The sequence below is a fragment of the Natrinema sp. CRL1 genome (genome assembly GCF_059162405.1).
This window is the reverse complement of sequence record NZ_JBLVOY010000002.1, coordinates 164,082-218,825: the sequence shown is the minus strand read 5'-3', so window position 1 is coordinate 218,825 and position 54,744 is coordinate 164,082. Positions and strand designations below refer to the sequence as shown.

Below are 54,744 nucleotides of genomic sequence, written 5' to 3'. Positions count from 1 at the left end.
GGTCTCCTCGAGGTACGCGTCGACGCCGAGGATGCGGCCCGCGGCGAAGACGCCGATGAGCACGAACATGACGAGTCCGAGCAGGTCGCCGTTGACGTAGCCGTTCGCCCAGTCGGCGTTGCCCAGATAGAACAGCACCATCAGGACGCCGCCGAAGAAGGCGGCCAGCCGGACGAGCGCGCCCACGATGAGCCCCAGCCCGATGAGGAACTCACCGACGGGGATCATCACGTTCGTGAGCTCGAGTAGCCACGGCGTCCCGGCGACGACCTCGAAGAGGCCGGCGATGGGCGACTGAGCGTTTTGCAGGTAGCCCGCCGCGCTGAACGGCTCCCCGGCGACGAACGCGAACTTCCCCCAGCCCGAGTGGAGGAACCAGTACCCGACGAGCAGCCGCACCGCCACCAGCGTGTAGCCGGCGACCGAATCGGCGTACTCGAACGCTTCCCGCCTGCCGAACCATTGAACGGTGGCTTCGTTAGTAGACATTGGGGGTCACCTTACGGCTGAGTATTGGCACTCTCGGACGTTAATACCGTCTTCAGTTCCCGTCTCTCGGGAGCGGCGTCGAAACCACCACGCGATGGAGGGGCTTTAATAGGGGGAGAGAACCGCGACGTAACGGACCCTGCGTCGTCTCGATCCGCTCAGGCCAGATCCTCGAACGTCGGCCGCTCGCGGTCGCCCGGGAACTCGTCGACGGGTACCTGCGTCTGGTCGCCCGACTCCATGTCCTTGATCGTCACCTCGTCGTTCGCCAGATCCTGTTCGCCGACGATGACGACCGTCTCGGCGTTGATCGAGTCGGCGTAGTCCAGTTGCGCGCCGAACGAGCGGCCGGCGACGTCGGTCTCGACGACGTGCCCCCGGTCGCGGAGCGCTCGAGAGATCCGGGACGCTTCCGACCGCGTCTCGCCGACCTGCAGGACGTAGTAGTCCGTGGTCACTTCCTCCTCGGGCCAGACGCCCGCCCGCTGTAACAGGAGCGGCAGCGTCGCGGTTCCCACCGCGACGCCGACCGCGGGCGTCGGCTGGCCGCCGAAGCTCTCGATCAGGTCGTCGTAGCGGCCGCCGCCGAAGATCGACCGCGAGACCTCGCCCGTGGAGTCGAAGCACTCGAAGACGACGCCCGTGTAGTAGTCCAGTCCGCGGGCCGTCTCGAGCGAGATCGCACAGTAGTCGCGGGCGCCGAAGTCCTCGGCGGCGGCGAGCACGTTCCGGAGGTTTTCGACGGCCGCGGTCACGCGCTCGGTATCGGCGAAGGATTCGACTGCCTCGAGGTCGCCGTCGGCGATGAGGTCGTCGAACTCGGCGGCCTGGTCGGCGGTGAGTCCCGCGTCGATCAGCAGGTCGTGGTACTCGGCCTGTGAGATCTTGCCGGATTTGTCGACCGCGCGGATCGCCGCCTCGGTATCGACCTCGGTATCGTAGCTCTCGAGGACGCCGCCGAGGATATCGCGGTGGGAGACGCGGAACTCGAAGTGCTCGCCGGTGAGCCCGAGGTTCGTCAGGGCGTCGGCGGCCCACGCCAGAATCTCGGCGTCGGACTCGGGTTCCGAGGAACCGAAGATGTCGACGTTGGTCTGGTAGAACTCCCGATAGCGGCCCTGCTGGACCTGTTCGTAGCGCCAGAACGGCCGGGTGGAGACCCACTTGATCGGCTTCGACAGCTCCTGCTGTTTCGCGACGACCATCCGGGCGACGGTCGGCGTCAGTTCGGGGGTCATCGTGACGTGGCGGCCGCTCCGGTCCTCGAACGAGTAGAGTTCGTCGACGATGTCGTCGCCGCTCTTGTCGGTCCACATTTCTGCGCGCTCTAAGGCCGGCGTTCCGATCTCCCGGAACCCGTACTCGCGGGCGGTCTCCTCTAAGACATCGATGGTCGCCCGCCGTGCGGACATCTCGCCGGGATAGAAGTCACGAAAGCCCTTGATCCGGTCGTACATGGAAACTCGTTCGGGGACGGCGAACTTCTATCCTTTCGTTCCGACACGGCCGCTGCGAACGCCGGCCGTCGGACGTTTGGTACAGGCCGCGACCCCGTTAGTTCGATACCCCCCACTCTGAGACCGTCCCGTAAATTGATACCGACCTGCGCCAAGTGGCGACTGTGCAACGCGTGGCCGACGATGACGATTGGATCGCCGAGGTCGGCGAACAACTGCCGGTTTCGCCGCTCTCCGCGCTCGGTCTCTTCCTCGCCGCGATCATCGGCGCTCGCCTCGCCCTCGAGCACGTCTCGACGCGAGCTATCCTCGAGAGCGTCTTTCCGCTCGTGGCCGCCACGGCGGTCGTCTCCGCCGACCGCTGGCTGGTGTCCCGAGACGTCTCGACGCGGGACCGACTCACCGTCTTCGGCTACGGGCTCGGCGGCTTCCTCGCCGCGTTCGTCGTGACGGCGCTTCACCTCTTCGTGCTGTATCTCGAGGGGACAGGAGCCAGAGCGCCGCTGTACCTGCTGCTGATGGGCGGGACGGTCGGCGTCGGCGCGGGGACCGTCGCCGGCATCTACGAGATCCAACAGCGGGCCGCCGTCCGCGAGGCCGAGCGCCAGAGCGCGCGCTTAGAGGAGTTTGCAAGCGTCGTCAGCCACGACCTTCGAAACCCGCTCAGCGTCGCTCAGGGTCGGCTCCGCGCGGCGGTTACGAGCGGCGATCCGGAGCACCTACAGGAGGTCGATGCGGCGCTTACCCGGATGGACGAACTGATCGAGGAGACCCTCTCGGTCGCCCGGAGCGGAACGCAGGTCGAGGACCCCCACGAGGTCCCGCTGGTCGAACTCGCGAGCGACGCGTGGACGGTCGTCGAGACCGAGACGGCCACCTACGAAACGGTCGGTGATCGGACGCTGCAGGTCGACCCACTTCGGGCGAAACAGCTCTTCGAGAACCTCTTCCGGAACGCCGTCGAACACGGTTCGACGAGCCCTGACTCGCAAACTCGTCAGGACGCCATCGAACACGGCCGCGAGGACGTCCACATCCGCGTCGGCCCCTGCGACGGCGGCTTTTTCGTCGCCGACGACGGCCCCGGCATCCCCGAAGACGAGCGCGACGAGGTCCTCGAGCAGGGGTACTCGACGGCCGCTGAGGGGTCGGGACTCGGCCTCGCGATCGTCCGCGCCATCGCGGACGCCCACGGCTGGCAGGTCGCGATCACCGAAAGCGAGTCTGGCGGGGCCCGGTTCGAGTTCACCCGCGGCGGCTGAGCGAACGGGAGTCGACCGATCGATCGACCCGGCGACCGGCCGCTGGCCGAGCGCCATCGCTGCGTTCGCGTCAGCGGACCTGTGTCACGTACGTCTGATCGTGATCGGGGAAACACTCCCCGATTGCTCCGGGACCGTCTTCTTCGGCGAGCAGCGTCCGCAGTTCGGCCTCGTAATCGGCCCTGTCGATCTCCTCGCTCGGCCCGACGATCACGTCCAGTCGCGACTCGACGAGCCGGTCGACCGCTGACCGGCCAAAGCCCGACAGCGGCGCGATGTAGTCGACGCCGTGGCGGTCCTCGAGGCTCTGGGCCTGCGCCCGCGACACCGTCGGGACGCGGTCGTCGCGCCGCGTGCCGTCCGCGATGGCGTCGAACTCCCGGGCAGCGAGGCGCTCTAAGGCGTGCTGGTGGACCAGTTGAATGCCGTTTCGCGGGAAGCCGTCCTCGCGGATCCGGTCGACGGCGTCCTCGGCGACCTCTGGGTCGCACTCGAGGCGTTCGAAGTCGAACCCGGCGGCGTCAGCCGTTTCCCGTGCGTGTTTCCAGTCGTCGCTGATGCCGAAGTGAGCCGTCAGCAGCGTCACATCGTAAAACTCCTCGAGCAAGAGCGCGGCGAGCGTGGAGTCTTTGCCGCCGCTGTAGAGCAGTCCGAGCTCCATTACCGTCGCTGGATGTCGAAGCTCTGCGAGTCGGGTTTGAGCTCCTTGAGGAGCTGTTTCATCTTGTCGTCGTCGATTTTCCCCTGAATGCGGCCGCTGCGGGCGAGACTGACGACCTGTCGCTCGACCTGCTCGCCGAACTGGGGTTTGCTCATCTTGACGGTGTTGAGCCGCTTGCGGGCGTCGTCGGTCAGGTGCTGGCGCAACACGGCCTTCTTCTGGGCCTCGGCCTGCTGCTGTGCGGCCTCCTGTCCGCCCTCGCCTTGCGATTCGGCGCGGTCCTGTAGCTGCTCCATTTTCTTCTGTCGGAGCTCCTCGAGTTTTTCCTCGTCCGGTGAGCCACTCATTGTTGTCTCGTACTTATCCGGCACGCCGGAAAATGATTACGGACGATGGAAGCGTTGCTCTGATGGGTGAAACCGACGCGAAAACGGGTTTCCAACTTACGCGTAGCGCTCGAGTTCCGGTCGGTCGAGGTCTTCGAGGACGCTGCCGGCGGTGTCGTCGAGCAGGCTGCGACCCTCGGGGGTGATTCGGCGACCCTGACCCTCGGCGGTCTCGACGAGGTCTTCCTCCTCGAGTTGCTGGAGGATCGTTCGGATCAGGTTCTTCGAGCCGTCGGCGCGCTTGTCGGGCGCGACCTGGTAGCGGTTGGAACCGCCCTTCGCGCCGCCGTACTCCGTCGAGAGTCGCTCGACGCCGACAGGGCCGCGGTCGGCGACCTTCCGCAGGAGACTCGCAGCGCGGGTGGCCCAGAAGTCGTCCTGTTCGGGCGGGAGCTCGTTTGCGACGCCGCTCTTGGCGAATTTGCCCCAGTCCGGTTCCTCGAGTCGATCCGCGAGATCGTCGGCGAGCGCCTCGATGAGGTCGTCCGCCGGAACGTCGTACATCGTAGCCATTGGCGTGTGATTTCCGTCCGCGGCATTTAAGACCATCGTATCGCGGCAGCCCCGGGCCGGCCCGGACCGTTTTTCGCCCTCGAGTCGAAACGGGACGTATGGACGAACGCGCCGCCTTGCGGCTCTTGTCGGACGAACTCGCGGCGGCCGGCGACGATGCGGCGGTCGTCGACGGGCTGGTCGTGACGACGGACATGCTCCACGATCGGACTGACTTTCCCGATGGAACGACCCGCTACACGGCCGGGTGGCGAGCCGTCGGCGCGTCCCTGTCGGACGTGGCGGCGATGGGCGCACCGGCCACGGCCGCGGTCGCCGCCTACGCCGCGCCGACGTTCGACCGCGACGAACTGCTCGCGTTCGTTCGCGGCGCGAGCGACGTCTGCGAGCGGGTCGACACCGAGTACGTCGGCGGCGATCTCGACGGTCACGACGAGTTCACCGTCTCGACGACCGCGATCGGCCGAACCGACGATCCCGTCCCGCGAAGCGGCGCTCGCCCCGGCGACGTCGTCTGTGTCACCGGCACGCTCGGCCGGAGCGCGGCCGCGCTTCGACTGTTCGATCGCGGAGACACGGACCGGGCGAACGACCTCTTTCGATTCGACCCCCGGATCGCCGCCGGGCAGGAATTCGCCACACACGCGACCGCGATGATGGACTCGAGCGACGGGCTCGCCCGCTCGCTCCACCAGCTCGCCGAAGCCAGCGACTGCGGGTTCGCGATCGAGTCCGACCGAGTGCCGATCGCCGACGCCGTCCGCGAAGTCGCCGACGACGGCGAGGCACTCGAGTTCGCGACGACCTTCGGCGAGGACTTCGAACTCGTCGCGACCCTGCCCGAGGAGGCGCTGTCTGCGGTTCGAGACGCGACCGACGTCCCGCTGGCGACGATCGGGTCCGTCCGCGAGGCCGGCGACGGCGTCACGATGGACGGCGAGTCGCTCGCGGATCGGGGCTATACACACGGCTAAGGCGAGACTGCGTTCTCGACCCGACACTCGCTCGAGCGGATCGGAAACCAAAAACGACGAGTCGCGCCTGCGCGTCGTTACTCGATGATCATGACCGGGATCGGCATGAAACAGAGTAGGCCGAGTCCGAAGGTCACGATTCCGAGGAGGATCCGACCGGGACCCAGTCGCTCGTCTCGCATCGGCGTCGCCGGGCCGATCGACGCGAACACCGTGGTCAACAGTCCCCAGAGGATCCAGACGAAAACCGTGTTCACCGTGTGGTTTTGGACGAAGTAGAGGTAGCCGGCGAGGGCGAACAGCGCGCCCGGAACGATCGCCGCGATCGTCTCCTGGAACTCGCCAGCCATCGCCCGGAGGATGTGGCCGCCGTCGAGTTGACCCACCGGGATCAGGTTGAGGAACGTGACGAACATCCCGACCCACGCGCCGATGACGACCGGATTCACGCCTGTCGCCGGATCGTCCCTGTACAGCGGCTGATCGAACCCGGCCGCGAGCAACTCGAGCAGCGGGGGATAGCCGAGTTCAATCCGAACCGCGTCGGGGTTCTGGAGCAGGGCGGGGTCGACGGTCACGGGCGGTAGGTGAAGCCCGATCACGGTCGCGACGACCGTCGCGACCAGTCCCGCGAGGGGACCGGCGACGCCGATATCGAACAGTGCCTTGCGATCGGGCATTCGGCCCTTCATCCTGATGACCGCCCCCATCGTCCCGATGAGCGTCGGCACCGGGATGAAGTACGGCAGAGAGGCGTCGACCTGATGGTACCGGCTCATGACGTAGTGGCCCATCTCGTGGACGCCGAGCACGCCGAGGATAGCAAGCGAGAAGGGCCACGCGTGGACGATATCGATCGGACTCGCGAAGGGGTCGAGGGAGGGGTACCACCACCACGCCCCGACGAACAGCGTCGACCCAATCGTCGCGAGTAGCAAGAAGACGTTCGTCCACGGAACGCCGTCGACCCCGACGCTGGTCGGCTCCGCGACGAGGACGTACTCCCCGTGGCGGGTCTCGATGGTGGCGTCGTAGCCGCGTTCGCGGAACTCCGACCAGAGCTCGCCCATCACTCGATCCGGCCGGATCAACGGGTCACCATAGTAGATCAGCCGGCCGTCCTGTCGCTGTACCTCGTAGACCGCAAACACCGACTCGATACGATCGATCGGCGGCCCGTCCTCGAGCGAGGGTCCGCCGCGCCCCGCCGTGCCGAATCCGGACCGATCGATGTCCTCCATCACCGGAGGTTCATCGTCACCCGGTATAAATCGACTGCCGTCGGCAGGGGCGGCCGTTTCCGAGACCGAGGTCGAAGGGCCGCGACTCGAGCGGCGGCGGAATCGACGGCAAGCAACGGCAGGCGGCGCTGCTGGAAACGCGTAACCCGCGACGAAGAAAGCGACGACGGCGTCTCATCGGCGTCATGAGGGGTGGATCGTGCCGGATGGCGTCGACGACGCGCCGGCACGACCGGGAGGAATGCGGGGATACTCGTCGGGTGCTCGACTGCGATCGCGGCTTCGGGTCCGAGATCAGGCAGGGGCGACACGCCACGTGGTCGCGCTCGTGTACGACCACTTCTCGATCTCGAGGTCGCTGACCGAACCCGAGAGCTTCGCCATTAGCGCGCCGATCTCTTTGGGGGACATGCCAACATCGTCCGCGATGAACTTGCCTTTGAAGTACAGCTCGCCGTCTTCAGCTCGTTCGCGCAGGTAGCTTTTGAGGCGGCGTTCCTTGCTTTCCGTGGAGGGGTGGGCTGTCGTGCTCATCGACATCATCCCCTTGTGGGGGATATCTGTTATAAAGGAAGGATCGTTAGTGGCATTTCGATTGTGTTCAACGATCTGGGGGGTAATAGACGTTTTATTCCAGATTAGAAGACTATTAACCGTTGCTCGAGAGGACCCGAGACGTTTTAAAGCCACTTCTAACTCATTATCGCGGTTGCAACAACAATGAGCAGTTCACTATCGTCTTCGCCGACCGTTCCACTATTTCAGCTGGCTCGACGAACGAATGTAACGATCAGGATTGTTCGTGGACCCAGAATTCGTCCTTGACTGTCACTTCCTTCTTGAACAGCGGCACCTCGTCTTTCAGCCGGTTGATGCCGTCCTCGACGGTTCGGAACGCCTGTTCTCGGTGGCCCGCGAGCACGACGACGAAGACGATGTCCTCGCCGTCCTCGACGATCCCCGTTCGGTGATAGAGTTCGACGTCGAACACGTCATCTCGAGCTTCGAGGTCGGCTTCGAGGGCCGCCATTCGCTCGTCGGCGACGCCCTCGTACTTCTCGAACTCGAGATACTGCGTGCGCGCGTCGTCCGTGCTGTCTTTGGCTCGGACGCGTCCGGTAAACGTCGCGATCGCGCCCGCGCGGTCGGCCCGGGGCGAGCGCTTGAGACGGGCCACCAGCGACTCGAGGGTTTCGTGGGGCTCGGCCGACTCGAGGCTCGCTACGAGAGTCTCGAAATCGAGGTCGGCGGGACCGCGAACGGTCGCGAGGACTTGCTCGTCGGGCTCGCGATCAACGCCGGCCGACCCGACGACGATCGAGGGGTATCGGAGCGTCGGCGCGCCGATGACGACGGCGTACTCGCAGTCGGTCGCCAGCCCGTCGAGCGCGTCGGCGACGGACAGCCCTGTCCCCGAGGCGGTCCAGTCGCCGTCGACGCCGAGGTCGTAGGTGACGTCGCCCCCAAGTGTGGTTGATTCGCGCGCGTGCGTTCCGTCCGCGATCGTCGCGTCGTATCTGATGACGCCGACCCGCCCCCGTTCTGCGAGCCGGTCGACGACCCGATCGACGACCGACTCGAGCGCGTCGCCGTTTCCCCCCTCCTCGCGAACACCGAGTACGTGCATAGTCGTGCTATGGGCAGGTCGGACTTTGTAGCTGTCGCCGGGAACGCCCCGCGCTGGGGGCGTCTCGCGCTCCCTATCCCACCCCGTTCCAGTCCGACCCGTATACACCACCAGTCACGCGGACGGACGACAAGTTCCGACCTCGGTCGGCGACGGACACGCCCTGTCACTTGAGGTGGAGTCGGGCGGCGGCAACGTCCCGCGAGACACTCGAGGGGTGTGTCACCACGCCGTCCGGGCAGTTGACAACCCTTAAGATAGCAACTCCGCTACACCGGGGTAGTATGAAAGTGGTCGTCTCTATCGGCGGCAGCGTCCTCGTCCCCGAGCCCGGGGCGGACCGGGTGGCCGAGCACGCAGCCGTCATCGAAGACCTCATTTCGGAGGGGTGTCGGATCGGTGCCGTCGTCGGGGGTGGCGGCGTCGCTCGCGAGTACATCGAGGCCGCTCGAGACCTCGGAGCGAACGAAATCGAACTCGACCAGTTGGGGATCGACGTGACGCGACTCAACGCTCGGTTGCTCATCGCCGCGTTGAGCGAGGAGTCCGTGACCGCGCCCGCACTCGACTACGAGGAGGCCAGCGAAGCACTCCGGCGGGACGACATCTGTCTCATGGGCGGCGTCGCGCCGGCCCAGACCACCGACGCCGTCGGGGCCGCGCTGGCGGAGTACATCGACGCCGACCTGCTCGTCTACGCTACGAGCGTCCCCGGGGTCTACAGTGCCGATCCCAACGAGGACGACGATGCGACCAAGTACGACCACCTCTCGGCCGCGGACCTGGTCGACGCCATCGCCGGCCTCGAGATGAACGCTGGCGCGTCCGCGCCCGTGGACCTGCTGGCGGCGAAGATCATCGAGCGATCCGGAATGCGAACGATCGTGCTCGACGGCACCGACCCCGACCGGATCGCCCGCGCGGTTCGCCACGGCGACCACGAGGGGACCGATATCGTCCCCGAGGGTGCCGGCGCGGAACCGACCTACTGGGCGAGCGACGAACGATGAGCGCCGACGGCGACGCGGACGGGAATGGTGACGCGACAGACCCGCCGGAGTCGGACGCGATCAGTCCCTACACGCTCCAGAGCGAGGAAGCCAGCGAGACACGCCACACGTTCTGGGCGGATACGGTCGCGGACCGCATTGAGGACCGCAACCCCGAGGAGCCGATCGTTATCAAGGGCGGCATCTCGCCGTCGGGCGTTCCCCATCTGGGCAACGTCAACGAGATCATGCGCGGCTACTTCGTCGCCGAAGTGCTACGCGACCGAGGTCACGAGGTCCGGCAGGTCTTCACCGCCGACGACCGCGATCCGCTCCGCGGACTGCCCCGCACGCTCTGTGACCTCGAGGGGAACCTCGTCGATCTCGGCGAGGTCGACGCCGGCGCGCTCGGCCGCAACCTCGGCGCACCCTACACGGACATTCCGGACCCCTTCGGCTGCTGTGACTCCTACGGCGACCACTTCGCGGCCATCATCCAGGACAGCGCCGACGCGCTGGACGTGCCGATCGAGCTGGTCTCGAACACCGATCTCTACGAATCCGGCGAGTTCGAGGACGTAACCCGATTCGTCCTCGAGCACCGGGACCGGGCGCGCGAGGTCCTCTCGAAGTATCAGGACAAAGTCGACGAGCACGGCGAGTACGTCCCGTTCAACCCGATCTGCGAGGAGTGTGGCAAGATCACGGAGACGGTGACGAGCGTCGACCTCGGGAACGAGCCGCCGACCGTCGACTACGAGTGTACCGACATGGACGCCGGCGACCAGACGATCGACGGCTGTGGCCACGAAGGCACCGCGACGCTGCGGGAAGGCAAGCTCCCGTGGCGTTTCGAGTGGCCCGCCCAGTGGCAGCTCCTCGGCGTCGACTTCGAACCCTTCGGCAAGGACCACGCCGAGGGGTCCTGGCCCAGCGGCCAAGACGTCGCCCGCAACGTCCTCGAGATCGAGCCGCCGGTGCCGATGGTCTACGAGTGGTTCACCCTCGATGGCGAACCGTTCTCCTCCTCGAAAGGGAACGTGATTCTGGTCTCGGACGTTCTCGAACTCTTAGAGCCCGAGGTCCTGCGGTACTTCTTCGCGAAAGACCCCGCGAAGGCGCGGGATTTCAGCATCGAGCGGCTCGATCAGTTGGTCGACGAGTTCGACCGGCTCGAGGCGACCTACTTCGGTGAGGTCGACGCGAGCGAGGACGAGCAAGCCTTCGCCGAGCGGGTCTACCCGTTCGTGGTCGAGGAGCCGCGCGAAAAGCGGATTCGGCTCCCCTACACCTTCGCCGCCGTGCTCGGGATGACCGACGACCCCGACCTGCGCGAAGAGATCGCTCGTCGGGAGGGTCACATCCCCGAGGACGCCCCGGAGTGGGCCGTCGAGGGTGCCCTCGAGCGCGTCGAGCAAGCGCGCAACTGGGCGCGTCGAACCGGCAACGAGTTCGACTACGAACTCAAGCGCACCGAAATTCCGGCACACGACTTCGACGCGGACACCGAGGCCGCACTGGCCGAACTCGCCGATTTCATCGATGAGGGCCACGATCCAGAGGACATTCAGGGCGAGATCTACGAGACGGCGCGGCGTCACGACGTCGACGTCGGCGACTTCTTCGCGGCGGGCTACCGGCTGTTTTTCGACGAAGAGCAGGGGCCGAAACTCGGGCCGTTCCTCGCGAAGGTCGATCGGGAGTTCGTCGTCGGGCGACTTCGGCGGGAGCGCTGACGACGCCGACTGGCCCGATAGACAAAAGTCATTTGAGAACGCCGCCCGGAGAGGGTAACGATGGATCACGGTTCCTTCGCTGTCGTCTCGCCGCCCGCAATCTACGGCTCGGAACTCCTCACGTGGGTTCTGCTCGGCCTCCTCCTCTACTGGCTCGCGGTCGTCGGGCTCCGAAACGGCGGATATCTCCCCGACTACATCGGGACGCAGGGGCCGATTCTCACGTTCCACACGAAACGCGGGCGGGTGCTGCTCGACCGGCTCGCACGGCCGAAACGCTTCTGGCGAGCGTGGTCGAACTTCGGCGTCGGCATCGCGCTCGTCGTGATGATCAGCATGTTCGCCGTGTTGATCCGCGTAGCGATGGTCGCGCTTTCCTCGCCCCAACCGGCGGGTTCCGCCGCTAGACAGCCCCACAACGTTCTCGTCATCCCCGGCGTCAACGATTTTCTACCGCTGTCGGCCACGCCCGGCATCGTTTTCGGGCTGCTCGTCGGCCTCGTCGTCCACGAGGGCGGCCACGGATTGCTCTGTCGCGTCGAGGACATCGATATCGATTCGATGGGGGTTGCGATGCTCGCTATCCTCCCCGTCGGCGCGTTCGTCGAACCCGATCAAGAGAGCAGCAAATCGGCCTCACGGGGCGGCCAGACGCGGATGTTCGCCGCCGGCGTCACGAACAACTTCGCGATCACGTTGCTTGCCTTCGCCCTGCTGTTCGGGCCGATCATCGGCGCGATCGGCGTCGCACCCGGTGCCGCGGTCGGCGGCGTCGCAGAGGATTCCCCGGCCGCAGACGCGGGAATCGAACCCAACGATCGCATCACAGCGATCAACGGCACCGCAGTCGAGGGGAACGACGATCTCGCGGACCGGCTCGAGGCAACCGGGGGTGAGCAGGTCTCCATCGAACTCAACGGCGAGGAGACGGTTTCAGTCGATCGGTCGCTGCTCGTGACCGCGGCGATGGAGAACGGACCGACGGAACTCGCCGCCGGCGATAAGATCCGCGCGGTCGACGGCCAGCAGGTCGCGACCGAACGCGGCTTCGAAGACGCCGTCGGTGACAGTGAGCGAGTCACGTTGACGATCGATCCCGCAAACGGCGAGGAGCGGACCGAGCGCGAGGTGACGATCGGCGCGGCGGTCTCGGTCGCCGCCGACGGCCCGCTCGAGCGCGAGACCGGCCCAACCGACGAAACGTTCGTCATCACCCGCTTCGACGGCGAGCGCGTCCACGAATACGAGGATCTCGCCGCCCTGCTCGAGGACAGCGAACCCGACCAGCAGGTCGAGGTAGCGGGCTACTTCGGCGACGAACGCGAGGAGTACACCGTCACGCTCGACGAGCATCCTCGAGCGGACACCGGGTTCCTCGGGATTCAAGGACAGCGAGGGATGTCCGGGATCGAGGTGAGCGATCTCGGCGTCCAACTCTATCCCGCAGACGAGTATCTGGGACTGCTGGGCGGTGACGGCGAGACGCGGTTCGGACCGATCACCGACTCCTTCCTCGGAAAGATCGCGATCGCGCTCATGCTGCCGGTCATCGGCGTCAGCGGTGCGATGCCGTTCAATTTCGCCGGCTTCACGGGGGGTATCCAAAACTTCTACGAAGCGCAGGGAATGCTCGGCGCGTTCGGCGACGGGACCGTCTTCGTCCTCGCGAACCTGCTGTTCTGGACCGGCTGGATCAACGTCCAGCTCGGCTTCTTTAACTGCATTCCGGCGTTCCCCCTCGACGGCGGCCACATCCTCCGGACGAGCACCGAGGCGATCGTCTCCCGGTTACCGATCGACGCGACCCGCGGGATGGTCCGGCTGGTGACGACCGCGATCGGCGTGACGATGCTCGTGAGCTTCCTGCTCTTGCTGTTCGGGCCGCAACTGCTCGGGAACTGATTGATTCCGAACCCGAGTGCGAACCCGGTGAGACCGGTGTTTTTATGCCGAACCTAGTGTGCTTTCTCTGACCGAGCGTAGCAGAAACAATCCAGCCGTCCGCACGCACTTGCAAAGTGATCGCGTCAGAAGCCGTCAGTCATCCGTGCCGACGCCGTGGCGCTCGTAGAACTCCGCAGTCGTCTCGTCAATGCGGTCGAACTCGGTATCGAAGTAGTGTTCGTAGTGGCGGACGACCTGTTCGACGACCCAGCGGCTGAACTCCTCGTCGAAGTGCCACTCGCCGTCCGTCTCCGGGATTTCGAACCGATCGCCCGTCGAGAACGCCGCGTAGACGTGGAAAAAGCCGAGGATCACGTCGGCGAAGTCCCGGGCCTTCTCCGATCCGCTCTCGCGGCGCTCCGCGAGTTCCGCCCGACCCTCGTCGGTGAGTTCGAAGTATTTCCGGTCGGGTTCGTCCGCGCGCTCGATGCGCTCGGCCCACCCCTTCTCCTCGAACTTGTAGAGGATCGGATAGACCGAGCCGTAGGAGGGTTCCCAGTGACCGCCGCTGATGTCGCGAATTTCCTTGAGAATCTCGTAGCCGTAGCGTGGCTTCTCCTCGAGGAGTTCGAGGACGAGATAGGCGATGAGTCCCTTCGGCGGCCCGCTTTTCCGCATATATCTCGAGAGTTAAACGGGTGGACGTAAAGCGTTTCGGTCGCGTCCGAAACCGTCGCACTGGTCGCCGAGAGCGGTGAATTCGGCGCGCTCTTGCTGGAGAGCGACGCGGCGAGCGGGGTACAGAGAGCCGAAACCCGGCCCTTCTTAGCGTCTCCGTCCCAACCCACGACTATGGAACGACGGCGACCGCCACAGACGGAAGAAGGCTGGTACGTTCTGCACGACTTCCGGTCGATCGACTGGGACGCCTGGCGAGGGGCTCCCGAGCGGCGACGCTCGCAGGCGATCGACGAGGGCATCGACTACCTCGCGTCCTGCGAGGCCGTCGACGACGCCGACGCGGGCGAGTCGGCCACGTTCTCGGTACTCGGCCACAAGGCCGACCTGCTCGTGCTCCACCTGCGGCCGACCCTCGACGACATCGACACCCTCGAGCGACGGTTCGAACACACCGCTCTCGCCGAGTTCACGGAGCGGGCTGACTCCTATCTCTCGGTGACGGAGGTCTCGGGCTACATGTCCGAGGACTACTTCGACGAGGACGCTGAAGTCGAGGATACGGGCCTCGAGCGCTACATCGAATCGCGGCTCAAACCGGAGATTCCTGACAGCGAGTTCCTGAGTTTCTACCCGATGAGCAAGCGCCGCGGCCCCGACCACAATTGGTACGAACTGCCCTTCGACGAGCGGGCCGACTACCTCGCGAACCACGGCGAGATCGGCAAGGACTACGCCGGCCGGGTCACACAGATCATCTCCGGCAGCGTCGGCCTCGACGACTTCGAGTGGGGCATCACCCTGTTCGGCGACGACCCGACCGATGTGAAGGAACTACTCTACGAGATGCGTTTCGATCCCTCGAGTTCCCGCTTCGCCGAGTTCGGTCGCTTCCTCTCGGCCCGCCGGTTCCCGCCGGCGAACCTCGGCGCGTTCCTCGCGGGCGAATCGGTCCCGCAAGAGGGCGGCGCGGACCACGGACACGGCCACTCACACGCGGGCGGCGACTCCGAGGGCCACCACGGCGACTCCGGCGGCCACCACCACGGCGGTGACGGCGAGTCGGACGGCCACGGCGACGATGAAGACGAGGACCTCCGCAGCGAACTCGAGGACATCGGCGTCTACGCCGGTCAACCCCACGGCGAGGACGTCCACGCGGTCGTCCTCTACTCCGCGGCCGATCCCGACGAACTGTTCGAGGAGGTCGACGGCCTCCGCGGGAACTTCGATCACTACGATACGCACGTGAAGACGGCCGTCTACGAGCCGCGAGCGGGCGGCGACGACGCCGAAACCGCGGTCGTCAGCCTCTGGGACACCGAACGCGCCGCGAGCACGGCCGCCGGGTTCCTCGCCGACCTCCCCGATATCGTCCGGCAGGCGGGCGACGACGAGGGTGACTCGTGGGGAACGATGGGGATGTTCTACACCGTCGAACCCGAACACCGGACCGACTTCGTCGACACCTTCGGCGATGTCGCCGGCATCCTCGCCGACATGGACGGCCACCGAAAGACCGATCTCTTGGAAAACCTCGAGGACGAAAACGACATGTTCATCGCCAGCCGGTGGGACTCCCGCGAGGACGCCATGGAGTTCTTCCGCAGCGACGCGTTCTCGGAAACCGTCGAGTTCGGCCGCGACGTGCTGGCTGAGCGGCCCCGACACGTCTTCCTCGCGTAGAACAACCGCAGATGTTCGCCTCGACTCGAGTTCAGTTTTCGTCCGAGTCGGTCGATTCGTCGTAGAAGAAGTAGGCCGCGATCCCGGCCAGTCCGAGCGCGAGCGTTACGAACGGCCACTTGCCGGCGTCGCGATCGGTCATGAACGCGTGGGCAGTCACGAAGATCGCGAACCCGACGTGGGCGGCGAGCGTCGCGGCGAGAAACGCCTGTGCTTCCATCGACCGAAAGATTCGACGCTCCGATAAAAGCCGTTTCGAAGCCAGCGAGGAACGGAATTGAAAATCAATAATGCTGTGGCCGGGAGGACGACTCGGGGAAGGGCAGGCACTCCACCGAATCCGCCGCGAGCGAAGCGAGCGGGCCGACGACCGACCCAACGGGGAGAGAGGAGTGCTTTTGATCGAAATTTTACCGAGGGACATCGCGAGCGAGGCGCTATTCGCCTCGCTCGCGATAGACCGTGGTTCGAAACGCCTCCGGCGTTTCGTCATCACGAGAGAGCGGAGCTCTCTCGAACGACAGCGTAAAATTTCGTTAGTCGAAGTCGTGATCCGGATCGTCTTCGACCGTCCGCTTCATCGAGTCACGACGGGACTTGGCGTCGCGACCGGTTGCCTCGAGCAGGAAGTCGTTTTTCGCGTCGACGGCTTCGCCGGCGGCCTCGAGTTCGTCGGGGCCGAGTTCGGTGGGATCGCGCTCGTAGAATTCGACGGCGAGTTTGTCCTTCTTGCCGGAGTACTCGACGGTCCCGACGACGACTTTCTCGAAGACGGGGTTGTCGGGCTCGCCGATGACGAAGAGGTCGCTGCCCTTGTACGCTTCCGTTTCAGTGATAGAGCCGAAGTAGTCCTCGACGGTCGACTCCATGTCAGGGATTCGCTCCTCGAGATATTCACCGCGACGCATCTTGTACTCCTTCATAGCTCGAAGAAACACGGCGGAGTGTTTACCTCTTTTCATACCCGACGTTTCGGGTGTCTGATGGGTCCTCGAGCGCGGAGACCGGGGATATCGCGGGACGACGGGCGGAGCGGGATTGTAGAAAAACAGTCGCAAGCCGATCGTGACTCGAGTCGACTGGTCGTCGAGAGCGGGAACCGGGAGAAAAAGAGAACGCCAACGGCCGCCGGGTCGGCGTTAGCGCTGTCGCTCGCGCTCGCTGAGGTAGCCTTTCCGGCAGTCGGGGCAGATATCGCCGGTGCGAAGCGAGCCGCGGTCGCCGGCGGCGACGTAGTCACACCGCGGGCAGTAGAATTCGGTCGGAACGTCCCCGGCGGGCGCACCGCCGCTTTCGGCGGGCGTCGGCGCGGACGCGGCTCGCTCGATACCGGTCCCCGACTCCGCGTCGGGATCGGCATCGGCGTCGGGGTCGACCTGATCGGCGGCCGGGGGCTCCGCTGTCACCGATCGGGCGTCGGTCGCGGCCGCGGCGGTGCCGTCGGTGGTACTATCGGCGCTGGCTCCGACGGTGTCCGTCGGCCCATCGTCGTCGAGGAGGACGGCATCGTCGTCGACCTCGGCCGGATCTGGGTCCGTGGCTCCGACGGCGGACTCGGCCTCCGAATCGGCCTCGGCCGCGTCGTCCGGCCAGTCGGCGGGCGTCGACTCCGCCCCGACCGGTGGGCCGACGTCGCTCGAGTCGGGCCACTCGCCGTGGTCGCGGTCCCGGTCTCGGTCGGACGAGGGCTCGTCGTCCTCGAGGATTTCGCCGTCGTCGGTGACGGGCTCGCCGTTCTCGTCGGTCGGGAGGTCGATCTCGTCCGTGTCAGTGCCCGTCTCCGCGTCGGTGGTTGCATCGGCGTCGGCTGCCGCTCCACCGAAGTCAGCCGGCTTTGGCTCCGGATCGCCCGCGTTCGGGGACGAGTCCGGCTGCGGTGTCTCCGTCTCGCCGGCGTTCGAGGGGGTGTCGTCGGCGTCGATGAATTCGGCGTCGTCGCCGTCGGATCGCTCGATGCCATCGTCAGCATCGGCATCGATGAAGCCGGCGTCCGCATCGGACTCGACGGCGGCGGCATCGTCGGGGGCGTCGACTGGTGGTTCGGGCGGTTCGGTCTCGGGCTCGTCGGGCAACGAGTCGCGGGCGTCCGTCCCAGCGGTGAGGCTGGTCACTTCGGTGTTCTCGCTGATGACGGATCGCTCGCCACAGCGGACACACTCCTCGTACTCCTGGACGGTTACGACGACTTCACTGCCCCGTTCTTCGCGCTCGCGTTCGATTTCGGACTCGCCGAAATCGTGTCCGAGCAGCGAACATCGCAGGACCATTGTCCCACCGTACCGAGCCATCCCATAAAAAACGTGCTGCCTGTTAGTCACAGTTTTGTGACAGTCACGCAACCAGATTGGGACGCGACTCGAGGCGACTCGGGACTATTTCCAGCGGGGTCCAATCGGACTCACGGGGACCCGCACAGCGTGGGTAGAACGGCAAACGTCAAATCCCAGGTTGTCGAATAGGAACACAGATGAGAGCAAAGCGGGAGTACCGGAACCGGGAGCGAACCGAGGTGGCGGTACTCGATGCGCTGGTCGATCGCGTCGACGACGGGATGACCGTCTTCGAACTCCGCGCGGCCGTCGAGGTCGATATCGACGAACTCGAGGAGGCCCTCTCGACGCTCAAGGAGGATAATCTGATCGTCGTCGACTCGGGCTCGGAGACGGTGATCAAGCCCGCCGAGCGGGTCGTTCCCGACGAGCCGGAAGACGAGGACGGAGACCAGTCGATCGGGGAGTGGCTCCGCGAGCGAATCCCTTTTTGAATCGAAACGCCTGATACGCTCAGGCTCCAGGGAGTACGCATGAGCGTCATCGAGTCCATCCACGAAGATCACGGGGCCACGTTCGGCGAGCGCGCCGACCGGCGAGTCGTCGAACACTACGGCCGTCCGGAGCGAACCCACCGTGCGGTCCGCAACGGCGTCGGGTTGCTCGAGGCGGCCTACGGCGTGCTCGTCGTGGAGGGCGACGACCGCGTCGAGTACGTCGATAACGTCGTCACGAACCGCGTCCCGGCCGAGGACGGGCAGGGCTGCTACGCACTCGTCCTCGACCCCCAAGGCGGGATCGAGGTGGAACTCTACGTCTACAACGCGGGCGAGCGACTCCTGCTTTTCACCCAGCCCGAAACCGCCGAGCCGCTGGCCGAGGAGTGGTCCGAGAAGGTGTTCATTCAGGACGTCGATATCCGCGTCGCGACCGACGACTACGCGGTCTTTGGCATTCACGGCCCGCAGGCCACCGAGAAGATCGCGAGCGTCCTCAACGGTGCCGGCTCGCCCGACGAGCGCTACTCGTTCGTCCGCGGGACGATGGGCGACGAGGGCGTCTCGGTCATCCGCACCGACGCACTCACCGGCGAGGAGAGTTACGAGGTGATCTGTGCCGCCGACGACGCCGCGGCCGTCCACGACACGCTACTCAACCAAGGGTTGAACGCCGCCCCCTTCGGCTATCGGGCGTTCGAGAGCCTCGCTCTCGAGGCCGGATCGCCGCTCTTTCACACCGAACTCGAGGGCGAACTGCCGAACGTGCTCGGACTGCGGAACGCGCTCGACTTCGAGAAGGGCTGTTACGTCGGACAGGAGGTCGTCTCCCGGGTCGAGAACCGCGGCCAGCCCAGCCGGAGGCTCATCGGGCTCACCCTCGAGCGAGAGAGAGCGGGTGAGGGAGACGAAGAAAGCGGTGAGCGACCGGTCCCCGAGTCCGGCGCGGCCGTCTTCGACGGCGATGCGTCGGTCGGCGAGGTGACTCGCGCGGGGGAGAGCCCGATGCTCGGCGAGGTGATCGCGCTCGCGATCGTCGACTACGACCTCGAGAGCGACGGACTGACGGTCCGGGTCGGCGGCAACGAGGTGGCTGCGACCCGCACCGAACTGCCGTTCGTCGAAGGATCGGATCGGTCCGGCCGCCTGCCGGACTATCAGTAGGGTCCTGCCGGCTCGGTCGACGGTCCGGACCGACAGCCGGAGCTACTGTTATATGTCCCGGTGCCGACGGTCAATCCATGTCAGGAGACGTCCTCGAGCACGACCTCTTTGACCGAGCGCCGGACGATCGAATCCGAGTGCTCGACGACGACGGGACGGTCGTCGCCCCCGAGTTAGAGCCGGCCCTCGAGGCGGAGACCCTGCGATCGATGTACCGGGACATGCGGTTTTCCCGGCGGTTCGACGAGCGGATGATCAGTCTGCAGCGCCAGGGCCGGCTGGGAACGTACTCCTCGCTGGCCGGCCAAGAGGGGTCCCAGATCGGCTCGACGTACGCGCTGGCCGACGACGACTTACTCTCCTTTCAGTACCGTGAACACGGGACGCTGGCGGCGCGAGGGCTCCCGTGGGAGTACCTGCTGTACTGGATGGGCCACGAGGACGGCAACGCCGCGCTGGCCGACATCGAGGTCTTCCCGCTGAACATCTCGATCGCCAGCCACCTGCCCCACGCGGTGGGCTGGTCGTGGGCGGCGAAACTGAACGGCGACGACCGCGCGAGCGTCGTCCACTTCGGCGACGGCTCGACCTCCGAGGGGGATTTCCACGAGGCGCTGAACTTCGCCGGCGTGTTCGATACGCCGAACATCTTCTTCTGTAACAACAACCAGTGGGCTATCTCCGTGCCGCGGGAGCGCCAGACGGCGAGCGCCACGATCGCACAGAAGGCCCACGCCTACGGCTTCGAGGGGGTACAGGTCGACGGCATGGACCCGCTTGCGACCTACGTCGTCACGGCGGCCGCACGGGAGAAAGCGCTCGTTGGCGATGACGACCGGCCGCGGCCGACGCTGATCGAAGCGGTCCAGTATCGCTACGGCGCGCACACGACGGCCGACGATCCCAGCGTCTACCGCGACGACGAGGAGGTCGAGCAGTGGCGCGAGAAAGACCCTATCGATCGGTTCGAGGCCTACCTGCGAAACGAGAGGGTTCTCGAGGACGACCGAATCGAGACGATCGAGTCCGAGATCGAGGAGACGCTCGCGACGCTGATTGAGCGCGCCGAGGCCGTCGAGGGAGACCCCAGCGAGATGTTCGAGTACACCTACGCGGAGCCCACCCCGCGACTCGAGGCCCAGCGGGACTATCTCGCGGCCCTCCGTGAGACCCACGGCGACGGGGCATTACTCGAGGACGAGTGAGTCCCCGAGGCGTGCATATAAACGCGACAGTGGGACAGGCAAACGACTACGCGGGCCTCGCCGCGATGTCCAGTCGATATGCAACTCGAGCAGTCGTCTCAGACGACGGAGGCGACGTGGAGCGGGACGATACCGAGCGCGGTCGACGCGCGCGTGCTCGGATTGGTCGCCGTGACGGCCGGCCTCGCGGCGTCAATAAACGTTCCGTACGGCGGGCTTCCGATGGCGGCCGCCGCGTTCGTGCTTCTGACCGGTTTCGGTGTCGCACTTCACCTGCTCGGCGAACGGAAGCTCCGCCGGCTCACCGACGACCTCGTCGAGCGCTGGGGCGCGGCCGGCGGGCGGATCGAGGACGTGACGCGGTCGGCGACCGGCATGCGAACCGAGTGGCGAGTCCACACCCCCAACGGCGAGATCGTCATCGGCGGCATCGCGCTGGTCCCGATTGCCCGACTGTCCGTCGAGTGGCAGGGCATCGGCGATACGATCGACGCCAGCGAGGCCGAGGCGAACATCGACCGCCTCGCCGAGAGCCTCTACCGTGAGATCTTCGAGATCGGCTCGGCGACCCAGCAGGCGTAGTCGCGCCCAGTCTGCCGTCTTCCGCGTTTCCGGGCCAGTCCTCCACCGAGCCCACGACCTCACTCGAACAGTTCCTCGTGGCGCTGTGCCAGATCCGTGTACTCCCCCGACGCGAACGCCTCGCGGATCGCCGCCGCGTCGATGCCCGTCTCCTCGAGCGGCGTAACTTCTGCGGGGACGCCGCGGACGAACGATTCGGCCGGGATCGAGTAGCCGTCGGGGACGACGGTCCCGGCGGCGACGATGCTCCCGGTGCCGATCGTCACGTCGGTGTTGAGCGTCGTATTGAACCCGACCAGAACTCGTTGCTCGACGACCGCCTCGTTCAGAACGGCCCCGTGTCCGACCATCACCTCGCTCGCGAGCCGCGATGCGTGAATCGTGGCGTTGTCCCCGACGTGAGTTTCTCGTCCGATGCGGACGGGACCGATATCGCCCCGACAGACGACGCCGGGCCAGACGCTCGCGTCCGCGTCGATCACGACGTCGCCGACGAGCGTCGCCTCCCGGCTCACCCGCGCCGCGTCGTCGATCGTCGGCCGGTCCCCCTCGAACTCGTACGTTCGCCTGTCGACCATAGAGACTCCGACCACGATTTCGGAGATAATACCGCACTAGCTCGGTCGAGACTGTCAGCAGCGAGCGACGGTCGTCCGAACCGATACAATCGATCCCCGAGTATATCGCCTCTTGAAACCATTCAGGACCATCTAATGGTATGCAAGCCCGGCCCTTATCCCTGATCGAACCGAATCCGTACTTGAATACATGAGTCAGTCAGAATCCCCGATCCGGACGATGTTCGACGTACAGCGAACGGCGATCAAACAGAGCCAACAGCTACTCGAGCAGGGACTGGCGACCCAGCGCAACGTCGACACGATGGCACTGGCCGGGCTCACGAGCCAGGCGTCGCTCCAGCGCCAGCAACTCGAGTTCGCACAGGCGGCGAGCCACGGCTACGTCAGCGCGGCGGCGGCGCTGTTGCCGAGCGACGACGCCGAGGCCCACCGCGCCATCGACGAGACGTTCGACCAGCTGAAAGCGACGCACGCGGACTTTTACGACGCGCTCGAGCGCGACCTCGAGCGAGATCTCGACGCCGCAACCGGGCTCTCCGAGGACGTCGAGACCGCTCTCAACGAGCAGACCGAGCACTTCCTCGAACTCACAGCGTCGATCGAGGAGCAGACGGTCGAGAACGCGGACGAGTTCTCGAGCCGACTCGACGAGCAACTCGAGCGAACCCGCGAGCTACAGACGCGGCTCGAGGACCAACTCGAGCGCCAGACCGACGACATCGAGTCCCTCCTCGAGCAGCAGGCCGACCAGATCGAGACGTTCCAGCAACAACTCGCCGAACAGACCGAAACGGGACTCGAGCAGATTCCGGTACGGGGACACGACGAGCCACACACGAAGATCGAGACCGATCCCGAGCACACGCTCGAGGCGATCGAGGGCATCGACGCGGACGTCCGCGAGCAGCTCGCAGAGGCCGGTATCGCGACGGTCGACGACCTCACGCGGGCCGGTACCGACGCCGTCGCCGAGGCCGCCGAGATCCCCGAGGATCGGGCCGCGGAGTGGATCGAGCAGGCCGAAGCCTAAGTCACCCTCTCAGGATTCGATCTTCTCGACGATTTCGCGGGCCTGCGCTTTCGCTTTGTCCTCGCCGACGTGTTTCTCGATCAGGACGCTGGTGACCTCCCAGTCGTCTTTTCCCTCGACTTTTCCGGTGCGGACCTCGCTGCCCTCCGAGACCGACGCCGCCGGCTGCTCCGCCCAGTCGGGCGTTCGAATCTCGTCGTACCGATCGGGATCTCGGAATCGGACGTGGATGTACTCGTCTTCCGTCTCGACCGCGTCGACATCGGGTGTCTCAGCCATACGCGAGGCTCCGCCGGCGACAATGCTAAATTACGTCCCTGAATGTGCCCGGAAGCGGTCGATCCGCTCGAGACGGCGTCGTCCACGTACCTGCGAAGACACGATGAGCCGGCAGCACTCGGCGCGGAGACTATCCGGACCGCCGCCCTACCCGAACGCATGCTCGTCCTCGGCGACGCCCACGCGTCCGACCCCGACCGGTGTGAGACCCTGCTCGAACTCTATCGAACCCTCGAGCCCGATCGGGTACTCCAACTCGGCGACCTCGAGCGGTACGACCTACCGGCCCCGACGTGGTTCATCGGGGGCAACAACGAGGACTTCGACGTGATCGAGGCGCTACGGACGGGCGAAAACCCCGGAGAACCGACCACGGTCCACCTCCTCGCGAGCACGGCGGCGACGGTCGACGGCCTGCGCGTCGCCGGGCTCTCGGGGAACTTCGCCCCGACGCGGTACGACCTGTCCCGGGACGAACTCGCGGGCGAGCGCCGCCGTCACTTCACCCACGAGGACGTCGATCGAGCCGCCGCTCTCGAGGATATCGACGTTTTTCTCACGCACGAAGCGCCGAACGGCCTGCTGTCCTACGGCTACGATCCCGGCTGCGAGTATATCGACGATCTGCTCGAGGCGATCTCGCCCGACCTCTGTCTGGTCGGCCATCACCATCGCCACCGCGAGGCCGAGATCGCTGGCACCCGCGTCGTCAGTCTCGCCCCCGCGTGGGAGCGATACTACACGCTCGATCCCAAAACGCTGGCGCTCGAGGGTCACGAACACGACCTGTCTGGAACCAACTGAAAACGCAACTGCGGCGAAAATACCGGAACCGACGCCGGCGGCGGTCGGCGCCTCAGAACGTCTCGAGGTAGCGGTCGAGTTCCCAGTCGGAGACGTCGACGAGGTAGTCCTCGAACTCCTGTTCTTTGGCTTCGACGAACTTCGGCGCGACGTGGTCGCCGAGGGCGTCGTAGATGACCTCGTCTTCCTCTAGGGCCTCGACGGCCTCGCCGAGGTTCGACGGCAGCGTATCGATGCCGTACTCTTCGCGTTTTTCCTCGTCGAACTCGTAGATGTTCTCCCGGACCGGATCCGGACAGTCGAGGTCGTTCTCGATCCCGTCGAGACCGGCGTGGATCATGGCGGCGAGTGCGAGGTAGGCGTTACAGGACGGGTCCGGCGAACGGAGCTCGACGCGCGAGGCGGCCGGCGTGCGTGCGGCCGGTTTGCGGATCAGCGCCGAGCGGTTACGATCGGACCAGGCGACGTAGACGGGTGCCTCGTAGCCGGGCACCAGTCGCTTGTAGCTGTTGACGGTGGGGTTTGCGATCGCCGTAATCGCCGGCGCGTGCTCGAGGATCCCGGCGGTGAAGGCGTGGGCCTCGTCGCTCAGGTTAAACTCGTCGTCTTCGTCGTGGAAGGCGTTCTCGCCGTCCTCGGTGAACAGCGACAGGTGGGTGTGCATCCCCGAGCCGTTGATACGCGGGATCGGCTTGGGCATGAAGGTTGCGTGCAGGTCGTGCTGGGCGGCGATCGCACGAACGACGGTGCGGAACGTACCGACGTTGTCGGCCGTCGCGAGCGCGTCGTCGTAGGTGAAATTGATCTCGTGTTGGCCCTCGGCGACCTCGTGGTGGCTTGCTTCAATCTCGAAGCCCATCTCCTCGAGCCCGTAGATGATGTCGCGGCGAACGTCGCTGGCGAGGTCTTTCGGTGCGAGGTCGAAGTAGCCGCCGGCGTCGTTGGTCTTGGTGGTCGCGCGGCCGTCCTCGTCCTCCTCGAAGAGGAAGAACTCCGGCTCGGGAGCGGCGTTGACCGTATAGCCCATCTCATCGGCGCGGTCGAGGGCGTTTTTGAGCACGCGACGCGGGTCGCCCTCGAAGGGCTCGCCCGTCGACGTGTCGTAAACGTCACAGATCATTCGGGCGGCAGCGCTCTCCTCTTTCTGACGCCATGGGAGCACTGCGAAGGTGTCGGGGTCGGGCTTGAGCCGCATGTCCGACTCCTGAATGCGAACGAAGCCTTCGATAGAAGAACCGTCGAAGTAGATGCCTTCGGTAAACGCCTTCTCGGCCTGTCGGGCCGGCACGGAGACGTTCTTGACCGTTCCCAGAATGTCGGTAAACTGCAGTCGGAGGAAGTCGACGTCCTGTTCCTCGATCTCGTCCAATACCGCCTGTTCGGCGTCAGTGAGGTTTCCGCTTGTCATCTTTCTCGTCGTATCCTCGTAACCCGTCTACTAAAACACTACTGTTCTAAGCAAATCTTCTCTGACCACCGGTAAACTGCATATTCGTAAAGTTCTAAAGGCCTCAGTGCGAGGGTAGATGTGATGACGTACGAAAATCTCGATGCAAAACTAGTGAATGCACTTCTGGGCGACGGCCGAGCGAGCCTGCGCAGCCTCGCCGAAGACCTCGACGTATCGGTCACGACGGTCTCGAATCACCTCTCCGACCTCGAGGACGACGGCGTGATCGAGGGCTACACGCCGAAGGTCGATTACGACGCGGTCGGCTACGATGTCACCGCCGTTATCCAACTGCAGGTCGAAGGGAACGCGCTCCCCGATGTCACCGAGACGCTGCGCGAGCACCGCCAGATGACCAGCGTCTACGAGGTCACCGGCGACTACGACGTGATCGCCATCGGCAAGTTCGAAGACACCGACGGGATGAACGACCAGATCAAACAGCTGCTGACCGACCCGGACATCAAGGCCTCGAACACAAGCGTCGTTCTCAACGCCGTTTCCGAGAACGAGCAGTTCGAACTCGAAGTCAGAGAAGACTGATACGGATTGCTGTACCGATGTACCGGCGTAACCGCCGCCCGAATCGCGGTTGCGCCGGAAATGACGTACAGTAAACCGTATGAGCCCCGGCCCGTTCTGACGATCGTTTTCCGATTCGCTACGCTACTCGAGAGACGACTGGCTATCGACCAGCGCGTCGGCCGCCGCCTCGCGATCGCCGGCTTGGGCCGTCCACAGCGTCGCGTACTCGCCGTCGGCCGCGAGTAACTCCTCGTGGGTTCCCCGCTCGACGATCTCGCCGTCCTCGAGGACGAGGATGGTGTTCGCCTCCCGGATCGTCGAGAGGCGGTGGGCGATGACGAGGGTGGTGCGATCCTCGGTGAGCCGGTCGATCGAGCGCTGGATCTGTAGTTCGGTCTTCGTGTCGACGGCGCTGGTCGCCTCGTCGAGGATCAACACTTCGTGGTCGGTGAGGACGGCGCGAGCGAGCGCGATCCGCTGGCGCTGGCCACCTGAGAGCTTGACCCCGTCCTCGCCGACGCGGGTCTCGTAGCCCTCGGAAAGGTCAGTGATGAACTCGTGGGCTCGAGCGGCTTTCGCCGCCTCCTGAACGGCCTCGTCGGACGCATCGAAGTGGCCGTAACGGACGTTATCGGCGACGGTGCCGTCGAAGAGGAACGTGTCCTGGCTCACGTAGCCGACCGCCGAGCGGAGGTCGGCGAGGGCTACGTCCCGGATGTCGTGGCCGTCGATCCGGACCGAACCCGCTTGCACGTCGTACAGCCGGAGCAGGAGTTTGAGCAGCGTCGATTTCCCGGCCCCCGTCGGACCGACGAACGCGACCGTTTCACCCGGCGCGGCCGCGAAGGAGACGTTCTCGAGGACGGGCTCTTCGAACGCCGTCGCATCGGTGCTATCAGCGGTCCGTGTAGCACTCGTCTCGTAACTGAAAGTAACATCCTCGTACTCGACGCGGCCTTCGACGGGCTCGATGGCCGTCGGGTCGGCCGGATCCGCGACGTGGACCGGGATGTCCATCAGGCCGAAGACGCGCTCGCTCGAGGCCTTGGCGTTCTCGTATTGGTCGACGATGTTCGAGACTTCAGCAAGCGGGCCGACGATCCGCTGGGTCATGAAGAGGAAGACGACGAAGTCGCCGACCGAGAGGGTGCCGGTGAGCGGGCCGGGTGCGGTCCCCGTCGTCAGCCAGAGGCCGCCGACGAGGAAGGTGCCGGCGAATGCGAGTCCGGCGAGCAGTTCCATGCCCGGCCGGTAGAAGTACGAGAGCCGCAACACTGCCATCGTATCCTCGTAGAGCCGACGCGAGGCCTGCCGGACGCGATCGATCTCGTAGCCCTCGCTGTTGGTCGTCTTCGTCAGGGCGACGCCGGCGAGGCTGTTCTCGAGGCGGGTGTTGAGCCACCCGACCGCGGAGCGCTGGCGGACGTACCGGGGTTCGACCGCGCGCATGAACCAGATCGTAAAGCCGATCATCGCCGGGATCGCGACGAGGGTGACGAGCGCCAACTGCCAGTTGAGATAGAAGAGGACGCCGGCGATTCCGCCGACCATCACCAGCAGCCGCGCGGAGTTCATCAGCGCGTTGTCCAGAAACATCTCGAGGTTCTGGGTGTCGTTGTTCAGCACCGCCATGACCTCGCCGGTCTCCTTGTCGTCGAAGAAGGTCATATCCAGCCGTTGCATTTTCTCGAAAGAGTCGACGCGGACCGCGTGCATCACGCCGTGGGCGAACAGGTTGGCGGTGACGCCGTAGATCCACGTAAAGAGGGCGACGACGAGAAAGGAGACGGCGACGGTGGTGATTGTAAACCAGAACTGTGCTACCTGGTCGGTCGGCAGCCACACGTTCGGGACGATCGGCAGTTCGAACGCGCTCTCACCGACGAAGATCGCGTCGATCGCGACGCCGAGCAACAGCGGCGGGACCAGACTCGCCATCCGCGCGACGAAGTTCGCGACCATCCCCGCGGAAAACCAGCCGAGCCGACCGGGCGCGTACTCGCGAAACAACCGTGTCAGCGGCCGGTCGACATCCTCCCGGTAGGCGTCGAACGGCGTTCCGTCCTCGTGAGAACTCACTGCCGAGCCGGTACCGGTTCGACCCGTAAACCAAACACGGTTTCGGGCGGTGTTTCTGACGCTCGTGATGGAACCAGTCAGCACAAGCGCGCAAAATCGTCGTGAGCAGATCGGTTATTTGAACTTTCCTTCAACAAGCATCGGCGAGTGAGTGGTTCGGAGAACCCGAACGATGCCGTTCACCGAGCGCGGCGAAGCCGCGTTCGGGCCGACGACTGACTCGAAGTGAGCAACGCGAACGGAGAGGGAAGAGGAGTGATTTTATACTAAATTTTGCCGAGGGCGCGGCTTCGCCGCGCCCGCAGAGCAAAATTTAGTCTTACATCATGCCGCCCATGCCACCGCCCATGCCGCCCATGCCGCCGGGCGCACCGCCGGGGCCGCCCTCGTCGTCGCCCTTGTCGGTCGACAGGTCGCCGGCGGAGATGATGTCGTCGATTTTGAGCACGAGGTTGGCCGCCTCAGCAGCGGAGGTGACTGCCTGTTCCTTGGCGTGGGCCGGTTCGACGACGCCGGCCTCGAAGGTGTCCTCGACATCGCCCGAGAAGACGTTCAGGCCGGCCGTAATCTCGCCGTCGTCGTGGGCCGCACGCAGGTCGACCAGCGTGTCGATCGAGTCGAGACCCGCGTTCCCGGCGAGCACGCGCGGGACGAGCTCGAGCGAGTCGGCGAAGGCCTCGACGGCCAGCTGCTCGCGGCCGGAGACGGAGTCGGCGAAGTCTCGCAGGCGCGAGGCGAGTTCGACTTCGATTGCGCCGCCGCCCGCGAGGACGCGGCCGTCGGAGACGGTCTGTGCGACGACATCGAGCGCGTCGTTGACGCCGCGCTCGAGTTCGTCGACGACGTGGTCGGTCGAGCCCCGAAGCAGGAGGGTGACGCCGTGGGCGTCCTCGCCCTCGACGTAGAACAGCTCGTCTTCCTCGTCGCGGGTGACGTCGCCGAAGCCGAGGTCGGCCTCGGTTGCGGCCTCGAGGTCGGAGACGATCGACGCGCCGACGACTTCCGAGAGGAACTCGAGGTCGGACTTCTTGGCGCGGCGGACTGCGAGGATGCCTTCCTTGGCGAGGTAGTGCTGTGCGAGGTCGTCGATACCCTTCTGACAGAAGACGACGTCAGCGCCGAGGTCGGCGATCGTGTCGACCTTCTCGCGGAGCTGTTTCTCCTCGCGGTCGAGGAACTTCTGGAGCTGGTCGGGGTCGGTGACCGAGACTTCGGTGTCGACGTCGGTCTCCTCGACCTCGATGGCCTCGTTCAGGAGGAGGATGTCGGCGTCAGTCGCCGAGCGGGGCATGTTGTCGTGGACGGGGTCCTTGTCGACGATGCCGCCCTCGAGGAGGTCGGATTCGCCGGCGCTACGGCCGGTCTGGGTCTCGATGTTGAGGAACTCGAGGTCGACGACGTTGTCGCCGTTCTCGTCCTCGACGGTGACCTGTCGGATGGCCTCGACGATCAGCTGGGCGAGGTGCTCCTTGTTGACCTCGGTGCCCTTGCCGGTCATCGAGGTTTCGGCGGTCTTCTTGAGGAGGTCCTCGTCGCTGGTGTCGATATCGGTCGCGATGTCGTCGATTTCCTCGCGGGCCTGCTCGCTGGCGAGGTGGAAGCCCTTGATGATCGCCGTCGGGTGGATGTCCTGCTCGAGGAGGTCCTCGGCGTTCTTGAGGAGTTCACCGGCGATCGCGACGGCGGTCGTGGTGCCGTCGCCGGCCTCGTCTTCCTGGGTCTCGGCGACCTCGATGATCATCTCGGCCGTCGGGTTGTCGATGTCCATCTCCTTGAGGATGGTGACGCCGTCGTTGGTGATCGTCACCGATCCCATGGAGTCGACGAGCATCTTGTCCATGCCCTTCGGGCCGAGCGTGGACTGGACGGCTTCAGCGACCGCACGGGCGGCGCTGATGTTGTAATCCTGCGCGTCCTTGTCCTTGACGCGCTGGGAGTCCTCGCTCATTACGATCATCGGCTGCCCCTGCTGCATTCGCTGACTCATAGTCGAGTGAATGATTGATTGTGATTCTACATAAAACTTTCCGAATCGCTTTGCCCGCAGCGGCGACCGGGATACCGATTTGGTGATTAAAACCGCCGTAGTGAGAGACGGTGGCGGCGATTATCGCCGTCGGCGATCGATCGTCACTCGTTCCCAATCGAACGTCCGGACGGTGCGTTTATATTGGATGCTCCGCGATCGGTGCTGTCAGCGTGATCGGGATCCGTGTTCGTCACCGAAGTTTCCGGTTCGTCGCGGAGATAACGAACGATTTGTGCGGCTGCAACGATTCTCGCCCGCTGCCGATCGGCCTCCGAACCCTGACTCGGAACCGAGTCAACACAACAGAAGGGTTATCCCGGTAGTCCCGTATTACCACTCGAGCAATGGACGAGTCCCCGTCCTTTCCCGAATCGTTCGACGACCCGCGGATCACCCCCCAGTTCTGTCGCCGGCTCGCCGGCGACGCCGGCGACCTCGTTCTCCTCGGCGTCGTCCACGACCACCCCGCCAGCATCGCCCGCGTCGAGCGCGTCCTCGAGCGCGTCGACCCGGAGACGCTCGCCCTCGAACTGCCGCCCGTCGCGATGCCGCTGTATCGTGTCTACGCCCACGATGGCGACACCGAGGACCCGACGCCGCCACGGTTCGGTGGCGAGATGAGCGCGGCGATCCGCGCCGCCCCTGACGCCGACCACGTCGGGATCGACGCGCCGAACTTGTCGTTCTGCCGGCGGCTCGTCGCACGGCTGGTCGCCGACCGCGTCTCGCCCGCGACGGCTCGGCGCGTCCTCTCGAGCGTCGGCGGCGCGACCCGCGAGGCCCTCGCCTGTCGGGTCGCCGCGACGCTGACCCACGCGACTTCGATGACCGTCGTACCCGGCGAACAGGTCGAGTACGACTGCGAGCCCGAGGACGCGCCGGCACAGCAAGCCAGCCACGAGCGGTCACACGTCGCCGGCGTACAGGCGCTGCTCGGCAGCGTCGAGACGGACGGGAGCGCGCTCACCTATCGTGACGACACGCGCGAACATTGCATGATCGAGCGCCTCGAGGCGATCCGCTCGGAGCCGGGCGACGTGGTCGCCGTCGTCGGGGTCGACCACCTCGAGCGGCTCGCGACCGATCTCGAGGCGTAGCGACCGATTTTTGCGGCGACAGACGACTCGAGGAGGAACGGACTGTGGCGTCAGCGTCGCGCGGGCGGTTCGATCAGTATTTCGCCGTCCCCGTGGACGGTCACGCGGTGGCCCTCGACGACGAAGGAGAGTGTGCCGCCGGCCCGCGGCGAGCCGTCGTGGCGCGGCCGAAACAGCGCGTCTAGTGCGTCCGGATCGACGGTGTCGTACAGCGAGATGCGGCTGTCGGTTACGTCGACGCCCAAACAGTCCGCGAGCGCGTGAACGACGGTCGTGCTGAGCGTCGCCGGCCCGTTCGGGTCGTGGGAGGCGCGATACAGGGGTGGAGAGCGAGACTGCGAGGCGGGGGAAGCGTGTCCGTACATAGCGGTTCGTCACCACCCACTCTCTGTTTGGAGACCAAAAGCGTAATCGTTCATTACCGGCCGGACTCTTCAGATCGAACCCAGATATCACTCAATTGGGCTGTATTTCTCCCCAAAGAGAACGGAGTGTGTGGTCGGGCCGAAGTGGGGGTAAAACGGTAGTGACGAACGGACGGGTGAACCGGTACCCGGTGTGCCGGTCTCCGTCTGCTCGCTGCAGTCGGCAGGAATCCGGCTTCCGTCATCTAGGCGCTCGAGTCGTCTCACTGTCGCAGCCCCGAAATGCAGTTCCAGCAGTACGTAAACGTCTGATCGGCCTCGTTTCGCGCGCCGCAGTGGGGACACCGGATCGTCTCTCCCTCGAGGTCGGGTTCGCGATCCTCGTCTCCCCACTCAGTATCGCTGATATCGTCGGGGGCGCGGGGGTACCGGTCGGGACCGGGCGAGGACCGCACGCTCGCGCGGTCGGGGTCGGCGAAGGAGGGCGCGCGGTCGCCGTCCCCGTCGTCGCGACGGACGTACAGATAGTACAGTAACAGGTGCAATAGGGCGAACAACGCGACGTAGCCGATGAGCCAGCCCCAGAGCTCCATCGCCGTGTGGTACGTTCTCGAGCCACTTGGATATTCCCCGATTTTCGGAACACAGAGAGTCAGGACGGCGACACCTATCACGCCGACGGGATTGGGAGCGACGACGCCGAACCGACCGCTCGTCGGGCTACTCGAGGTCGTAGAGGTCGGTCGAGAGGTAGCGTTCGCCGGTGTCCGGGAGGACGACGACGGTCAGTTCGTTCGGGTGCTCGGTCGCGTAGTCGGCGGCGGCGGCCAGCGCAGCGCCCGAGGAGATGCCGACCAACAGCCCGTCGTTGCGGCCCAGTTTGCGGGCCGCGGCTTTCGCGGCGGACGCCTCGACGGCGCGGGTCTCGTCGACGAGTTCGGTCCGGAGGATGTCGGGCACGAAGCCGGGGCCGATACCCTGAATGTCGTGCCCGTCGGAACTCAGTTCCGAGAGGGTCGGCGACGCGGCGGGTTCGACCGCAACCGACGTGAACTCGCTTTTCCCTCGCTGCTCTTTGACGTACTCCGAGATCCCGGTGATCGTCCCGCCGGTGCCGACGCCAGCGACGACTGCGTCGACCTGGCCGTCAGTCGCGTCCCAAATCTCGGGGCCAGTCGTCTCGCGGTGGGCCGCGGGATTGGCCTCGTTCTCGAACTGCCGGGCGAGGACCGCATCCTCGTGGTCGGCGACCAGTTCCGCGGCGCGCTCGTTTGCGCCGCCCATCCCGTCCTCGGCGGGCGTCAACTCGAGGTCGGCCCCTAACGCCTGCAGGAGTTGACGGCGCTCGGTCGACATCGAGGCCGGCATCGTCAGCACGCAGTCGTAGCCCCGGGCGGCCGACACGGCGGCCAGCCCGATGCCCGTGTTGCCGCTGGTCGATTCGACGACGGTGCCGCCGGACTCGAGCGCGCCGTCTTCCTCGGCGGCGTCGATGATCGCCCGCGCGATGCGGTCCTTGACCGAGTAGGGGTTGTGCGACTCGATCTTTCCGTAGCAGTTGTCGGCGAAGCCGTCCAATCGCACCAGCGGTGTTTCGCCGATCAGTTCGTCGACGCGCTCGACGGCATCGATCTCGGCCGCGGGTTCGACGGTTCCGTCCATTATCGTATTCGACCGCCGGAACCGCACTCCCAGTTTCGCCGAACGTCTTCGGCGGGGTTACCGACGGATCGGCCGCGCGAGAGTGAAAGACCCCTTTGAGCTTGGGGTGGGCTTTTTTCCGTTCCCGCCGATCGATTAGTCATGGATCGACGACAGTTCCTCGCGGCCTCGAGTATCGGCCTGACAGCGGCGGTTGCGGGCTGTGCGAGCAATCCGCTCAGTAGTAACGACGCCGCCGAGCCGGAATCGGACGCCAACACGACCGCAGCCGCCGGCGAGATCACGGTCAGCGCGAGCGGCGAGGTCGACGCCGACCCGGACCGGGCGACCGTCAGCGTCGGCGTCCAGGCCACCGGCGAGAGCGCCGACGCGGTGACCGACGAACTGGCGACGGGAGCCGAGCAGCTTCGCGGGACGTTCGACGAACTCGGCATCCCCGAGGAGAACGTCGAGGAAGGGAGCTATCGGGTCCACCCGAGACACGGCCGAGATGCGGAGGGGTTCGAGGGAGCACACTCCTTCGAGGTGACGGTCACCGACGTCGATCGGGTCGGTGAGGTCATCGACGCGTCGATCGAGGCCGGAGCCGACGACATCGGCCGGGTGAGCTTTACGCTCCAGGAGGGGACGCGCTCGGCGCTGCGGAAAGACGCGATCGACGCCGCGCTGGCAAACGCTGACGAGGAGGCCTCCCACGTCGCTGACAACCGCGGGGTCGCGCTCGAGGGGACGACATCGGTGACGACCGGCGACGTGCAGATCCAGCCGGTGCGGGAGAGCGTCGCAAGTGATGACGCGAGCAGCGGTGCGGCACCCCCCACGGAGATCGAGGCGGATCCGGTCAGCGTACGCGCCAGCGCCACGGTGACGTACACGTTCGCCGAGTAACCGCGTAACCGCGCCGATCGGCACTGGTGCACGAGCACGCCACGAGAGTCACGACAGTTGCGTGGGCTTTCGGGCGGCCTCAATCGAACGGTTTTTGGATTATTAGGTTCACCTAAACCGTATGGACGGATCAAACCAGTTCGATCGAACGCGACGGGGGTTCCTCGGAACGGGGGTCGCAGTCGGGAGCGCGGCGCTGGCCGGCTGTATCGGTGGGAACGGTGACGACTCGGAAAGCGAGGGCGACTCGTATACGGTGTCGATGGCACCGATGGGTGAGGCGGAGTTCGACGGCGTGCCGGAGAACGCTTTCGTCACGTTCACACAGTACGCCGACATGGCGGTCGCGCTCGGCCACGGCGACGCGGTCCAGACGCTCTTTGCGCCGGAGATGTCCGGGACGACGATGAACAAGTTTTACGATCGGCTCGAGGGTGTCGATGCGTTCGAGTGGGAGGACCTCGAGAACCCGCTCGACGGCGGCGTAACGAAAGAACAACTCTACAACGCGGAGAGCGATGTCCACTTCCTCGATCCCTCCTACGTTCTGACGACCCAGACCGACTGGGGCGAGTCCGATATCGACGAGATTTCCGAGACCGTCGGCCCGTGGATCGGCAGCTACCACAGCGGCGTTCACAGCGAGCCGGCCGAGGCCTACACCGACAGCTACGAGTACTACACGCTCTGGGAGCTGTTCGAGAAGGTCGCCGCCGTCTTTCAGGAAATGGAGCGATACGAGGCGCTCAACGAGGTCTACGAGGAGACCCGATCGCACATCGAGTCGAACTTGCCTCCCGAGAGCGAACGGCCGACCGTCGCTCGAGTCACGCTCGGTGACGGCGTCTTCTATACTTACAACCTCAACACGTCCGGCTTCTGGCAGGCGGAAACGCGACCGCTCGGCGCACACGACGCGCTCGAAGATGTCGAGTGGTCGGGCGACTGGGGAGAAATCGACTACGAAACGATGCTCGAGGCCGATCCGGATATCATCCTCCACCTCTGGGGGATCACATCGCAGTACTCCATCGACGACATCCGCGACCGGTTGGAATCCCACCCCGCCGGCAGCGACCTGACTGCGGTCGAGAACGACCGGGTCGCCGCCAGCGGCATGCGCTATCAGGGACCGATCATGAACCTGTTCCAACTCGAGATGACGGCCAAGCAGCTCTACCCCGAGCAGTTCGGCGAGTGGCCCGGCTACGAGGCCGGTGCGTCCTATCCCGAGATCCCCGAGGACGAACGGCTGTTCGACCGCCAGCGCGTGGCCGAGATCGTCACCGACGGAGCGTAGCTGACTGCCGACGGTTCCGACGGCGACACAGGGTAGCGCCGATCGGCGCAACGACCGAGCAACCGATATTGTTTTTAGGCCGGCCTAAAAATTTGGGAGCGATGAAATCGAGCGAGACGACGCGGCGGCAATTCATCGGTTCGGGGGCCGTCACCGGGGGGATGCTCCTCGCGGGATGTATCAGCGGCGGCGGCACGGACACCTCCAGCGGCGAGACGTACACGGTCTCGATGGAGCCGATGGGCGAGGTCGAATTCGACGGCCCGCCCGAGGAGTGGACCGCGGTGCTACCGACGTATGCGGACATGGGATTCGCACTCGGCGGCGGCCAGACACTCGGGATCCAGAACCACGCTCGGTTCGGAACCGACGCGTACGAGGAACTTCCGGGTATCGAGTTCGACGAGGACGACGTCGTGGAACTGGTCGAAGGCGGCGTCGACAGGGAACTATTCTACGAAATGAACGCCGACGTCCATTTCGTCGACCCGCACATACTGACACACTGGTACGACTGGGAGCGGTCCGACGTCGATAAAGTGGGAGACGAGGTCGGTCCCTTCTTCGGCAACTTCATTCGCCGTCACAGCGACGAGTGGCACGATTACCGCTACTACGACCTCTACGAGGCCCTCGAGTTGATGGCCGAGGTCTTTCAGGCACGAGACCGCTACGAGGCGTACGTCGACCTCCACGACGAAATGCTCGCGACGATCGACGAGCGACTGCCGTCGGAAGCGGAGCGACCGAACGCGATGCTCGTCTACCCGGCCAGCGGCTCGGGAACAGAGTTCTTCCCCTTCCGATTCGATGACGGCGGCATTAGCACCAAGCAGTGGCGTGATCTCGGGCTGACGGATGCACTCGCCGCGACCGACGTGGGCCACTACAGCTATACCGACAGAGGGACACTCGATCTGGAGAGCCTCCTCGAGATCGATCCCGAGGTGTTGCTGGTGCGCAATCACGGCGGGAAGTCCGACTCCGAGTTTCGGGAAGCGGTCCTCGAGCCGCTACAGAACGACCAAGTCGCGAGCGAGATACAGGCCGTCCGAGACGAGGCCGTCTACAATGCCGGCTATCTCGATCAGGGACCGATCATCAACTACTACCATACCGAACGCGCCGCAAAGGACATCTACCCCGACGCGTTCGCAGACGCGACGCTGTTCGACCGCGAGCGCGTGGCCGAGATCATCAGCGGCGAGTTCTGACGGCGATCACTCAGTACTCCGTTTTCGAGACACAGAACGCGACTATAGTAGCTCTTGAAAGTCAATGCACACCCGATCGCAGGATAGCGGTGCGATCAGTGTGTAAGTCGTTTCAAGAGCTACTATAGACCGTTCCGTGAGCCCCCTCGTCGGTCGACCAGTGAGGGCCTCTCGAGCGACCCCCGTAGTAGCTCACTGCGAAACGGCTCTCGATCGGTCGACCCCGAATTTCCCGCGCAGCCAGTTGCCGACCCTCGCGCCGATCGCTCCCGTGAGGGCTGCGATGAGAACGCCGATTACGACGAACATGATCAGGAAAGCGAGCTGTACGAGGCGAAACTCGTACGGCGAACCGAGTTCGACGAACAGGAACACCGCCGTATCCGACAGCAGCCACACCAGCACCGGCAGTGCACCGACGAATCCGGTTCGGGAGCCGACGCGGGACACCTCGTCCGTCGTTCCCCGGAAGAAATAGCCGACGAGGAGTCCGGCGACGAATAGCGCCTCGAACTCGAGAGTCGTCCCCGTTCGCTGGTACGAACGGGCCACGAACGGAAGCGCCAGCACACCGCCCACGATTGCGTACCGCCAGCTATCGTCGGCCAGGAGGGACCGCCAGTAGCGGAGCCGAAACACGTTCGCCGATAGTGTTGGTAATCCTATAACTGTTTGGACAGCCGGGTCACGCCTCGAGGACGGGCGACAGACAGGCGGCGCTGTTCGTTCGAATGGAACGAATCGCAACGGTCGAAGCGGGAGACACAGCAGAAGAGGACGGTCAAATCGGCGGTATCCGTTACGAATCAGTCGTCGGCCGGGACCGCCTGCGTGTCCGCTCGCCCGGAAGCCATGGCGAGCACGTCGTCGAAGAAGTCGAGGGTATCGTGGGGGCCGGGGTTCGCTTCGGGGTGGTACTGGCGGGTGATCACGTCGTACTCGATGCCGTCGATCCCTTCGGGCGTGTCGTCGTTGACGTTGATCTGGGTGATCTCGAGGTGTTCACCCGGCTCGGCGACGGTGTAGCCGTGGTTCTGGGTGGTCATGACGACCTGCCCGGACTCGAGGTCGAGGACGGGCTGGTTGACGCCGCGGTGGCCGAAGGTCATCTTCTCGGTCGATCCACCGAGGGCCTCGGCGACGATCTGCTGACCGAGACAGATGCCGGCGACGGGCGTGTCCTCGACGAACGCCTCGACGAGGCTGATCGCTTGGCCGAAGTTGACCGGGTCGCCGGGGCCGTTCGAGATGAAGAGGAGATCGGGGTCGACGGCCTCGACGTCGGAGGCGTCGGCGTCGTAGGGGAACACGTGGACCGTCGCATCGCGCTCGAGCAGCGAGCTGATGATCGAGCCCTTCGCGCCGCAGTCGATCAGGGCGACGGTCTCGCCGTCGTTGTCCTCGCCGTGGACCTCGGGTTCGTCGACGCTGACCTGCGCGCCGATGTCGGTGTGATCGCTCATGGCCTTACAGGCCTCGAGTTGCTCGAGGGCGTCGTCCTCGGTGACGTCCTCGCCGACGGCGATGCCACACTTCATCGCACCGCCGTCGCGGATATCCGTGACGATGTCGCGGGTGTCGAGGTGGTCGACCGCCGGGATTCCCTCGCGCTCGAACCAGTCGACGATGTCCTCGGTGAACTCCTTGGCGACGGCGGCGCGGGGGTGGATGCGGTCGTCCTCGAACCGCTCCTCGCGGACGCCGTAGTTGCCGATCAGCGGGTACGAGAACGTCAGAATCTGTTCCTCGTAGGAGGGGTCGGTCAGACTCTCCTCGTAACCGGTATACGCTGTTGTGAAAACGAGTTCACCGCGGGCCGTCCCTTCGGCACGGCCACGCCCCTCGAGTACGTGACCGCCTTCCAGTGCGACGTAGGCTTCCATCATTACGATCTACGTATCGGATGGACCATCATAAGTGTTGTCTTCGAAGCTCAGTTACGATTTTCGTAATCGGTAAGTGCGGGTCACTCGTAGGTACGCATCTCCATGGACGACCTGGACCGACAGATCCTCGATATCCTCCGGCGAGACTCCCGGACGCCGTACACCGAGATCGCCGACGAGGTGGGGACCAGCGAGGGGACCGTCCGCAACCGCGTCGAGCGCATGATGGACGACGATGTCATCGAACGGTTTACCATCTCGACCCGGACCGGTAACGTCCAAGCGATGCTCGAGATCAGCGTCGCGGTCGATGTCGACACGAAAGGGGTCTCCGAGCGGATGGCCGAGTGGGACGAGGTCGACTTCGTCTGGATGGTCTCGGGCGAGCAAGACGTGGTCCTGGTGGTCGACGCCGCGGACACGCGCGGGGTCAACGATCTGATTACGAAAGCCCGCGATCAAGAGGAGGTCGTGAGCACGAAGACGCGGCTGATTCTGGACGAGGAACTCGGGTAGGCAAACTGTTCGAACGCGGAATCGAGTTTCCGGATTAGCGAGTCCTTTAGCGGTGACGCGCTCGTCCGACAGAGCTGCGTGACCGTCGACACCGAACTGCCGATCGTCTCAAGGAGGTCAAACGAGTCGGTAGACGGTGTGGGCTTGAGAGAGGGCTTCCGTACGGGTGGTCCCGAACCGAGGCCCCGAATCCGTCGCCCCGCGGTATTAGTTCCCAGCCGTCGTCGAGGAACTGATGGCAAACCGCATTCAGCTCAGCGACTGGGACCGAGTGACCGACGAACTGCGCCGGTTCGGCGAGACCGGAGACGTGACTACCGGTGACGACCGGATTCGGATCGACTTCGGCTCCGCCCACCTCGAGATTTCGCGGACAAGACACGTTAGCACGGGAATGCCGCTCCACGACTTCGAGCAACGAGGGGCCGCTGACCTCGTCGTGGATCACGACGCGGGATCGCTCACGATCGATGCCGACGACGTGGCTTACACGTTCAGGCGACCCGGCGGGTGACGGCGTCGTCACGCGGGGTCGATCTCTTAATCGGCCTTCTCCTCTTCACCCGGCGGCGTCCCGACGCCCGGCGTCGGCCGCTCGATCGCGTCGATCACACGTTTGCGGCTGTGAATCGCACGATACCCTTTGCGCAGTAGTCGGTCGAGTCCCGATTCGGAAACGCGCGCGCTGACGTTTCCGTCGCGGATCGCGTCGACGATCGACTCGGGCGTGAGCCGGTCGGCCTCGACGACCGTGTACGCCCGGCCCACCTCGAAGGGATAGTGGGCGTCGCTGCCGCCGACCAGCGGGAGATCGCGTTCCTCGGCCAACTGCTCGACAAGCGGCCGCGATCGGGGGTGTTTGCCGTTGACTTCGATCGCGTCGAAAGGCACGTCCTCGAGTTCGCGGACCGTGCTGTTCCGGAACGGGTGGGCGACGATCGCGGCGCAGTCGCGGTCGTGGGCCAGCGCGACCGCTTCCTCGGGAGAGAGCGCCCCGGGTTTCGTCGCCGCCGGCGGGTCCGGCCCGACGACGAGGACGTGGCCCCGGTCGGTCGTGATCTCGATCCCCGGCAGCGTCTCGATATCGGGGGACGGATCGAACGCCGTGTAGTAATCGTGGTTGGTCGTCGCGACGCCGTCGAGGCCGCGCCGGGCGGCCGATTCGGCGAGCAGTCTGACACCGAGCGGGTCGAACCGGTCCCCGAGCGATCGCCGGCCGTGGAAGAATCGCGTGTGTGCGTGGAGATCGACCGCGTACATAGTCGGGCAAACGCCGGGCAGACCCTTTTGCGTACGGCCGGCATGCACTGCAGTATGGCATCCGAGGCGGCGAGCGATCGCGTTCTCGTCTGCAACCCCGTCAGCGGCAGCGGGGATCACGTCGACGACGTCGTCGAACTCGCCGACGATCACGGTTTCGAGATTCGTAAAACGGAGGCGGCCGGTGACGCGACGCGGTTCGCCCGCGAGGCCGCACCCGACGCCGACCTCGTCGCAGCAGTCGGCGGCGACGGCACCCTCAACGCCGTCGTCAACGGCGTGGCCGACGCGGAGGCACTCGAGACGACGACCGTCGCGGTCGTCCCGGCGGGAACGGGCAACAACTTCGCGACGAATATCGGGATTCGGGGGATCGAACACGCCTTTACCGTGATCGAGGAGGGTCGGCGGCGAGAGATCGATATCGCGACCGCGAACGGCCGGGTCTTCGTCAACTCCTGTGTCGGCGGGATCACCGCCGAAGCGAGCAGCGAGACGTCCTCGGAGAGCAAGGCGGAGTTGGGCGTCCTCGCGTACGTAAAGAACACGCTCGAGACGGTGGGTGAGTTCGACTCGCTCCCGCTGCGGGTGGAGACGGCCCCGGGGCCGGACGGCGAGACCGCGCGGGCCTGGGAGGGCGAGGCATTGTTCGTCCTCATCGGCAACTGTCGGCGCTTTACCGGCACACGGACCGCACAGGCCAACGTCGAGGACGGCCTCCTCGAGGTCACGATCGTCGAGGACGCCGCGGCGACGAATCTGGTCGGCGGGGCCGCCTTGGAGGGGCTGTTCGGGCAGGACAGCACGCACATCGTCCGGCGGCGAACGCCATCGCTCGTGATCGAGAGTCACGAGGACTCCGTCGAGTACAGTCTCGACGGCGAGATGCTCGAGACCGAAACGATACACCTCGAGACGGACCCGGGGACGCTGACGATCCCCGTCGGCGAGGGCTACCAACCCGATCCGGACGACGGCGATCTGTGGCCGCTCGAGCGGACGGGACCGTCGTAGTCACCGACGCTATCGATTCGAAACACCCGCGACGAGACGATACTGGTTTCAAGAGCCGTCGTAATTGTGGGGGTATGAGCACGCCGGAGGAGGACTTACAACACGAGAACGCGGGACAGGACGTAATCGCCGTCGACGCCGACGACACCGAACTCGAACTCGTCAACCGACTCGACGCCCACACGGGCGACGGGATCCGCCATCGAGCCTTTACCTCGATCGTCTTCGACGGCGAGGGGAACGTCCTGCTCGCCCAGCGAGCGCCGGGCAAGCGCCTGTGGGGCACCCACTGGGACGGTACCGTCGCTTCCCACCCCGTCGAGGGCCAAAGTCAGGAGGAGGCGACTCGAGAGCGACTCGAGGAGGAACTGGGGATCACGCCCGACCAGTACGACGATCTGGAGGTGACCGATCGCTTCGAGTACAAGCGCTACTTCGAGAACGCGGGCGTCGAACACGAGGTCTGTGCCGTCCTGCAGGTGACTCTGGACGATCGCAGCCTCGATCCGAACGAGGAGGAGGTCGCCGGCCTGATGTGGGTCCCCTACGAGCGACTCCACTCGAACCCGGAGTGGTACCGCCAGCTCCGACTCTGCCCGTGGTTCGAGATCGCCATGCGCCGAGACGTTCGGTAACGAACGACGCAAGCGACGATCGACTCGACCCCGAACTAGTTTCGGTACTGATACGACTCCGAAGACCCGCCGCGGAGGGTTCGATCACCGATTTTAGTTGGTCGGCCGAGACGCCCGCTCGAGCGCGTCTCGAGCGGTTTCGCGGCATGAGAGTGACACCGACCGCGACCGCATCTCGGGAGCGAACAGTATCAAGAAACAGTACACGAGCGGGAGGTTTATAGGGGAGTGCCCACACATGGAGGATAGACTGCGATGGTCACTGGTACGCTGAGACGGCTTCTCCCGGGGAGCGTGATTTCTTCGTCCGCGTCGGCAACGGGATCGACCGCCGCGGGCACGGGGGAGTCGACGTCGGAGCCGTCACTCGAGGCGGAGCGTCGGCCCGACGAGCCGCTCGATATCTGTCTCCTGAGTTATCGTTCCAACCCGTATTCGGGTGGGCAAGGTGTCTACGTGAAATATCTGAGCCGAGCGCTGACCGACCTCGGCCACTCCGTGGACGTGATTTCGGGGAAACCCTACCCCGAACTCGACGACGACGTGGGACTGGTGAAACTGCCCGGCGAGAACATCGTCGACGAACTCGATCGGCTGGGGCAGTTCGACGCGTCCTATCTCCGCGACCCGCTCGCGCTGTACGAATGGCTGAGCGCGCTCACCGGCGGCTTTCCGGACCCCTACGTCTTCGGGCGACAGGTCGTCGACTACTTCGAAAAACGGGACCCCGAGTACGACGTGATCCACGACAACCAGTCGCTCTGTCACGGCCTCCACACGCTCCGCGAGCGGGGCCACCCCGTCGTGGCGACGGTTCACCACCCGATCACCGTCGACCGCGACGCCGCCCTCGCCGCGGCCGACGACTGGGGCGAACGACTGTTGATCCGCCGGTGGTACCGGTTCCTCCGGATGCAACGCGAGGTAGTACAGGAGTTGCCACACGTCCTGACCGTCTCCGAGTCGGCAAAGCGCCGCACCGTCGCCGATTTCGGTGCCGATCCCGACTCCATCCGCGTCGTCCACAACGGCATCGACACGGACCTGTTCGAGCCCGTCGATCGGAGTGCCGAGGGGCCGCGCGTGATGACGACGGTCAGCGCCGACGTTCCGCTGAAGGGGACGCGGCACCTGCTCGAGGCGTTCGCCGCTGTCAGGGACTCGATCGACGCCGAACTGGTCGTCGTCGGCGAGTTCGACGAGGGCGGTGACTGCGACCGGCTCGTCTCGGAGTTGGGCATCGCGGACGCGATCGAGACCCACAGCGAGATCAGCTACGAGCGGATGGTCGAGCTCTACGGGACCGCCGACGTGGCCGTCGTCCCCTCGATCTACGAGGGTTTTGGCCTTCCCGCGGGCGAGGCGCTCGCCTGTGGCGTGCCGGTGGTGGCGACTACTGGAGGGGGGCTGCCGGAGGTGGTCGGCGACGCCGGCGTTCTCGTCGACCCCGGCGATTCCGACGCGCTGGCCGAGGCAATCGGCGACCTGCTCGCGGACGACGAGCGCCGTCGAGAACTCAGCGAGCGGGGGAGAGCGCGCATCGTCGAGGAGTTCGACTGGGAACGGGCCGCCCGCGAGACGGTTCGCACGTATCGCGACGCGATCGAAACGCAGGGGAACGGAGCCTAAGATGGAGACGATCGATTTCGACCGGCTGACGCTGACGCCGGGCATGCGCGTCCTCGACGTGGGCTGTGGCGAAGGTCGGCACGTCCACGCCGCCGCCCTCGAGAACGTCGCGGAGGTCGTCGGGCTGGACCTCGGGCGGGAAAACCTGGAGGCGGCTCGAGCGGACTACGAGGAGTATATCGCTCCCGAATCCGACGTGCCGGTCACGTTTCTGTCCGGCGACGCGCTTCGGCTCCCATTTGCGGACGGCGCGTTCGACATCGTCTGCTGTACCGAGGTCTTGGAGCACCTGCCCGATTACGAGTCCGCGATCGACGAACTGCGGCGGGTCTGTGCGCCGGGCGGAACGCTTGCAGTCAGCGTCCCGCGGGAAGGACCCGAACGGGTCTGCTGGGCGCTCTCGGACGAATACCACGCGGTCGAGGGCGGTCACGTCCGCATCTTCGACCGCGAGGAGCTGCGGGCCGCCGTCGAACGGCGCGGGTTTCGGCGATTTGATAGCCACTTCGCCCACGCGCTGCACTCGCCGTACTGGTGGCTGAAGTGTCTCTGGTGGGACCGCGACGAGCGCGGGGAGCCGCCGCTGCCCCTGCGGGCCTACGACCGATTCCTCGAGTGGGACGTCCTCGAGTCGCCGCGGCCGGTGCGGCTGCTCGAGCGGGCGCTCGATCCGGCCCTCGGCAAGAGCGTCGTCTACTACTTCGAGTTGGAGGGGCAGGCGTGAGCGACGGCCCGGCGCGGGCGTCGCTCGCCGAGTGGGGGCTCGAGCCCGCGGTCGACTACATCCAGCGCGTCCAGCGATCGGACGGGCTCATTTGCTGGTACCCCGACGGGCCGGCGGACCCGTGGGATCACGTCGAGAGCGCGATGGCGCTGTCGGTCGCCGGCCGCCGCGAGGCCGCCGAACGGGCGTATCGGTGGCTCGCCGACGCCCAGCACGACGACGGCGCGCTGTGGGCGACCTACGGCGACGCCGATGGGGACGAGGGAGCCCACGACGGCGACGAGCCGCGCAAGGAGACCCACCGCAGCGCCTACGTCGCCGTCGGGGTCTGGCACCACTACCTCTGTACCGGCGACCGGGAGTTCCTCGAGTCGCTGTGGCCCACGGTCCGGGACGCCCTCGCGTTCGCGTGCCGCCAGCAGGCCCCGACCGGCGAGATCTATTGGACCGTCGGCGCGGACGGCGCGGTCTACGAGGACGCCCTGATCGCCGGCTGTGCCTCCCTCTACAAGAGCCTGGCCTGCGGCGCGGCCATCGCGGCCGAACTCGAGCGCGAGGCCCCTCGCGACCGGTGGCTCGAGGCCCGCACCCGACTCGGGGAAGCGATCCGCGAGCGGCCCGACCGGTTCGACCGCACGTGGGAGAGCAAGTCCCGCTACGCGATGGACTGGTTCTATCCCGTCCTCTGTGGCGTGGTGACCGGCGACCCGGCGCGGGACCGGCTCGAGGCTGGAATGGATCGCTTTCTCGAGGACGGCCTGGGCTGTCGCTGCGTCGCGGATGAGCCGTGGGTGACCGTCGCCGAGTCCTGCGAACTCGTGGTCTCGCTGGCCGCGGTGGGGCGGCAAGAACGCGCGCGTGAGATCTACGAGTGGCTGTTCCAGTGGACCGACGACGACGGCGTCTTCTGGACGGGCTACCAGTTCGAGGACGAGACGTTTTGGCCCGGCGAGCGGCCGACGTGGACCGGCGGGGCTGCGGTGCTCGCTGCTGATGCGTTGTCGGGGCTATCGGGGGCTGCGGATCTGTTTACTGATCCGGTATCCGAATGAACTGATTCGGGCCGTAGGTGATGTGCTAGAACGATCACGACATCGAATTACGACAGCAAAATTAAGGAGTGGTCCTGAACGACTCACACCTATTGAAGTTGCTCGGCAACTCGAGCAGCGGAGGGAAGCCCACTGTTGGGGCGAAGATTGTAGCTAAAACCAAATCACCACTCCAACCTCTATATTGTTACCAAGTTGATCTCCGGCCAAGAACGAACACTAATAGAGCCATCAATAATGCACCTATGAATGATTCGACACTTGCTAATATTTGTACAGCCGGTGTGGCTGGTTGTATATCTCCATACCCCAAAGTGGTAAATGTAACAGAACTAAAATACATATTCTGAAATACTACTTCTATTGATTCTGGAAGTGATTCTGGACCAATTGTTTGCCAATAGAATTGGTTTACTTCTGATGAGGTTTGTTCCATTCCACCGAAAAAGGGATATACCCCACCAAACCCTATAATGACTAAAAATGAAGAAATAATAATCCTTAATGGACTCTCCCCGTATTTCATTATGGAACCAGAAAAGGCGGCCTTCAACCACTTAAATAGATATATAATTGACTCTATTGCATTGGCCCTTTTATTCGCAGCTTTATTTCGGTAGTAATCTGGTTCCCGTTCACTACCCACTTCATCATATGAGTTGTCCTTATCCTTCTGTGAATCTCCTAAAGATTGATCGTAGACACTCTTTACTGATCGCTTGCACTTCCAAAGACTACTCTTGCCTTTCCAGACGATTGATCGGATTCTGTTTGGAATCAGTGCTTTCTCCCAATATTCACTACGTCGCGTATCCTTTCTCTTAACATACGATATGCGAGCTCTATCAGGTAGCGAATTATCCCGATATAACCTCTCTATTTGCCGGAACATCCATGCTGCTTTAGTAAGATCAGCAAGCGCTCCATCATGTATTCGATTAATTTTAGTTTTGGAATTGATTTGTGTGTCAGAAAAGACTGCACCATAAAATTGAGATCCTTTGAGATTAGAATCAAATAGGTTTGTTCGAGTTAAATTCACACGTTCCAAGTTGGCATTATTAAAATCACATTGGTTCAAGTTCGCATCACTCAGATCACTACCTTGGAGGTTTGCATTACTAAAATCAACATTTTGAAGGTTTTGATTTTGAAGATTAGATGCTCTAATAGTTACTTCTGATAATGAATTCACTACAAGTTCCCCACCACTGAAATCAGTATCCTCAAAATAGAACTTGTCTTTTGGGTTTGAGTCCACAAAAGACACTGGCTCGGAAAAAGTGGCATACGTGAATGATATTTTCCCACCCACATTGAACCGTGTGTTTAGGAATATCGATTCACTGTTAAAATTCGAGTCGCCAAATCGAACATTTCCACACACAGTGAAATCCGATTTAGAAAAGCCCACGAACTGTTCGGCATCGAAGTCACAATTTAAGAAACTAACAGTGCAATCACCTTCGAAAATCGCATTAACGAATATAACATAGCCAGTCACGTCAAATTTGGTTTGAGAAAATGATATTGAATCATTACTAGTGAAAACTACATCTGAAAAGTCGACTGTTTTATCCCCAGAAAATTCTGCCTTAGAAAATGATGTTTTTCCACCACCTTTGAATTTAGCCTCCTGGAAGTCTACACGGCGATCACTAAGAAATTCGCACCCATCGAATCGAACCTCTTTATTAGTTGAAAATTCTGCTCCATGAAATGAGATTCCAGATTGGAATTTTACGTCAGTAGCTATAAATCCGTGTTTAAATTCTACCTGATCACATTTAACAAAGCCCTGAAAGACGGAATGCATCAAATTTATATCTAAATCATCATTTGCATCTATCACCGTACCCTCTTCAATTTTGAAATTACCAAAAGTAGAACTTATAAATTCCTTTAATTTTTTAGCACGTTCCTTTTTTGCTACGGAACTTTTTTCATTAATAACATGAATGAATTCCTCTGCTTCATTAACATCTTTTGGAAGGGTATTTGGGTCTGTATGAAAGACACAATACTCAGGATTAGCTATTTCTGGATGGTGTAGGATTTCATGTGGGCAAGACCAGGAATCTTTTTCGAGTTTCCAATATTCACCATTCCAAGTTTGTGGCTGATCACGATGGCTTCATAATTACAAGTTTCGGAATTTTCACTGTGACTCATATGTCTTGGTATTATAGTAGAACTCAATCCTTGATTATCTGGAATGAGTATAAATTCCGTGGTAGAGGATTGATTTCCTTCCCTCAGCTTACCATCGTGAGATTGCGTGTCGACAGAACCAGATTCGTGAATATGCACACGAATCGGGATTCGTCGTGTGTATATCGCGAGTTGATCCATTGATTGAACCGTTGCCCCGCTCGAGATAGTCAACACGGTCCGCTAGTTGTGGTCGGAAATAGCCTATTCAGCAAGTCGAAAAATAGGATTTCAGAGGTCGTGTGTACGAGTTTGTTACGATGGTTCGAGGTCGTCCTTCTCTAATTCACCCTCGAGATAGTCCCGACCTCGCTCACTGATCCGATACAGACCCCGATCTTCATCGTAGTACTCTACGAGCCCGCCATCCTGCAATGCGCGCAGTCTGCGCCGTACGTGCGAGATTTTGTAATCGATGTTGGCCTCGACAGTAGACGGATTAGCGACGAGGGGGCGGTTCCCCTCGTTGAGAAGGAACTCGAGAATCGCGTCATCGGCTCTCGTCATCCAGTCCACCCGTGGCCGTCGCATTCGACCGTGAACACACGAAACACCGTGTTAGAACACCCGGTTCGATAGTATTTGTACGCTGTTTAGCCCATTCCAATGCTGTATTCGATGCACTAGTTCTAAGTACTATCTCCTCTTTGATCGAAATAACGGAAGCCAGACGGACCTACGACTGCCCGAGTTGGTCCTCGAGAGAGAATGCGGACCCGGTGCCTGAACACCGGCCCGCGTGGCTTCCGTAACCTACTGAAAGCCATGCACGACGACGATTCGCGGGACCTTGAACCTCCCGCTCGAGCAGACGCATCGCCCGCAGACGACCCGATAACCGACGGCCGGCGCGCGTGGGTCGACCTCACCGGGTTCCAACGCGACTGTCTCGAGGCCGTCGCCCGCTGTGAGCGCGACGACCGCCCGCGGTCTCCCGCGGGGCTCATCGCGACCCTCGAGCGCCGGTATCCGACGGTCAGTCGCGCCCGGCTCGAGCCGAACCTACGCGCGCTCGTCGCCCGCGGCCTCGTTGCGACGCGCGGTGAGTTTCCCGGCCGAACCACGGACTATTACCTGACGGGTGCCGGGCGGGCGCTGCTGATCCAGCGCGCCGAACGCCTCGCGGTCCTCTGTGAACTGCGGGGCAGCGCGGTCGACGCGGGACCGGAGCCGGCCACTCGAGAGGATCGCCGGAGCGGCTGACGGAGACTCGAGTCGGGGACGTGGGGCAGCCGATTCACGGCGGGAACGTCGAGTGCCGATTGCCTCGAGCCCGATCGGTACCGGAGACAGATATTTAGTGATGAGTTCACATGGTACATACGCACTGCTATGAAACCGTGTCACAGCTGTCAGTCGGTCATCGACGAGTACGAATTGGATAAACAACTCGAACCGCTGCGCGACCTCACGGTTGACGACTTCAACATCTGTGCGGACTGTGCGACCATCGTTGCGGACGCGTGCGTGGAGTGCGACGGCGCGGTGTACGTCCCTCGCGGCGAATCGATCACCCCGGACTTCTGCCCGGCGTGTCGGTCCGACTGTATCGACCGTACCGGTCACGACCCCGGCTGGACCGAGACGCCGACCACTTCCTGACTCACACCGCCCGGACTCCCTTTTGGCTTGCAGAGCCAGTCGCGAGGACACCCCGGAGCCGCGAGCGTCGCGATCGGTTCGCCGCTCCCCGCGAGGGAGTGAGACGGTTACTGTCGCGGCCGCCGCGCGATCCCCGTATCGCAGACCACGCACGACCGGAGCCCGTTCGCGTCGGTGAATCGATCGAACAGCCCCGAGAGCCGCACGTCGTGGCTCGCGAGCACCCCGCCGGGCTCGAGTCGCGCAAGCGCGGTCTCGTACTCGAATCGCATGTGTGGGAGCCGGTGGTCCGAGTCGTGCAAGAACAGCTCGAGCGGCCCGACGCGCTCGAGCAACGAGGGAAGCACCTCGCGCGCATCCCCCCGATGCAGCCGCCAGCGGTCGCGACACCGGTCCGGAATCAGGTGGCCGTACTCGAAAGGGCCGGGCGGCCCACCGGGGAGATCCACCGCGTGTAGCGTCCCCCCACCGTTCTCCTCCATCGCCGCCAGAATGTGCGCGTCGAACGAGCCGAACAGCACCCCGGTTTCGACCGCAGTCTCGACCTCGAGGGCGCGACAGACCACGTAGAGGGTCACGCCGTCGCGCCAGTGGGTCGTGTCGGTGGCGACGCCGGCGTCGTGGATTTCCGCGACGCGGTCGGCGTAGCTGTCGTGAAACCACTCGAGGTCGTCGTACTCGCGCTCGTAGCCCCGCAGTTCGGCGACGGATGCCGGGAGCACGTCGGCCAGCCGCTCGGCTCGCTCGCGAGTCTCTGCGCCGTACTCGAGTCGCCGGCGCTCGAGGCCCAGACGGACCTTACGAAGGGCGTAGATAACGTCTCGAACGGAACCCGTCACCGGTAGCCCAGCGCCTCGAGGCGCGACTCGATCGCGTCCGATTCCTCGCCGCCAGTCGGACCGTCCGCTCCCGCTGTGCTTCCCTCCCGAATTCCGTCGGGAAGCGCGGGATCGCAGGTACCGATATCCTGCCCGTCGCGGACCGCCCACGGGACCCGCCGGAGCGCGGGGACCGGCGTTCCGGGCGGGTGCGACCAGACGCCGAACTCGCCGAGTCCGTTCCCGTGGTCGCTGGTCATCGCGACCCGGCCGTCGCAGTTCGCGAGCAGGCGCGCGAGATCGTCTAACACCCACTCGAGGTTGTCCCGGTAGGCCGCCCAGACCGCCTCGAAGGAGAGGTCGCCATCGCGCAGACGCAGCCACGGGTCGTTCATCGAGTCCGTCTCGTCGTCGCTCTCGGCCTCGGCTTCGGCCAGCGCCTCGAGGGCCTCGCGTTCGGCCGGCTCGAGGTCCGCGAGATCGATGTCATCGTCGTCCTCTCCGTCGGTGAACTGCCCCCAATGTTCGATGTCGGCCGAGCCGAAGAACCAGCCCGGCTGCGATCGGAAGGGCGCGTGGGGCTGCATGTAGTGGACCAGCACGCGGTCGACACCAAGGTCCTCCCGATTGCGCCAGATCGCGATCGCCGCGTCGGTCAGCGACTCGGGCGGAATCGTCGAGATGTCGTCGTCGACCCAGTCCTCGCGCCACGCCTCGTGGAAGACGCCGAAATCGTCGGCTGTGAGCGGCAGGACCTCGTCGGAGGTGACGAGGATGTGCTCGCAGGACTGCGAGGAGAAGGGGTTGCCGGTCACGTAGGCGGTCCGAGCCATCGCCTCACGGTGTTCGGGGGCGAAGGTCCGGTCCATCCACTCGGCGGACTGAGAGCCGACCGACCACAGCGAGCCCACCGAATCGGGACCGGGGAGCGTCTCGTGGCCGGCCGCGGCGGCCTCGCGCATGAGATCGAGCCGGCAGCCGTCGAGGACACAGCAGATGTCCCACTCGCGCTCCCAGATCGATGTCGCAGGAACGAGCCGCGAGAGGGCGTGCCCGATGCGGCCGGTCGCGATCTCCCCGGATAGCGTCGCGAAGTCCATCAGCGTCGCTCTGTGTGTGCACTGGGGACGATTCTGTTAGTAGCTTTTGATCGGCGAACTGACTATCCGAAGGCGCGATACGGGCGATCGACCGGTCGCGAGTCCCGAACTGGTTCGGGCCGATCGGCACTGCCCGTCGAAGGCAGCAACTATGGCATGCGGTAACAAGGCTTATTATGCCGCTGTTCGTAGCGTTGGATGAGGACCGACGAACCCGGTCCCGTCTGACGAAATGAGCTCCTCACAACCGGAAACCGAGACGTACGAAGTCACGCTCTCCAGAGACGAGCAATGGGTCGTCCACCACGTCCTGTCAAACCGCCTCGACGAGGCCCTCGACGCGGACGGAACACCGCCCGAGTGGGTACTCGAGGGTATCGAGACGCTCGAGGCCGGCGACGGAACGGAACGACTCACCGGCCCGCAGGCCGATCGCATCTATACCGAGCTCGCCGCGTACGTCGACCGGGCGGAGACGCCCGACCGGGACGTCGATAACGGATCGGCCGTCCTCGACTTGCTCGAGGACGTCTGCGAAGCGGACGCATAGCCAAGCATTTCTTTTCGCGTCGATCGACGAGAAGACAGACCTGTGCCGCGGAGAGCCACCTTCAGGGTCGCGTCGTCGCCCAGACGGCCGTAATCGCGAGCAAGACGGCGGGTACAAGCGGGAGAATCAGCAGCGCGAAGCGATACCCCTCCGCGCCCGGCGGGACGAGGTAGATCGCGGTCGGAGCGACGAAAAACGCGACGATCAACACGCCGACGAGAGTCCAGCCGCGCCAGTCGAACTCGCGGTCGGCAGTCGACGGGTGGGCCGCCGCCGTTCCCGTGTCGGCCTCGGCCGGCCCGTCGGCTCCCCCTTCGCCGTCCGCGTCGGCGTCGAACGTCGATGGATCGTGGACGTAGCCGCCGTCGTCGCTCGAGGTCACTATCGAATCCTTCGACCGCATCCTAAAAGCCCTCACGGTTGGCCAACCGGACCGAACCCGATCGGGCTCGAGTTCGCCGGCCTACAGTTCGCTGTCGGGTCGAACGACGACCTTGCCGAATCCCTCGCGATTCTCGATGATCTCGTGGGCGCGTGCGGTCTCACTCATCGGCAACTCCTCCCGAATCGCGGGCTCGAAGGTGCCGTCCCAGACGAGTTCCATCACGTCGTCGACCTGCCCCGGCGTGGCCATCGTCGAGCCGATGATCTGGAGTTGGTTCCAGAAGATGCGGGGAATGTCCGTCTCGGGGTTGCCGCCGCCGGTACCGCCACAGGTCACGAGCCGCCCGCCCTTGGTCAGGCTCTTCAGCGAGTTCTGCCACGTCGGCGCGCCGACGTGCTCGACGACGACGTCGACCCCGCGGCCGCCGGTCTCTTCTAGGACCCAGTCCGCGAAGTCCTCCTCCTCGTAGTTACAGACGTGGTCTGCGCCGTGGTCCTCGGCGTACTCGAGTTTCGCTTCCGTGCTCCCCGTCGCGTAGACCTCTGCGCCCGCGTAGTCGGCAATCTGTAAGGCGGCGTGGCCGACCCCGCCGCTTGCCCCCAAGACGAGCACCGACTCGCCGGCCTCGAGGTCTGCGCGCTCGATTAGCATCCGCCACGCGGTCTGGAAGACCAGCGAGCTCGAGCCGGCGACCGACCAGTCGACGTGCTCGGGGACGGGGATCAGGTTGTCCTCGGGGATCGCGGCGTACTCGGAGTGGACGCCCGTGACGTGCTCGCCGATGATGTGGAATCGCGGGTCGAGGGTCGGATCGTCCATCCGCAGGTCGCCGACGCCGGCCGAGAGCGCGACGTGGTCGCCTTCCTCGAAGCGGGTCACGTCCTCGCCGATCGCTTCGACGACGCCGGCCCCGTCGCTGCCCGGAATGTGGGGCATCTCGAGGTCGATCCCCGGCATTCCCCGCCGCGTCCAGATATCGAGGTGGTTGAGCGCGGCCGCCTTGATGTCGACGAGGACCTCGTCCCGGTCGACCTCGGGGTCGGGGTACTCGCCGTACTCGATAACGTCCGTGTCACCGTGTTCCGCGAATTGGACTGCCTGCATACTCCGAGCCAACGCAAACCGCAGCCATAACAGTTGGGCAACCCGTGGTGCTGTGCCCCCTCTGTACCCAGCGTTTTATTCGCCGGCTCCCGAAGAGGCCGTATGAACGAGACGCACACGACCGACGCCGAGGATGCCGACGCTGCCGACAGCAGCGACGGGACGCTCTGTACCGGCGTCGTCACGATCGCCTCAAGTCGCTCGCTCGAGAGCGACAGGGCCGGCGAAGTGATCGCCGAGGTACTCGAGGAGAGCGGGAACGGAATCGCGGTACGGGAACACGTCGGCGCGGACCACGACAAGGTCCAGTCGATCGTCTCGCGGCTGATCGATCGGGACGACGTGGATATCGTGCTCACCGCCGGCGCGACCGGCGTCGAGCCGACCGACACTACCATCGAAGCCGTCAAACCGCTGTTAAAAAAGGAGCTGACCGCGTTCGGCGAACTGTTTACCGCCTTGGCCTACGAGCAGGTCGGGACGGAAGTCGTCACCGCGCGCACGCTCGCCGGTGTCACCGACGGCACGCCGGTTTTCTGTCTGCCCGGCCACGCCGACGCGGTCCGGCTCGCGCTCGCGGAGATCATCCTGCAGGAAGCGGCGCGGATCATCGACCTCGCGGCGGAGGACGAACCGGACGACGACGCGGACGAGGCGACAAACGGCGAGCCGACCGAAGCCGGCGCGGCCGACGGGGGTGCCTGACGTGGGCTCCGCTGACGAGGCCGGTGACGGCGAGCGAGCGGGCGACGACACCGATCGGATCGACAAGGAAGCGATCCGGGAACGCGTCTGGGACGACTTAGAAGAAAGCGGCGAGGCCCGCTTTCCGTTTCCGCCCCACGGCCGGATCCCCAATTTCGCCGGGGCGAGCGAGGCCGCCGAGCGGTTGGCCGAACAACCGGAGTGGACGGACGCGACGACGATCAAGGCCAATCCCGACGCGCCGCAGTTGCCGGTCCGGCGGCGAGCACTGCGCGAGGGCAAGACGGTCTACATGGCCGTCCCGCGGCTCCGCGACGAGAAGTGCTTCCTGAAACTCGACCCCGAGGAACTCGAGGACTACGACGACGCGACGACCGTCTCCGGCTCCTCGAAACACGGCGAGCAGGTCGGTCCGGACGAGATCGACAACGTCGATCTGATCGTTTCGGGAAGCGTTGGGATTACCGAAGACGGCGGGCGGATCGGCAAGGGCGAAGGCTACAGCGATCTCGAGTACGCCGTGCTCAGAGAACTCGAGCTCGTCGACGAGTCGACGCCGGTCGCGACGACGGTCCACGAGCGGCAGGTGATCGACGACGCCGTCGCGACCGGGGCCCACGACGTCGCGATGGACCTCGTCGTCACGCCCGAGCGGACGGTCCGTCCCGAGGGGAGCGTACAACCGAGCGGCATCGACTGGGACCTCCTTTCGGAGGACCGACTCGAGGAGATCCCGGTTTTAGACCGGTTCGCGCCGTAGCCGACTCTTTTCGACGGGCTGAAAACGGGCGAGCGATCGCGAAGCGCCGCGCTGGCGGCTCTCAGTCGTCGCGACGCGTCAAAAGGGAGATGGGTCATCCCCGGGACGCGGCGGAAACCGCCGCGCCCCGATGCCAGAATCGCAGGGTGTGACGCGAGCCGGTGGGGGAGGCCCGCGTCAACGAGAATC

General features: G+C 64.5%; 58 protein-coding genes (1 of these 58 cut by a window edge). 29 read left to right on the top strand and 29 right to left on the bottom strand.

Going from position 1 to position 54,744, the window contains the following annotated elements; genetic code table 11:
* Together ACJYUO_RS06875 and hisS are read right to left on the bottom strand one after the other, a co-directional pair.
* Positions 1-489, bottom strand: partial view of a DoxX family protein gene (locus ACJYUO_RS06875; protein ID WP_494344648.1) — the 5' portion only. It extends 45 nt beyond the left edge of the window; only the first 489 of its 534 coding nucleotides appear in the window; its start codon is at positions 487-489; its stop codon lies off the left edge, out of view.
* 158 nt (positions 490-647) lie between these two features.
* The gene (gene hisS / locus ACJYUO_RS06870; protein ID WP_494344647.1) at positions 648-1,946 is read right to left on the bottom strand and encodes a histidine--tRNA ligase; all 1,299 of its coding nucleotides are present in this window, start codon (positions 1,944-1,946) and stop codon (positions 648-650) included.
* A gap of 164 nt (positions 1,947-2,110) precedes the next feature.
* Here hisS and ACJYUO_RS06865 point away from each other — a divergent pair, with 164 nt between their 5' ends.
* A complete protein-coding gene (locus ACJYUO_RS06865) occupies positions 2,111-3,208 on the top strand; it encodes a sensor histidine kinase (RefSeq protein ID WP_494344646.1) in 1,098 nt (365 codons plus the stop codon).
* Positions 3,209-3,278: 70 nt separating this feature from the next.
* Here the strand turns inward: ACJYUO_RS06865 and ACJYUO_RS06860 are convergent, their stop codons facing one another.
* The 3 genes from ACJYUO_RS06860 to ACJYUO_RS06850 form a co-directional block, all read right to left on the bottom strand.
* Positions 3,279-3,869 carry a DUF7411 family protein gene (locus ACJYUO_RS06860; RefSeq protein ID WP_494344645.1) on the bottom strand — a complete coding sequence of 197 codons (591 nt, stop codon included), beginning with the start codon at positions 3,867-3,869 and terminating at the stop codon, positions 3,279-3,281.
* Positions 3,869-4,216 carry a DNA-binding protein gene (locus ACJYUO_RS06855; protein WP_138243784.1) on the bottom strand — a complete coding sequence of 116 codons (348 nt, stop codon included), beginning with the start codon at positions 4,214-4,216 and terminating at the stop codon, positions 3,869-3,871. The genes ACJYUO_RS06860 and ACJYUO_RS06855 overlap by 1 nt, the downstream gene beginning before the upstream one ends.
* A gap of 96 nt (positions 4,217-4,312) precedes the next feature.
* Positions 4,313-4,768 carry a 30S ribosomal protein S19e gene (locus ACJYUO_RS06850; RefSeq protein WP_494344644.1) on the bottom strand — a complete coding sequence of 152 codons (456 nt, stop codon included), beginning with the start codon at positions 4,766-4,768 and terminating at the stop codon, positions 4,313-4,315.
* A 98-nt stretch (positions 4,769-4,866) separates the two neighbouring features.
* Between ACJYUO_RS06850 and thiL the strand changes: the two genes are divergently transcribed.
* Positions 4,867-5,742, top strand: coding sequence for a thiamine-phosphate kinase (gene thiL, locus ACJYUO_RS06845; protein WP_494344643.1), 876 nt, complete (start codon positions 4,867-4,869; stop codon positions 5,740-5,742).
* A gap of 77 nt (positions 5,743-5,819) precedes the next feature.
* Here thiL and ACJYUO_RS06840 read toward each other — a convergent pair whose 3' ends face one another.
* The 3 genes from ACJYUO_RS06840 to ACJYUO_RS06830 all read right to left on the bottom strand — a co-directional run bounded on the left by ACJYUO_RS06840 (position 5,820) and on the right by ACJYUO_RS06830 (position 8,610).
* Positions 5,820-6,983, bottom strand: a complete 1,164-nt coding sequence (locus ACJYUO_RS06840; protein WP_494344642.1) for a site-2 protease family protein — start codon at positions 6,981-6,983, stop codon at positions 5,820-5,822.
* Between the two features lie 294 nt (positions 6,984-7,277).
* Positions 7,278-7,523, bottom strand: a complete 246-nt coding sequence (locus ACJYUO_RS06835) for a DUF7123 family protein (protein WP_494344641.1) — start codon at positions 7,521-7,523, stop codon at positions 7,278-7,280.
* 250 nt (positions 7,524-7,773) lie between these two features.
* Positions 7,774-8,610: a molybdopterin synthase gene (locus ACJYUO_RS06830; RefSeq protein ID WP_494344640.1), complete on the bottom strand. Its 837-nt coding sequence runs from the start codon at positions 8,608-8,610 to the stop codon at positions 7,774-7,776.
* A 284-nt stretch (positions 8,611-8,894) separates the two neighbouring features.
* Between ACJYUO_RS06830 and pyrH the strand changes: the two genes are divergently transcribed.
* The 3 genes from pyrH to ACJYUO_RS06815 are packed head-to-tail and all read left to right on the top strand — an operon-like array spanning position 8,895 to position 13,237.
* A complete protein-coding gene (gene pyrH, locus ACJYUO_RS06825; RefSeq protein WP_494344639.1) occupies positions 8,895-9,620 on the top strand; it encodes a UMP kinase in 726 nt (241 codons plus the stop codon).
* Positions 9,617-11,335: a lysine--tRNA ligase gene (gene lysS / locus ACJYUO_RS06820; RefSeq protein ID WP_494344638.1), complete on the top strand. Its 1,719-nt coding sequence runs from the start codon at positions 9,617-9,619 to the stop codon at positions 11,333-11,335. Before pyrH ends, lysS begins: the two co-directional genes overlap by 4 nt.
* Positions 11,336-11,395: 60 nt before the next feature.
* On the top strand, positions 11,396-13,237 hold the full coding sequence (locus ACJYUO_RS06815) for a site-2 protease family protein (protein ID WP_494344637.1): 1,842 nt from the start codon (positions 11,396-11,398) through the stop codon (positions 13,235-13,237).
* Between the two features lie 135 nt (positions 13,238-13,372).
* Here the strand turns inward: ACJYUO_RS06815 and ACJYUO_RS06810 are convergent, their stop codons facing one another.
* Entirely contained in the window at positions 13,373-13,897 is a 525-nt protein-coding gene (locus ACJYUO_RS06810) for a PadR family transcriptional regulator (RefSeq protein WP_494344636.1), read from the bottom strand.
* 174 nt (positions 13,898-14,071) lie between these two features.
* Here ACJYUO_RS06810 and ACJYUO_RS06805 point away from each other — a divergent pair, with 174 nt between their 5' ends.
* Entirely contained in the window at positions 14,072-15,583 is a 1,512-nt protein-coding gene (locus ACJYUO_RS06805) for a heme-binding protein (RefSeq protein ID WP_494344635.1), read from the top strand.
* A gap of 31 nt (positions 15,584-15,614) precedes the next feature.
* Here ACJYUO_RS06805 and ACJYUO_RS06800 read toward each other — a convergent pair whose 3' ends face one another.
* The 3 genes from ACJYUO_RS06800 to ACJYUO_RS06790 form a co-directional block, all read right to left on the bottom strand.
* Positions 15,615-15,803: a hypothetical protein gene (locus ACJYUO_RS06800; RefSeq protein WP_494344634.1), complete on the bottom strand. Its 189-nt coding sequence runs from the start codon at positions 15,801-15,803 to the stop codon at positions 15,615-15,617.
* A gap of 316 nt (positions 15,804-16,119) precedes the next feature.
* On the bottom strand, positions 16,120-16,506 hold the full coding sequence (locus ACJYUO_RS06795) for a DUF5611 family protein (protein WP_494344633.1): 387 nt from the start codon (positions 16,504-16,506) through the stop codon (positions 16,120-16,122).
* Positions 16,507-16,722: 216 nt separating this feature from the next.
* Positions 16,723-17,850, bottom strand: a complete 1,128-nt coding sequence (locus ACJYUO_RS06790; RefSeq protein ID WP_494344632.1) for a DUF7093 family protein — start codon at positions 17,848-17,850, stop codon at positions 16,723-16,725.
* Positions 17,851-18,050: 200 nt separating this feature from the next.
* Between ACJYUO_RS06790 and ACJYUO_RS06785 the strand changes: the two genes are divergently transcribed.
* The 4 genes from ACJYUO_RS06785 to ACJYUO_RS06770 all read left to right on the top strand — a co-directional run bounded on the left by ACJYUO_RS06785 (position 18,051) and on the right by ACJYUO_RS06770 (position 21,301).
* Entirely contained in the window at positions 18,051-18,347 is a 297-nt protein-coding gene (locus tag ACJYUO_RS06785; protein WP_494344631.1) for a DUF6432 family protein, read from the top strand.
* A gap of 39 nt (positions 18,348-18,386) precedes the next feature.
* The gene (ygfZ, locus tag ACJYUO_RS06780; RefSeq protein WP_494344630.1) at positions 18,387-19,514 is read left to right on the top strand and encodes a CAF17-like 4Fe-4S cluster assembly/insertion protein YgfZ; all 1,128 of its coding nucleotides are present in this window, start codon (positions 18,387-18,389) and stop codon (positions 19,512-19,514) included.
* A 77-nt stretch (positions 19,515-19,591) separates the two neighbouring features.
* The gene (pdhA, locus tag ACJYUO_RS06775) at positions 19,592-20,719 is read left to right on the top strand and encodes a pyruvate dehydrogenase (acetyl-transferring) E1 component subunit alpha (RefSeq protein ID WP_494344629.1); all 1,128 of its coding nucleotides are present in this window, start codon (positions 19,592-19,594) and stop codon (positions 20,717-20,719) included.
* Positions 20,720-20,797: 78 nt separating this feature from the next.
* A complete protein-coding gene (locus tag ACJYUO_RS06770; RefSeq protein ID WP_494344628.1) occupies positions 20,798-21,301 on the top strand; it encodes a hypothetical protein in 504 nt (167 codons plus the stop codon).
* Between the two features lie 59 nt (positions 21,302-21,360).
* On the opposite strand, the gene ACJYUO_RS06765 is transcribed toward ACJYUO_RS06770, so the two are convergent.
* On the bottom strand, positions 21,361-21,879 hold the full coding sequence (locus ACJYUO_RS06765; RefSeq protein WP_494344627.1) for a gamma carbonic anhydrase family protein: 519 nt from the start codon (positions 21,877-21,879) through the stop codon (positions 21,361-21,363).
* A 190-nt stretch (positions 21,880-22,069) separates the two neighbouring features.
* Between ACJYUO_RS06765 and ACJYUO_RS06760 the strand changes: the two genes are divergently transcribed.
* Positions 22,070-22,912, top strand: coding sequence for a helix-hairpin-helix domain-containing protein (locus tag ACJYUO_RS06760; protein ID WP_494344626.1), 843 nt, complete (start codon positions 22,070-22,072; stop codon positions 22,910-22,912).
* A 9-nt stretch (positions 22,913-22,921) separates the two neighbouring features.
* Here the strand turns inward: ACJYUO_RS06760 and ACJYUO_RS06755 are convergent, their stop codons facing one another.
* Positions 22,922-23,191: a hypothetical protein gene (locus tag ACJYUO_RS06755; protein ID WP_494344625.1), complete on the bottom strand. Its 270-nt coding sequence runs from the start codon at positions 23,189-23,191 to the stop codon at positions 22,922-22,924.
* 159 nt (positions 23,192-23,350) lie between these two features.
* On the opposite strand from ACJYUO_RS06755, the gene ACJYUO_RS06750 reads away from it, so the two are divergent.
* The gene (locus ACJYUO_RS06750; RefSeq protein ID WP_494345382.1) at positions 23,351-23,995 is read left to right on the top strand and encodes a metallophosphoesterase family protein; all 645 of its coding nucleotides are present in this window, start codon (positions 23,351-23,353) and stop codon (positions 23,993-23,995) included.
* 52 nt (positions 23,996-24,047) lie between these two features.
* Here ACJYUO_RS06750 and glnA read toward each other — a convergent pair whose 3' ends face one another.
* Positions 24,048-25,403: a type I glutamate--ammonia ligase gene (gene glnA / locus ACJYUO_RS06745; protein ID WP_494344624.1), complete on the bottom strand. Its 1,356-nt coding sequence runs from the start codon at positions 25,401-25,403 to the stop codon at positions 24,048-24,050.
* Between the two features lie 123 nt (positions 25,404-25,526).
* Here glnA and lrp point away from each other — a divergent pair, with 123 nt between their 5' ends.
* Positions 25,527-25,988 (top strand): HTH-type transcriptional regulator Lrp, encoded by a 462-nt coding sequence (gene lrp / locus ACJYUO_RS06740; RefSeq protein WP_494344623.1) that lies wholly within the window; start codon positions 25,527-25,529, stop codon positions 25,986-25,988.
* Positions 25,989-26,111: 123 nt separating this feature from the next.
* On the opposite strand, the gene ACJYUO_RS06735 is transcribed toward lrp, so the two are convergent.
* Positions 26,112-28,049: an ABC transporter ATP-binding protein gene (locus ACJYUO_RS06735; RefSeq protein WP_494344622.1), complete on the bottom strand. Its 1,938-nt coding sequence runs from the start codon at positions 28,047-28,049 to the stop codon at positions 26,112-26,114.
* 319 nt (positions 28,050-28,368) lie between these two features.
* Complete coding sequence (gene thsB / locus ACJYUO_RS06730) at positions 28,369-30,036, bottom strand: thermosome subunit beta (RefSeq protein ID WP_494344621.1); 1,668 nt, start codon at positions 30,034-30,036, stop codon at positions 28,369-28,371.
* Positions 30,037-30,422: 386 nt separating this feature from the next.
* On the opposite strand from thsB, the gene ACJYUO_RS06725 reads away from it, so the two are divergent.
* Positions 30,423-31,175 carry a hypothetical protein gene (locus ACJYUO_RS06725; RefSeq protein ID WP_494344620.1) on the top strand — a complete coding sequence of 251 codons (753 nt, stop codon included), beginning with the start codon at positions 30,423-30,425 and terminating at the stop codon, positions 31,173-31,175.
* 50 nt (positions 31,176-31,225) lie between these two features.
* Here the strand turns inward: ACJYUO_RS06725 and ACJYUO_RS06720 are convergent, their stop codons facing one another.
* The 3 genes from ACJYUO_RS06720 to cysK form a co-directional block, all read right to left on the bottom strand.
* On the bottom strand, positions 31,226-31,540 hold the full coding sequence (locus tag ACJYUO_RS06720; protein ID WP_494344619.1) for a HalOD1 output domain-containing protein: 315 nt from the start codon (positions 31,538-31,540) through the stop codon (positions 31,226-31,228).
* Between the two features lie 263 nt (positions 31,541-31,803).
* Positions 31,804-32,133, bottom strand: a complete 330-nt coding sequence (locus ACJYUO_RS06715) for a DUF7577 domain-containing protein (RefSeq protein ID WP_494344618.1) — start codon at positions 32,131-32,133, stop codon at positions 31,804-31,806.
* Positions 32,134-32,260: 127 nt separating this feature from the next.
* Positions 32,261-33,202 carry a cysteine synthase A gene (gene cysK, locus ACJYUO_RS06710; RefSeq protein ID WP_494344617.1) on the bottom strand — a complete coding sequence of 314 codons (942 nt, stop codon included), beginning with the start codon at positions 33,200-33,202 and terminating at the stop codon, positions 32,261-32,263.
* A gap of 141 nt (positions 33,203-33,343) precedes the next feature.
* Here cysK and ACJYUO_RS06705 point away from each other — a divergent pair, with 141 nt between their 5' ends.
* The 3 genes from ACJYUO_RS06705 (at position 33,344) to ACJYUO_RS06695 (ending at position 36,604) form a co-directional block, all read left to right on the top strand.
* On the top strand, positions 33,344-34,090 hold the full coding sequence (locus ACJYUO_RS06705; RefSeq protein WP_494344616.1) for an SIMPL domain-containing protein: 747 nt from the start codon (positions 33,344-33,346) through the stop codon (positions 34,088-34,090).
* A 121-nt stretch (positions 34,091-34,211) separates the two neighbouring features.
* Complete coding sequence (locus ACJYUO_RS06700) at positions 34,212-35,390, top strand: ABC transporter substrate-binding protein (RefSeq protein WP_494344615.1); 1,179 nt, start codon at positions 34,212-34,214, stop codon at positions 35,388-35,390.
* Between the two features lie 239 nt (positions 35,391-35,629).
* A complete protein-coding gene (locus tag ACJYUO_RS06695; protein ID WP_494345381.1) occupies positions 35,630-36,604 on the top strand; it encodes an ABC transporter substrate-binding protein in 975 nt (324 codons plus the stop codon).
* Between the two features lie 192 nt (positions 36,605-36,796).
* Here the strand turns inward: ACJYUO_RS06695 and ACJYUO_RS06690 are convergent, their stop codons facing one another.
* Together ACJYUO_RS06690 and carA are read right to left on the bottom strand one after the other, a co-directional pair.
* Entirely contained in the window at positions 36,797-37,243 is a 447-nt protein-coding gene (locus ACJYUO_RS06690) for a DUF5518 domain-containing protein (protein WP_494344614.1), read from the bottom strand.
* Positions 37,244-37,410: 167 nt separating this feature from the next.
* Positions 37,411-38,490 carry a glutamine-hydrolyzing carbamoyl-phosphate synthase small subunit gene (gene carA / locus ACJYUO_RS06685; RefSeq protein WP_494344613.1) on the bottom strand — a complete coding sequence of 360 codons (1,080 nt, stop codon included), beginning with the start codon at positions 38,488-38,490 and terminating at the stop codon, positions 37,411-37,413.
* Between the two features lie 102 nt (positions 38,491-38,592).
* Here carA and ACJYUO_RS06680 point away from each other — a divergent pair, with 102 nt between their 5' ends.
* Together ACJYUO_RS06680 and ACJYUO_RS06675 are read left to right on the top strand one after the other, a co-directional pair.
* Positions 38,593-39,006, top strand: a complete 414-nt coding sequence (locus tag ACJYUO_RS06680) for an Lrp/AsnC family transcriptional regulator (RefSeq protein ID WP_006430489.1) — start codon at positions 38,593-38,595, stop codon at positions 39,004-39,006.
* A 235-nt stretch (positions 39,007-39,241) separates the two neighbouring features.
* Positions 39,242-39,520, top strand: a complete 279-nt coding sequence (locus ACJYUO_RS06675) for a hypothetical protein (protein ID WP_494344612.1) — start codon at positions 39,242-39,244, stop codon at positions 39,518-39,520.
* Positions 39,521-39,546: 26 nt separating this feature from the next.
* Here ACJYUO_RS06675 and ACJYUO_RS06670 read toward each other — a convergent pair whose 3' ends face one another.
* Positions 39,547-40,266, bottom strand: coding sequence for a PHP domain-containing protein (locus ACJYUO_RS06670; protein ID WP_494344611.1), 720 nt, complete (start codon positions 40,264-40,266; stop codon positions 39,547-39,549).
* 54 nt (positions 40,267-40,320) lie between these two features.
* Here ACJYUO_RS06670 and ACJYUO_RS06665 point away from each other — a divergent pair, with 54 nt between their 5' ends.
* The 5 genes from ACJYUO_RS06665 to ACJYUO_RS06645 all read left to right on the top strand — a co-directional run bounded on the left by ACJYUO_RS06665 (position 40,321) and on the right by ACJYUO_RS06645 (position 45,320).
* Positions 40,321-41,280: a diacylglycerol/lipid kinase family protein gene (locus ACJYUO_RS06665; RefSeq protein WP_494344610.1), complete on the top strand. Its 960-nt coding sequence runs from the start codon at positions 40,321-40,323 to the stop codon at positions 41,278-41,280.
* Between the two features lie 74 nt (positions 41,281-41,354).
* A complete protein-coding gene (locus ACJYUO_RS06660; protein ID WP_494344609.1) occupies positions 41,355-41,915 on the top strand; it encodes an NUDIX hydrolase in 561 nt (186 codons plus the stop codon).
* 255 nt (positions 41,916-42,170) lie between these two features.
* Entirely contained in the window at positions 42,171-43,544 is a 1,374-nt protein-coding gene (locus ACJYUO_RS06655; protein WP_494344608.1) for a glycosyltransferase family 4 protein, read from the top strand.
* A gap of 1 nt (position 43,545) precedes the next feature.
* On the top strand, positions 43,546-44,268 hold the full coding sequence (locus ACJYUO_RS06650) for a class I SAM-dependent methyltransferase (protein ID WP_494344607.1): 723 nt from the start codon (positions 43,546-43,548) through the stop codon (positions 44,266-44,268).
* Entirely contained in the window at positions 44,265-45,320 is a 1,056-nt protein-coding gene (locus ACJYUO_RS06645) for a glycoside hydrolase family 15 protein (RefSeq protein WP_494344606.1), read from the top strand. The genes ACJYUO_RS06650 and ACJYUO_RS06645 overlap by 4 nt, the downstream gene beginning before the upstream one ends.
* Before the next feature lie 187 nt (positions 45,321-45,507).
* Here the strand turns inward: ACJYUO_RS06645 and ACJYUO_RS06640 are convergent, their stop codons facing one another.
* Together ACJYUO_RS06640 and ACJYUO_RS06635 are read right to left on the bottom strand one after the other, a co-directional pair.
* Positions 45,508-47,172: a pentapeptide repeat-containing protein gene (locus ACJYUO_RS06640; RefSeq protein WP_494344605.1), complete on the bottom strand. Its 1,665-nt coding sequence runs from the start codon at positions 47,170-47,172 to the stop codon at positions 45,508-45,510.
* 614 nt (positions 47,173-47,786) lie between these two features.
* On the bottom strand, positions 47,787-48,062 hold the full coding sequence (locus ACJYUO_RS06635) for a winged helix-turn-helix domain-containing protein (RefSeq protein ID WP_494344604.1): 276 nt from the start codon (positions 48,060-48,062) through the stop codon (positions 47,787-47,789).
* 234 nt (positions 48,063-48,296) lie between these two features.
* Here ACJYUO_RS06635 and ACJYUO_RS06630 point away from each other — a divergent pair, with 234 nt between their 5' ends.
* Positions 48,297-48,734, top strand: a complete 438-nt coding sequence (locus ACJYUO_RS06630) for a PadR family transcriptional regulator (RefSeq protein ID WP_494344603.1) — start codon at positions 48,297-48,299, stop codon at positions 48,732-48,734.
* Between the two features lie 129 nt (positions 48,735-48,863).
* A complete protein-coding gene (locus ACJYUO_RS06625; protein WP_494344602.1) occupies positions 48,864-49,133 on the top strand; it encodes a DUF7571 family protein in 270 nt (89 codons plus the stop codon).
* A 107-nt stretch (positions 49,134-49,240) separates the two neighbouring features.
* Here the strand turns inward: ACJYUO_RS06625 and ACJYUO_RS06620 are convergent, their stop codons facing one another.
* On the bottom strand, positions 49,241-49,972 hold the full coding sequence (locus ACJYUO_RS06620; RefSeq protein WP_494344601.1) for a class I SAM-dependent methyltransferase: 732 nt from the start codon (positions 49,970-49,972) through the stop codon (positions 49,241-49,243).
* Positions 49,969-51,051 (bottom strand): hypothetical protein, encoded by a 1,083-nt coding sequence (locus tag ACJYUO_RS06615; protein WP_494344600.1) that lies wholly within the window; start codon positions 51,049-51,051, stop codon positions 49,969-49,971. Before ACJYUO_RS06615 ends, ACJYUO_RS06620 begins: the two co-directional genes overlap by 4 nt.
* A gap of 232 nt (positions 51,052-51,283) precedes the next feature.
* Here ACJYUO_RS06615 and ACJYUO_RS06610 point away from each other — a divergent pair, with 232 nt between their 5' ends.
* Positions 51,284-51,601 carry a DUF7853 family protein gene (locus tag ACJYUO_RS06610; protein WP_494344599.1) on the top strand — a complete coding sequence of 106 codons (318 nt, stop codon included), beginning with the start codon at positions 51,284-51,286 and terminating at the stop codon, positions 51,599-51,601.
* Between the two features lie 61 nt (positions 51,602-51,662).
* Here the strand turns inward: ACJYUO_RS06610 and ACJYUO_RS06605 are convergent, their stop codons facing one another.
* A complete protein-coding gene (locus tag ACJYUO_RS06605; protein WP_494344598.1) occupies positions 51,663-51,983 on the bottom strand; it encodes a DUF7977 family protein in 321 nt (106 codons plus the stop codon).
* A gap of 81 nt (positions 51,984-52,064) precedes the next feature.
* Positions 52,065-53,090: a zinc-binding dehydrogenase gene (locus ACJYUO_RS06600; RefSeq protein ID WP_494344597.1), complete on the bottom strand. Its 1,026-nt coding sequence runs from the start codon at positions 53,088-53,090 to the stop codon at positions 52,065-52,067.
* A gap of 102 nt (positions 53,091-53,192) precedes the next feature.
* On the opposite strand from ACJYUO_RS06600, the gene ACJYUO_RS06595 reads away from it, so the two are divergent.
* Positions 53,193-53,795: a MogA/MoaB family molybdenum cofactor biosynthesis protein gene (locus tag ACJYUO_RS06595; RefSeq protein WP_494344596.1), complete on the top strand. Its 603-nt coding sequence runs from the start codon at positions 53,193-53,195 to the stop codon at positions 53,793-53,795.
* Positions 53,788-54,555 carry a 5-formyltetrahydrofolate cyclo-ligase gene (locus tag ACJYUO_RS06590; protein ID WP_494344595.1) on the top strand — a complete coding sequence of 256 codons (768 nt, stop codon included), beginning with the start codon at positions 53,788-53,790 and terminating at the stop codon, positions 54,553-54,555. The genes ACJYUO_RS06595 and ACJYUO_RS06590 overlap by 8 nt, the downstream gene beginning before the upstream one ends.
* Positions 54,556-54,744 lie beyond the last annotated feature (189 nt).

Excerpts from the sequence above, each read along its gene's own strand:
- glnA (WP_494344624.1), bottom strand. The coding sequence starts at position 25,403 with ATGACAAGCGGAAACCTCACTGACGCCGAACAGGCGGTATTGGACGAG.
- ACJYUO_RS06840 (WP_494344642.1), bottom strand. The coding sequence starts at position 6,983 with ATGGAGGACATCGATCGGTCCGGATTCGGCACGGCGGGGCGCGGCGGA.
- ACJYUO_RS06670 (WP_494344611.1), bottom strand. The coding sequence starts at position 40,266 with ATGTACGCGGTCGATCTCCACGCACACACGCGATTCTTCCACGGCCGG.
- ACJYUO_RS06815 (WP_494344637.1), top strand. The coding sequence starts at position 11,396 with ATGGATCACGGTTCCTTCGCTGTCGTCTCGCCGCCCGCAATCTACGGC.
- ACJYUO_RS06790 (WP_494344632.1), bottom strand. The coding sequence starts at position 17,850 with ATGGTCCTGCGATGTTCGCTGCTCGGACACGATTTCGGCGAGTCCGAA.
- pdhA (WP_494344629.1), top strand. The coding sequence starts at position 19,592 with ATGTCAGGAGACGTCCTCGAGCACGACCTCTTTGACCGAGCGCCGGAC.
- ACJYUO_RS06610 (WP_494344599.1), top strand. The coding sequence starts at position 51,284 with ATGAGCTCCTCACAACCGGAAACCGAGACGTACGAAGTCACGCTCTCC.
- cysK (WP_494344617.1), bottom strand. The coding sequence starts at position 33,202 with ATGGACGGAACCGTCGAACCCGCGGCCGAGATCGATGCCGTCGAGCGC.
- ACJYUO_RS06860 (WP_494344645.1), bottom strand. The coding sequence starts at position 3,869 with ATGGAGCTCGGACTGCTCTACAGCGGCGGCAAAGACTCCACGCTCGCC.
- ACJYUO_RS06750 (WP_494345382.1), top strand. The coding sequence starts at position 23,351 with ATGCTCGTCCTCGGCGACGCCCACGCGTCCGACCCCGACCGGTGTGAG.
- ACJYUO_RS06600 (WP_494344597.1), bottom strand. The coding sequence starts at position 53,090 with ATGCAGGCAGTCCAATTCGCGGAACACGGTGACACGGACGTTATCGAG.
- lysS (WP_494344638.1), top strand. The coding sequence starts at position 9,617 with ATGAGCGCCGACGGCGACGCGGACGGGAATGGTGACGCGACAGACCCG.
- ACJYUO_RS06725 (WP_494344620.1), top strand. The coding sequence starts at position 30,423 with ATGGACGAGTCCCCGTCCTTTCCCGAATCGTTCGACGACCCGCGGATC.
- ACJYUO_RS06655 (WP_494344608.1), top strand. The coding sequence starts at position 42,171 with ATGGTCACTGGTACGCTGAGACGGCTTCTCCCGGGGAGCGTGATTTCT.
- ACJYUO_RS06810 (WP_494344636.1), bottom strand. The coding sequence starts at position 13,897 with ATGCGGAAAAGCGGGCCGCCGAAGGGACTCATCGCCTATCTCGTCCTC.
- ACJYUO_RS06635 (WP_494344604.1), bottom strand. The coding sequence starts at position 48,062 with ATGCGACGGCCACGGGTGGACTGGATGACGAGAGCCGATGACGCGATT.
- carA (WP_494344613.1), bottom strand. The coding sequence starts at position 38,490 with ATGATGGAAGCCTACGTCGCACTGGAAGGCGGTCACGTACTCGAGGGG.
- ACJYUO_RS06755 (WP_494344625.1), bottom strand. The coding sequence starts at position 23,191 with ATGGCTGAGACACCCGATGTCGACGCGGTCGAGACGGAAGACGAGTAC.
- ACJYUO_RS06770 (WP_494344628.1), top strand. The coding sequence starts at position 20,798 with ATGCAACTCGAGCAGTCGTCTCAGACGACGGAGGCGACGTGGAGCGGG.
- ACJYUO_RS06680 (WP_006430489.1), top strand. The coding sequence starts at position 38,593 with ATGGACGACCTGGACCGACAGATCCTCGATATCCTCCGGCGAGACTCC.
- ACJYUO_RS06805 (WP_494344635.1), top strand. The coding sequence starts at position 14,072 with ATGGAACGACGGCGACCGCCACAGACGGAAGAAGGCTGGTACGTTCTG.
- ACJYUO_RS06615 (WP_494344600.1), bottom strand. The coding sequence starts at position 51,051 with ATGGACTTCGCGACGCTATCCGGGGAGATCGCGACCGGCCGCATCGGG.
- ACJYUO_RS06715 (WP_494344618.1), bottom strand. The coding sequence starts at position 32,133 with ATGGAGCTCTGGGGCTGGCTCATCGGCTACGTCGCGTTGTTCGCCCTA.
- ACJYUO_RS06705 (WP_494344616.1), top strand. The coding sequence starts at position 33,344 with ATGGATCGACGACAGTTCCTCGCGGCCTCGAGTATCGGCCTGACAGCG.
- thsB (WP_494344621.1), bottom strand. The coding sequence starts at position 30,036 with ATGAGTCAGCGAATGCAGCAGGGGCAGCCGATGATCGTAATGAGCGAG.
- ACJYUO_RS06765 (WP_494344627.1), bottom strand. The coding sequence starts at position 21,879 with ATGGTCGACAGGCGAACGTACGAGTTCGAGGGGGACCGGCCGACGATC.
- ACJYUO_RS06625 (WP_494344602.1), top strand. The coding sequence starts at position 48,864 with ATGAAACCGTGTCACAGCTGTCAGTCGGTCATCGACGAGTACGAATTG.
- ACJYUO_RS06595 (WP_494344596.1), top strand. The coding sequence starts at position 53,193 with ATGAACGAGACGCACACGACCGACGCCGAGGATGCCGACGCTGCCGAC.
- ygfZ (WP_494344630.1), top strand. The coding sequence starts at position 18,387 with ATGAGCGTCATCGAGTCCATCCACGAAGATCACGGGGCCACGTTCGGC.
- ACJYUO_RS06795 (WP_494344633.1), bottom strand. The coding sequence starts at position 16,506 with ATGAAGGAGTACAAGATGCGTCGCGGTGAATATCTCGAGGAGCGAATC.
- ACJYUO_RS06660 (WP_494344609.1), top strand. The coding sequence starts at position 41,355 with ATGAGCACGCCGGAGGAGGACTTACAACACGAGAACGCGGGACAGGAC.
- ACJYUO_RS06720 (WP_494344619.1), bottom strand. The coding sequence starts at position 31,540 with ATGTACGGACACGCTTCCCCCGCCTCGCAGTCTCGCTCTCCACCCCTG.
- ACJYUO_RS06665 (WP_494344610.1), top strand. The coding sequence starts at position 40,321 with ATGGCATCCGAGGCGGCGAGCGATCGCGTTCTCGTCTGCAACCCCGTC.
- ACJYUO_RS06760 (WP_494344626.1), top strand. The coding sequence starts at position 22,070 with ATGAGTCAGTCAGAATCCCCGATCCGGACGATGTTCGACGTACAGCGA.
- ACJYUO_RS06650 (WP_494344607.1), top strand. The coding sequence starts at position 43,546 with ATGGAGACGATCGATTTCGACCGGCTGACGCTGACGCCGGGCATGCGC.
- ACJYUO_RS06835 (WP_494344641.1), bottom strand. The coding sequence starts at position 7,523 with ATGTCGATGAGCACGACAGCCCACCCCTCCACGGAAAGCAAGGAACGC.
- ACJYUO_RS06695 (WP_494345381.1), top strand. The coding sequence starts at position 35,630 with ATGGGCGAGGTCGAATTCGACGGCCCGCCCGAGGAGTGGACCGCGGTG.
- hisS (WP_494344647.1), bottom strand. The coding sequence starts at position 1,946 with ATGTACGACCGGATCAAGGGCTTTCGTGACTTCTATCCCGGCGAGATG.
- thiL (WP_494344643.1), top strand. The coding sequence starts at position 4,867 with ATGGACGAACGCGCCGCCTTGCGGCTCTTGTCGGACGAACTCGCGGCG.
- ACJYUO_RS06800 (WP_494344634.1), bottom strand. The coding sequence starts at position 15,803 with ATGGAAGCACAGGCGTTTCTCGCCGCGACGCTCGCCGCCCACGTCGGG.
- ACJYUO_RS06830 (WP_494344640.1), bottom strand. The coding sequence starts at position 8,610 with ATGCACGTACTCGGTGTTCGCGAGGAGGGGGGAAACGGCGACGCGCTC.
- ACJYUO_RS06700 (WP_494344615.1), top strand. The coding sequence starts at position 34,212 with ATGGACGGATCAAACCAGTTCGATCGAACGCGACGGGGGTTCCTCGGA.
- ACJYUO_RS06850 (WP_494344644.1), bottom strand. The coding sequence starts at position 4,768 with ATGGCTACGATGTACGACGTTCCGGCGGACGACCTCATCGAGGCGCTC.
- ACJYUO_RS06785 (WP_494344631.1), top strand. The coding sequence starts at position 18,051 with ATGAGAGCAAAGCGGGAGTACCGGAACCGGGAGCGAACCGAGGTGGCG.
- ACJYUO_RS06630 (WP_494344603.1), top strand. The coding sequence starts at position 48,297 with ATGCACGACGACGATTCGCGGGACCTTGAACCTCCCGCTCGAGCAGAC.
- ACJYUO_RS06675 (WP_494344612.1), top strand. The coding sequence starts at position 39,242 with ATGGCAAACCGCATTCAGCTCAGCGACTGGGACCGAGTGACCGACGAA.
- lrp (WP_494344623.1), top strand. The coding sequence starts at position 25,527 with ATGACGTACGAAAATCTCGATGCAAAACTAGTGAATGCACTTCTGGGC.
- ACJYUO_RS06855 (WP_138243784.1), bottom strand. The coding sequence starts at position 4,216 with ATGAGTGGCTCACCGGACGAGGAAAAACTCGAGGAGCTCCGACAGAAG.
- pyrH (WP_494344639.1), top strand. The coding sequence starts at position 8,895 with ATGAAAGTGGTCGTCTCTATCGGCGGCAGCGTCCTCGTCCCCGAGCCC.